58 protein-coding genes, 2 tRNA genes and 1 pseudogene (1 of these 61 only partly in view) are annotated in these 54825 nt (G+C 60.7%); 26 read left to right on the top strand and 35 right to left on the bottom strand.

Annotated elements, in window-relative coordinates:
* The 3 genes from MOV76_RS09460 to MOV76_RS09450 all read left to right on the top strand — a co-directional run.
* A protein-coding gene (locus MOV76_RS09460; RefSeq protein WP_247264398.1) for an SDR family oxidoreductase crosses the window boundary here: on the top strand, positions 1-748 show its 3' portion. 2 nt of this gene lie to the left of the window's left edge; 748 of the gene's 750 nt are visible here — the last part of the coding sequence; its start codon straddles the left edge of the window (only 1 of its three bases is visible, at position 1); the stop codon is at positions 746-748.
* A 67-nt stretch (positions 749-815) separates the two neighbouring features.
* On the top strand, positions 816-1364 hold the full coding sequence (locus MOV76_RS09455) for a flavin reductase family protein (RefSeq protein ID WP_183620288.1): 549 nt from the start codon (positions 816-818) through the stop codon (positions 1362-1364).
* Between the two features lie 57 nt (positions 1365-1421).
* Positions 1422-1706, top strand: a complete 285-nt coding sequence (locus MOV76_RS09450; protein WP_168299106.1) for a DUF1330 domain-containing protein — start codon at positions 1422-1424, stop codon at positions 1704-1706.
* A gap of 128 nt (positions 1707-1834) precedes the next feature.
* Here the strand turns inward: MOV76_RS09450 and MOV76_RS09445 are convergent, their stop codons facing one another.
* Positions 1835-2338: a DUF1203 domain-containing protein gene (locus tag MOV76_RS09445; RefSeq protein WP_115156898.1), complete on the bottom strand. Its 504-nt coding sequence runs from the start codon at positions 2336-2338 to the stop codon at positions 1835-1837.
* A 78-nt stretch (positions 2339-2416) separates the two neighbouring features.
* Between MOV76_RS09445 and MOV76_RS09440 the strand changes: the two genes are divergently transcribed.
* Entirely contained in the window at positions 2417-2653 is a 237-nt protein-coding gene (locus MOV76_RS09440; protein WP_050565063.1) for a hypothetical protein, read from the top strand.
* 30 nt (positions 2654-2683) lie between these two features.
* Here MOV76_RS09440 and MOV76_RS09435 read toward each other — a convergent pair whose 3' ends face one another.
* Genes MOV76_RS09435 through MOV76_RS09420 form a run of 4 tightly spaced genes read right to left on the bottom strand, consistent with a single transcriptional unit; the run spans position 2684 to position 5919 of the window.
* On the bottom strand, positions 2684-3244 hold the full coding sequence (locus MOV76_RS09435) for a GNAT family N-acetyltransferase (protein ID WP_017963991.1): 561 nt from the start codon (positions 3242-3244) through the stop codon (positions 2684-2686).
* 5 nt (positions 3245-3249) lie between these two features.
* Complete coding sequence (sseA, locus tag MOV76_RS09430) at positions 3250-4119, bottom strand: 3-mercaptopyruvate sulfurtransferase (protein WP_247264397.1); 870 nt, start codon at positions 4117-4119, stop codon at positions 3250-3252.
* Between the two features lie 18 nt (positions 4120-4137).
* Complete coding sequence (locus tag MOV76_RS09425) at positions 4138-4875, bottom strand: alanyl-tRNA editing protein (RefSeq protein ID WP_247264396.1); 738 nt, start codon at positions 4873-4875, stop codon at positions 4138-4140.
* A 6-nt stretch (positions 4876-4881) separates the two neighbouring features.
* Positions 4882-5919 carry a cysteine synthase A gene (locus MOV76_RS09420; RefSeq protein ID WP_018445696.1) on the bottom strand — a complete coding sequence of 346 codons (1038 nt, stop codon included), beginning with the start codon at positions 5917-5919 and terminating at the stop codon, positions 4882-4884.
* A gap of 225 nt (positions 5920-6144) precedes the next feature.
* Here MOV76_RS09420 and MOV76_RS09415 point away from each other — a divergent pair, with 225 nt between their 5' ends.
* Complete coding sequence (locus tag MOV76_RS09415) at positions 6145-6804, top strand: ChrR family anti-sigma-E factor (RefSeq protein ID WP_247264395.1); 660 nt, start codon at positions 6145-6147, stop codon at positions 6802-6804.
* A 99-nt stretch (positions 6805-6903) separates the two neighbouring features.
* Complete coding sequence (locus MOV76_RS09410) at positions 6904-7737, top strand: SDR family NAD(P)-dependent oxidoreductase (RefSeq protein ID WP_018241740.1); 834 nt, start codon at positions 6904-6906, stop codon at positions 7735-7737.
* Here MOV76_RS09410 and MOV76_RS09405 read toward each other — a convergent pair whose 3' ends face one another.
* The 5 genes from MOV76_RS09405 to MOV76_RS09385 all read right to left on the bottom strand — a co-directional run bounded on the left by MOV76_RS09405 (position 7738) and on the right by MOV76_RS09385 (position 13202).
* Complete coding sequence (locus MOV76_RS09405) at positions 7738-8997, bottom strand: cyclopropane-fatty-acyl-phospholipid synthase family protein (RefSeq protein WP_018241741.1); 1260 nt, start codon at positions 8995-8997, stop codon at positions 7738-7740.
* Between the two features lie 93 nt (positions 8998-9090).
* Positions 9091-9945: a DUF1365 domain-containing protein gene (locus MOV76_RS09400; protein ID WP_247264394.1), complete on the bottom strand. Its 855-nt coding sequence runs from the start codon at positions 9943-9945 to the stop codon at positions 9091-9093.
* Positions 9942-11273: an NAD(P)/FAD-dependent oxidoreductase gene (locus tag MOV76_RS09395; RefSeq protein WP_247264393.1), complete on the bottom strand. Its 1332-nt coding sequence runs from the start codon at positions 11271-11273 to the stop codon at positions 9942-9944. Before MOV76_RS09395 ends, MOV76_RS09400 begins: the two co-directional genes overlap by 4 nt.
* The gene (locus MOV76_RS09390) at positions 11270-12721 is read right to left on the bottom strand and encodes a deoxyribodipyrimidine photo-lyase (protein ID WP_247264392.1); all 1452 of its coding nucleotides are present in this window, start codon (positions 12719-12721) and stop codon (positions 11270-11272) included. The genes MOV76_RS09395 and MOV76_RS09390 overlap by 4 nt, the downstream gene beginning before the upstream one ends.
* Positions 12722-12875: 154 nt before the next feature.
* Positions 12876-13202 carry a hypothetical protein gene (locus MOV76_RS09385; protein ID WP_247264391.1) on the bottom strand — a complete coding sequence of 109 codons (327 nt, stop codon included), beginning with the start codon at positions 13200-13202 and terminating at the stop codon, positions 12876-12878.
* Between the two features lie 213 nt (positions 13203-13415).
* Here MOV76_RS09385 and MOV76_RS09380 point away from each other — a divergent pair, with 213 nt between their 5' ends.
* Both MOV76_RS09380 and MOV76_RS09375 read left to right on the top strand, forming a co-directional pair.
* A complete protein-coding gene (locus MOV76_RS09380; RefSeq protein ID WP_247264390.1) occupies positions 13416-13733 on the top strand; it encodes a hypothetical protein in 318 nt (105 codons plus the stop codon).
* 118 nt (positions 13734-13851) lie between these two features.
* Positions 13852-14529: an HAD family hydrolase gene (locus MOV76_RS09375; RefSeq protein WP_018241746.1), complete on the top strand. Its 678-nt coding sequence runs from the start codon at positions 13852-13854 to the stop codon at positions 14527-14529.
* Between the two features lie 37 nt (positions 14530-14566).
* Here MOV76_RS09375 and MOV76_RS09370 read toward each other — a convergent pair whose 3' ends face one another.
* From MOV76_RS09370 to MOV76_RS09335, 8 genes are all read right to left on the bottom strand, one after another.
* On the bottom strand, positions 14567-17224 hold the full coding sequence (locus MOV76_RS09370; RefSeq protein WP_247264389.1) for a nitrate reductase: 2658 nt from the start codon (positions 17222-17224) through the stop codon (positions 14567-14569).
* Positions 17225-17560: a nitrite reductase small subunit NirD gene (gene nirD, locus MOV76_RS09365; protein ID WP_018241748.1), complete on the bottom strand. Its 336-nt coding sequence runs from the start codon at positions 17558-17560 to the stop codon at positions 17225-17227.
* A gap of 4 nt (positions 17561-17564) precedes the next feature.
* Positions 17565-20015: a nitrite reductase large subunit NirB gene (nirB, locus tag MOV76_RS09360; RefSeq protein WP_028732147.1), complete on the bottom strand. Its 2451-nt coding sequence runs from the start codon at positions 20013-20015 to the stop codon at positions 17565-17567.
* Positions 20016-20031: 16 nt separating this feature from the next.
* Positions 20032-21300 (bottom strand): nitrate/nitrite transporter, encoded by a 1269-nt coding sequence (locus MOV76_RS09355; protein WP_018241749.1) that lies wholly within the window; start codon positions 21298-21300, stop codon positions 20032-20034.
* 480 nt (positions 21301-21780) lie between these two features.
* Positions 21781-23061, bottom strand: a complete 1281-nt coding sequence (locus MOV76_RS09350; protein ID WP_247264388.1) for a CmpA/NrtA family ABC transporter substrate-binding protein — start codon at positions 23059-23061, stop codon at positions 21781-21783.
* A 34-nt stretch (positions 23062-23095) separates the two neighbouring features.
* Entirely contained in the window at positions 23096-23683 is a 588-nt protein-coding gene (locus tag MOV76_RS09345) for an ANTAR domain-containing response regulator (RefSeq protein WP_018241751.1), read from the bottom strand.
* Between the two features lie 133 nt (positions 23684-23816).
* Positions 23817-24446 (bottom strand): glutathione S-transferase family protein, encoded by a 630-nt coding sequence (locus tag MOV76_RS09340; protein WP_247264387.1) that lies wholly within the window; start codon positions 24444-24446, stop codon positions 23817-23819.
* A gap of 7 nt (positions 24447-24453) precedes the next feature.
* Positions 24454-24819 carry a helix-turn-helix transcriptional regulator gene (locus MOV76_RS09335; protein WP_065276424.1) on the bottom strand — a complete coding sequence of 122 codons (366 nt, stop codon included), beginning with the start codon at positions 24817-24819 and terminating at the stop codon, positions 24454-24456.
* Between the two features lie 218 nt (positions 24820-25037).
* Between MOV76_RS09335 and MOV76_RS09330 the strand changes: the two genes are divergently transcribed.
* Genes MOV76_RS09330 through MOV76_RS09305 form a run of 6 tightly spaced genes read left to right on the top strand, consistent with a single transcriptional unit; the run spans position 25038 to position 30866 of the window.
* Positions 25038-25898 carry an ABC transporter substrate-binding protein gene (locus MOV76_RS09330; protein WP_182565846.1) on the top strand — a complete coding sequence of 287 codons (861 nt, stop codon included), beginning with the start codon at positions 25038-25040 and terminating at the stop codon, positions 25896-25898.
* A 15-nt stretch (positions 25899-25913) separates the two neighbouring features.
* Positions 25914-27044: an LLM class flavin-dependent oxidoreductase gene (locus MOV76_RS09325; RefSeq protein WP_182565845.1), complete on the top strand. Its 1131-nt coding sequence runs from the start codon at positions 25914-25916 to the stop codon at positions 27042-27044.
* A 24-nt stretch (positions 27045-27068) separates the two neighbouring features.
* Positions 27069-28901, top strand: coding sequence for a TRAP transporter large permease subunit (locus tag MOV76_RS09320; RefSeq protein ID WP_247264386.1), 1833 nt, complete (start codon positions 27069-27071; stop codon positions 28899-28901).
* Positions 28902-28914: 13 nt separating this feature from the next.
* Positions 28915-29913 carry a TRAP transporter substrate-binding protein gene (locus tag MOV76_RS09315; RefSeq protein WP_018445679.1) on the top strand — a complete coding sequence of 333 codons (999 nt, stop codon included), beginning with the start codon at positions 28915-28917 and terminating at the stop codon, positions 29911-29913.
* Positions 29914-29955: 42 nt separating this feature from the next.
* Complete coding sequence (locus MOV76_RS09310) at positions 29956-30210, top strand: hypothetical protein (protein WP_245278856.1); 255 nt, start codon at positions 29956-29958, stop codon at positions 30208-30210.
* Complete coding sequence (locus MOV76_RS09305) at positions 30207-30866, top strand: peroxiredoxin (RefSeq protein WP_065276428.1); 660 nt, start codon at positions 30207-30209, stop codon at positions 30864-30866. Before MOV76_RS09310 ends, MOV76_RS09305 begins: the two co-directional genes overlap by 4 nt.
* 103 nt (positions 30867-30969) lie before the next feature.
* Here the strand turns inward: MOV76_RS09305 and MOV76_RS09300 are convergent, their stop codons facing one another.
* The gene (locus tag MOV76_RS09300; RefSeq protein WP_018241758.1) at positions 30970-31740 is read right to left on the bottom strand and encodes a gamma-glutamyl-gamma-aminobutyrate hydrolase family protein; all 771 of its coding nucleotides are present in this window, start codon (positions 31738-31740) and stop codon (positions 30970-30972) included.
* A gap of 174 nt (positions 31741-31914) precedes the next feature.
* Positions 31915-32637, bottom strand: coding sequence for a glutathione binding-like protein (locus MOV76_RS09295; protein WP_018241759.1), 723 nt, complete (start codon positions 32635-32637; stop codon positions 31915-31917).
* A 171-nt stretch (positions 32638-32808) separates the two neighbouring features.
* On the opposite strand from MOV76_RS09295, the gene MOV76_RS09290 reads away from it, so the two are divergent.
* A complete protein-coding gene (locus tag MOV76_RS09290; protein WP_247264385.1) occupies positions 32809-33801 on the top strand; it encodes a lytic transglycosylase domain-containing protein in 993 nt (330 codons plus the stop codon).
* Positions 33802-33881: 80 nt separating this feature from the next.
* Complete coding sequence (locus MOV76_RS09285) at positions 33882-34838, top strand: NAD(P)-dependent oxidoreductase (protein WP_247264384.1); 957 nt, start codon at positions 33882-33884, stop codon at positions 34836-34838.
* A 20-nt stretch (positions 34839-34858) separates the two neighbouring features.
* On the opposite strand, the gene MOV76_RS09280 is transcribed toward MOV76_RS09285, so the two are convergent.
* The 6 genes from MOV76_RS09280 to MOV76_RS09255 all read right to left on the bottom strand — a co-directional run bounded on the left by MOV76_RS09280 (position 34859) and on the right by MOV76_RS09255 (position 41552).
* Positions 34859-36124: a glycerate kinase gene (locus MOV76_RS09280; RefSeq protein WP_247264383.1), complete on the bottom strand. Its 1266-nt coding sequence runs from the start codon at positions 36122-36124 to the stop codon at positions 34859-34861.
* Positions 36125-36284: 160 nt separating this feature from the next.
* Complete coding sequence (locus MOV76_RS09275; protein WP_247264382.1) at positions 36285-37682, bottom strand: dipeptidase; 1398 nt, start codon at positions 37680-37682, stop codon at positions 36285-36287.
* 17 nt (positions 37683-37699) lie between these two features.
* A complete protein-coding gene (locus tag MOV76_RS09270; RefSeq protein WP_247264381.1) occupies positions 37700-38758 on the bottom strand; it encodes an ABC transporter ATP-binding protein in 1059 nt (352 codons plus the stop codon).
* A 7-nt stretch (positions 38759-38765) separates the two neighbouring features.
* Positions 38766-39557 carry an ABC transporter permease gene (locus MOV76_RS09265; RefSeq protein WP_026230563.1) on the bottom strand — a complete coding sequence of 264 codons (792 nt, stop codon included), beginning with the start codon at positions 39555-39557 and terminating at the stop codon, positions 38766-38768.
* The gene (locus MOV76_RS09260; RefSeq protein WP_047622305.1) at positions 39554-40378 is read right to left on the bottom strand and encodes an ABC transporter permease; all 825 of its coding nucleotides are present in this window, start codon (positions 40376-40378) and stop codon (positions 39554-39556) included. The genes MOV76_RS09265 and MOV76_RS09260 overlap by 4 nt, the downstream gene beginning before the upstream one ends.
* 133 nt (positions 40379-40511) lie before the next feature.
* Entirely contained in the window at positions 40512-41552 is a 1041-nt protein-coding gene (locus tag MOV76_RS09255; protein WP_247264380.1) for a PotD/PotF family extracellular solute-binding protein, read from the bottom strand.
* Between the two features lie 271 nt (positions 41553-41823).
* On the opposite strand from MOV76_RS09255, the gene MOV76_RS09250 reads away from it, so the two are divergent.
* Entirely contained in the window at positions 41824-43701 is a 1878-nt protein-coding gene (locus MOV76_RS09250) for an adenine deaminase (protein WP_246717174.1), read from the top strand.
* Between the two features lie 109 nt (positions 43702-43810).
* Positions 43811-44110, top strand: coding sequence for a DUF6074 family protein (locus MOV76_RS09245; RefSeq protein ID WP_018241769.1), 300 nt, complete (start codon positions 43811-43813; stop codon positions 44108-44110).
* A gap of 36 nt (positions 44111-44146) precedes the next feature.
* Here MOV76_RS09245 and MOV76_RS09240 read toward each other — a convergent pair whose 3' ends face one another.
* Entirely contained in the window at positions 44147-45238 is a 1092-nt protein-coding gene (locus MOV76_RS09240) for a PHB depolymerase family esterase (RefSeq protein WP_247264379.1), read from the bottom strand.
* A 288-nt stretch (positions 45239-45526) separates the two neighbouring features.
* On the opposite strand from MOV76_RS09240, the gene MOV76_RS09235 reads away from it, so the two are divergent.
* Entirely contained in the window at positions 45527-45934 is a 408-nt protein-coding gene (locus MOV76_RS09235; RefSeq protein WP_018241771.1) for a low affinity iron permease family protein, read from the top strand.
* Here the strand turns inward: MOV76_RS09235 and MOV76_RS09230 are convergent.
* From MOV76_RS09230 to MOV76_RS09220, 3 genes are all read right to left on the bottom strand, one after another.
* Positions 45931-46290: a low affinity iron permease family protein gene (locus MOV76_RS09230; protein WP_247264378.1), complete on the bottom strand. Its 360-nt coding sequence runs from the start codon at positions 46288-46290 to the stop codon at positions 45931-45933. The genes MOV76_RS09235 and MOV76_RS09230 overlap by 4 nt on opposite strands.
* A 149-nt stretch (positions 46291-46439) precedes the next feature.
* Positions 46440-48557, bottom strand: a complete 2118-nt coding sequence (locus MOV76_RS09225; protein ID WP_247264377.1) for a catalase — start codon at positions 48555-48557, stop codon at positions 46440-46442.
* 189 nt (positions 48558-48746) lie between these two features.
* Positions 48747-49643, bottom strand: coding sequence for a hypothetical protein (locus tag MOV76_RS09220; RefSeq protein WP_247264376.1), 897 nt, complete (start codon positions 49641-49643; stop codon positions 48747-48749).
* Here MOV76_RS09220 and MOV76_RS09215 point away from each other — a divergent pair.
* Both MOV76_RS09215 and MOV76_RS09210 read left to right on the top strand, forming a co-directional pair.
* Positions 49579-49905: a hypothetical protein gene (locus MOV76_RS09215; RefSeq protein WP_247264418.1), complete on the top strand. Its 327-nt coding sequence runs from the start codon at positions 49579-49581 to the stop codon at positions 49903-49905. The genes MOV76_RS09220 and MOV76_RS09215 overlap by 65 nt on opposite strands.
* A gap of 73 nt (positions 49906-49978) precedes the next feature.
* On the top strand, positions 49979-50158 hold the full coding sequence (locus MOV76_RS09210; RefSeq protein ID WP_018241777.1) for a hypothetical protein: 180 nt from the start codon (positions 49979-49981) through the stop codon (positions 50156-50158).
* Positions 50159-50229: 71 nt separating this feature from the next.
* On the opposite strand, the gene MOV76_RS09205 is transcribed toward MOV76_RS09210, so the two are convergent.
* From MOV76_RS09205 to MOV76_RS09195, 3 genes are all read right to left on the bottom strand, one after another.
* Positions 50230-50553 carry a hypothetical protein gene (locus MOV76_RS09205; RefSeq protein WP_247264375.1) on the bottom strand — a complete coding sequence of 108 codons (324 nt, stop codon included), beginning with the start codon at positions 50551-50553 and terminating at the stop codon, positions 50230-50232.
* Positions 50554-50562: 9 nt separating this feature from the next.
* On the bottom strand, positions 50563-50817 hold the full coding sequence (locus tag MOV76_RS09200; RefSeq protein ID WP_018241779.1) for a hypothetical protein: 255 nt from the start codon (positions 50815-50817) through the stop codon (positions 50563-50565).
* Positions 50818-50997: 180 nt separating this feature from the next.
* A tRNA-Asn gene (locus MOV76_RS09195) sits at positions 50998-51072 on the bottom strand.
* Between the two features lie 117 nt (positions 51073-51189).
* Here MOV76_RS09195 and MOV76_RS09190 point away from each other — a divergent pair.
* Both MOV76_RS09190 and MOV76_RS09185 read left to right on the top strand, forming a co-directional pair.
* Positions 51190-51507, top strand: coding sequence for a hypothetical protein (locus tag MOV76_RS09190; RefSeq protein ID WP_018241780.1), 318 nt, complete (start codon positions 51190-51192; stop codon positions 51505-51507).
* A 94-nt stretch (positions 51508-51601) separates the two neighbouring features.
* Positions 51602-51937, top strand: coding sequence for a hypothetical protein (locus MOV76_RS09185; protein ID WP_247264374.1), 336 nt, complete (start codon positions 51602-51604; stop codon positions 51935-51937).
* Here MOV76_RS09185 and MOV76_RS09180 read toward each other — a convergent pair.
* The gene (locus MOV76_RS09180; protein WP_018241782.1) at positions 51934-52272 is read right to left on the bottom strand and encodes a KTSC domain-containing protein; all 339 of its coding nucleotides are present in this window, start codon (positions 52270-52272) and stop codon (positions 51934-51936) included. The two genes, MOV76_RS09185 and MOV76_RS09180, sit on opposite strands and share 4 nt — an antisense overlap.
* A 262-nt stretch (positions 52273-52534) precedes the next feature.
* Between MOV76_RS09180 and MOV76_RS09175 the strand changes: the two genes are divergently transcribed.
* A tRNA-Cys gene (locus MOV76_RS09175) sits at positions 52535-52608 on the top strand.
* A gap of 70 nt (positions 52609-52678) precedes the next feature.
* Here MOV76_RS09175 and MOV76_RS09170 read toward each other — a convergent pair.
* Positions 52679-52981, bottom strand: coding sequence for a hypothetical protein (locus MOV76_RS09170; RefSeq protein WP_247264373.1), 303 nt, complete (start codon positions 52979-52981; stop codon positions 52679-52681).
* A gap of 486 nt (positions 52982-53467) precedes the next feature.
* Between MOV76_RS09170 and MOV76_RS09165 the strand changes: the two genes are divergently transcribed.
* Positions 53468-54133 carry a protein-L-isoaspartate O-methyltransferase gene (locus tag MOV76_RS09165; protein ID WP_018241784.1) on the top strand — a complete coding sequence of 222 codons (666 nt, stop codon included), beginning with the start codon at positions 53468-53470 and terminating at the stop codon, positions 54131-54133.
* Positions 54134-54466: 333 nt separating this feature from the next.
* Positions 54467-54825 (top strand): annotated as a pseudogene (locus MOV76_RS09160) (DUF2497 domain-containing protein); the annotation flags it as partial.

Below are 54825 nucleotides of genomic sequence, written 5' to 3'. Positions count from 1 at the left end.
GACGAATATCAATGGAAAAATCGCGCTGGTCACCGGCGCCTCGAGCGGCATCGGCGCCGCTACCGCGTTGAAGCTCGCCGAGGCCGGTGCAAAGGTCGGTATTGCCGCCCGTCGCACCGACAAACTTGAAGGCCTCCAAAAGGAGATCGTCTCTAGGGGCGGTGAAGCCCTCGTGATCGAAATGGACGTGGTCGAGCCAGCCTCCGTCGAAGCCGGCGTCAAAAAGCTGGTGGGTGCCTATGGTTCGATCGACATTCTCGTCAACAATGCTGGCCTGATGCCGCTATCGGATGTCGATCAGTTTAAAGTCGACGAATGGCACCGGATGGTCGACGTCAATGTGAAAGGCCTGCTGAACACCACTGCTGCCGTTCTGCCGCAGATGATCAATCAACATTCGGGCCACATCTTCAACATGTCGTCGATTGCTGGCCGCAAGGTCTTCAAAGGCCTGTCGGTCTATTGCGCCACCAAACATGCGGTGGCCGCGTTCTCCGACGGCCTGCGCATGGAAGTGGGCCAGAAGCACAACATTCGGGTGACCTGCATCCAGCCAGGCGCCGTGGCGACCGAGCTGTACGATCACATCACGGAGCCCGGTTATATCAAGCAGATGGACGACCTTGCCAAGCAGATGACGTTCCTGCAGGGCGCAGACATCGGCGACACCATCGTCTTCGCGGCGCAGGCGCCTGCCCATGTGAATGTCGCGGAACTCTTCGTTCTGCCGGTCGAACAGGGCTGGTAAGCACGCCAGAAGGTCTTTCAGCTTCCCCGCATACATGCGGGGAAGAGACTTGCGAAGGAGCCGAACGATGAATGAGATTTCCGCTTCCCAGGCCTATCGCCTGCTCGAACCCGGCCCGATCGTTCTTGTGACGACGAGCCTTGAGGGAACGCCCAATGTGATGACGATGGGTTTTCACATGATGATCCAGCATGCACCGCCGCTGATCGGTTGCGTCATCGGCCCTTGGGACTTCAGCCACCAGACCTTGAAAAAGACCGGCGAATGCGTGATCGCGATTCCAGCCGTCGATCTTGCCGAAACCGTGGTGGACATCGGTAATTGCTCCGGTGATACGGTGGACAAGTTCGAGCGGTTCAGCCTGAGGACTCGTCCAGCAAAGGATGTCGCGGCGCCGTTGCTGGTGGACTGCCTTGCCAATATCGAATGCCGTGTTGCCGATTCGAGCTTCGTCGATCGATACAATCTCTTCATCCTCGAAGCAAAGAGGATCTGGATCGACGAGCGCCGCAAGGAACGACGGACCATGCATCATCGCGGTGACGGCAGCTTCACCGTGGATGGCGGCACGCTCGATCTCCGGAAGCGCATGGTCAAGTGGCGGCATTTGCCATAAAGCGCGCCGCTGCAAAAAAACATCCCTAGACTTCACATTGATTGAAAGGATATGAACATGTCCGCCTATCTCGTTGTCGATCTCGATATCCACGACCCCGAAGCCATTGCCGATTACCGCTCCAAGGCCCTGCCTCTGGTGGCAAAGGCCGGCGGCCGCCTCATTGCTCTCGATGACGCGCCGCTCGAACTCGAAGGCTGGCAGGCGACGAATATGCTGATCATCGAGTTTCTCGATATGGATGCCATCCGTGGTCTCTTTGCATCGCCCGAATATGCGCCGCTCGCACACCAACGGCAGGCAGCCGCAGGTTCGCGGATCATTGCCTTGCGCGGCTTTTAATAAGATTCGAGGGCGCGCGCGATCCCGACAGCATTGGTCAGGGGGAAACCGAAACCGCCTCGCCGATCACTGCAGAAGGAGCGTGCGGGCGAGTTGACGACTTCCTGTTGCGCTTCGCCCTCCGCCTATCAGGCACCGGTCTCCGCCAGGGCCGGCGCCTTTACCTTATCGATCCGGCATTGGAAGCAGTTGTTGCGCGCGGAACGCACATGCACATAGGCGATATCAGATCGTCCCAGCAGCTCTTTGCCATAGGCCGGAATATCGCCGATCTCAGTCACCGCGCCGGTACCGTAGACGATGCGGTCGTTCTCGCTGTAGCCGCGCACGATGAAGTCACGGCTCGTCGTCAGCATCGGCGGCATGATCTCTTCGGCGGCATAGCGTGCGCAAGGCTGCTTGTGCAGGAAGACAGGGCCGGTTTCGGCATAGGGCTGCAGCTCGGGGAAGGGCCGGTAGGCAAAGACCAGCAACGCCTGGCCCGCATCGATATTCTGAAGGCAATGGCGGCAGGGATGGCCGGGACCATCGGAGACGATCGTCTCGGGCAGCCTGTCATAGGCGTCGCGGCCGCCGTTCCAGAGGCGTTCGGCGTCGGTCGTCGGCATGGCAACAAAACGAATGGCGGTCATGGCAGATCTCCTTTGTGATTGCCATGAAATGCACCTGGACGAGCGGGCAAGCCACCCGATTCTTGCCTGCGTCTGCATATGAGATCGCCGGAGAGTGAAAAGCGGAGTATCTTCTGGGCGTACGTTGTAAGGCGAAAGGAGAAGGCCTTGGCCGACATCGATCTGGCGCTGTTGGCGCAACAGAATGCAGAAATACTGGAAGAGCTCAGGGCTCTGCGCCGGGAAGTGGCGGAATTGAAGGAACAGTCGGGCCGCACGCTCGATTTCGAACGCCGAAACGACCCGCGCCGCCCGAACAGCCTGACGCAGCGTTAGCCACCTCCGCTGACGTCGGGAAAGAAGCCGTCAGCTTTTCCGCGCAATCTCCAGAAGCTCCTTGTCGCTGAGCGGCCGGACGATGCCGGTACCGGTCGAAACGGGGGAGAAGCCGTACATCTGGTAGAGCTGCAGCGCACGCGGATGGTCGAGATTGTTGGTGGTGGTGGTGACCCGCTTCGGATTGAGCGACCAGATGGCATAGAGCGCCTGCAGCAGGAACCATTTGCCGATGCCGAGACCGAGCGCATGTTCAATCAGGCCAAAATGGCTGAGCTCGATCATATCCTCGTCTTCGCAGAAATATTCGTAGAATCCGGCGGGCGCGCCGTTCACGTAGAGAACGCTGATATTGTTGCGCTTGTCGTTCAGCGTCTCGGCAAGCTGCTCGTCACTCATGCGCAACCGATCCACCCATTGCCAGCGCGCACCCACCTGCCGGTAGAGATAGCGGTAGAAGGGCAATGGGATCTCGGGAGCGCGCATGATCGCCGTCTGGATATTGACGGGCACCGGCATGCTTGCCTTCGGCGGCGCCGTCATTTCGAGCCGGGTGATGTGAGCTTTCAGCGAAGCGGGTGTCTTCCCCATGGCGATCAGGCTTTGACCGGCGTCGGCGGACCGGTGACGATGGGCGTATCGTCACGGCTGCCCCATTCGCTCCACGAGCCGTCATAAAGCTTGTTGTCGTGATGGCCGAGCGATTCCAGCGCCAGCGTGATGATGGCGGCGGTGATTCCCGAGCCGCAGGACGTGACGACAGGCTTTGAAAGATCGATGCCGGCGTCCTCGATCGTCTGCCTGAGTTCGGGCAGCGACTTGAACCGGCCCTGGTTGGCGAAGACGCCGGAGGGCAGGCTGCGGGCGCCGGGCATATGGCCGGAGCGCATGCCGGCACGCGGTTCGGGTTCGGCGGCTGCAAAGCGGCCGGCGCTGCGGGCATCGGCGATCTGCATCGCGGCGCTGGAGACGATGTCGCGCATCGTATCGAGCGTCACCACGCGGCTTTCATCGAAATTCGGCGTAAAGGTCACCGGCGCATGCTTGGGTGCTGCGGTTTCTAGCGGACGGCCCTCGGCCTTCCAGCCGTCGAGACCGCCGTCGAGAACGAAGACGTTTTTCGCGCCCATCACCCGGAACAGCCACCAGACGCGCGGCGAGGCGAACAGGCCGATGCCGTCATAAACGACGATCCGATCATTCTCGCTGATGCCGAGCCGGCCGACTTCGGCGGCAAAATAATCGGGCGAGGGGATCGTGTGCGGCAGCGACGTTGAATGATCGGCGATCTTGTCCTGATCGAAGCGGATGGCGCCGGGAATATGGCCGGCCGCATATTCGGCGTCGGCATCGCGCTTCTGCGCCGGTAGATAAAAGGAGGCGTCCAGCACGCGCAGGTCAGCTTTGCCGAGCTCGGACTGCAGCCAGTCGGCCGAAACGACGAAACGGCTCTTGGTCTCACTCATGATGGTCTCCCTTAATGGTCAGGCTTCGTCGCCGGGCGTGCCGAAGCGGATGCGGAAGCGCCGGTTCTCTTTGCCCTTCTTCTCGATTTTGGCGATATGGATCCGGCCGACTTCCTGAGTCTCGGAGACATGTGTGCCGCCGCAGGGTTGGCTGTCAATCGAGGAGTTCTCGCCGATGCAGACGAGGCTGACGCGCCCGAGCCCCATCGGCGGGCGCACGTTCTTCGATTTGACGATGTCGGGATTGGCCGTAAGCTCCTCGTCGGTGATCCATTGGAGATAGACCGGATGATTCTGCTCGACCAGTTCCATCAGTTTGGTCGTCACCTCGTCCTTGTCGATCGTTTCGGCCATGTCGAAGTCGACGCGGCTCTCCTCCTCGCCGACGGCAGCCCCGGTGATCGGATAGGAGCAGACGACGGAAAGCAGGTGGCAGGCGGTGTGCATGCGCATCAGCCTGTAGCGGCGCGGCCAGTCGACATGCAACACCAGCGTCTCGCCGACCGCAGGCCGCGGCTCGTTTTCGAGCGGCACATGGATGATGATATCTTTGCTTGGACCATGCTTCGTCTGACTGAGCGCGATCTTGCTGCCGTCGGCACGTTCGAGCTGGCCGGTGTCACCAGGCTGGCCACCTGATGTCGCATAGAAGCAGGTCTGGTCCAGTTCGATGCCCCCGTCTTCGTGAACGGCGGTGACGACCGCCTCGCACGTCGAGAGATAGAAGTCGTCACGATAGAGGGCATTGACCGGCATGGGTTTTCACACGGGTTCGTAGGGAACGTGGATTTCGGGCGACTTGGCCATCCAGCCCGGAACGGGCAGCCCCTTCGAGGTAAGGAAATCCGGGTTGAAGAGCTTAGACTGATAGCGGTTGCCGTAATCGCAGAGGATCGTCACCACCGTGTGACCAGGTCCAAGATCCCGGGCGAGATTGACCGCGCCGGCAATGTTGATCGCTGTCGAGCCGCCAAGGCAGAGGCCCTCGTTCTCGACGAGGTCGAAGAGATAGGGAAGCGCTTCGGCATCCGAGATCCGATAAGCATAGTCAGGCGTGAAACCCTCGAGATTGGCGGTGATGCGGCCCTGGCCAATGCCCTCGGTGATCGAGGATCCCTCGGATTTCAGCGCGCCGTTCTGGTAGAATTCATAGAGAGCGGCGCCATCGGGATCGGCGATGCCGATCTTGACGTCAGATTTGAAAGCCTTGAGGCCGGTAGCCACGCCTGCCAGCGTGCCGCCGGAGCCGACCGAGCAGATGAAGCCGTCGACCTTACCGTCGGTGTCTTTCCAGATTTCCTTGGCGGTCGTTTCGATATGCGCCTGACGGTTGGCGACGTTGTCGAACTGGTTTGCCCAGATCGCCCCGTTCGGCTCGGTCTTCGCCAGCTGCTCTGCGAGCCGCCCGGACACCTTCACGTAGTTGTTCGGGTTCTTGTAGGCAACGGCGGGCACTTCGACGAGTTCGGCGCCGAGCAGCTTCAGCGCGTCTTTCTTTTCCTGGCTCTGCGTTTCCGGGATGACGATGACGGTGCGATAACCGAGCGCCTTGGCGACCAGCGTCAGCCCGATGCCGGTATTGCCGGCTGTACCCTCGACGATGACGCCGCCTGGACGAAGCAATCCCTTCCGCTCTGCGTCGCGGATGATGTAGAGCGCGGCGCGATCCTTCACCGACTGGCCGGGGTTCAGGAACTCCGCCTTGCCGAGAATGGTGCAGCCGGTCACCTCTGAGGCGCCCTTGAGTTTGATCAGGGGCGTGTTGCCGATGGCTTCAAGGACGGAGGGGTGGAAGGTCATGGAATCTGCCTCTATTCGAACTCTTACTTTAAGAACGGTCTTTTCCCTTCACAAGGCTGAGTTGGCAAGAAAAGCTATTCCACACCTCTGTCGGACGCGATAAAATTTGGCTTTCCTCCCCAAAATGACTATGGCCCCGCAATCCCGCCGTGTGCGGGGTGATCCGAAGATTGACTTTCCCCGTACGGATGACGACAAAGCGAAAACGGAGCGCGGCAACAGGGCGTGACCGAAACCGAGATGGTTCACGAGCAGATCGACACGATCGATGCATTGATGGCGCATTATGTCGCCGGCTCCTTGCCTGAGCCGGCGCGTGTGCTGGTGCAGTCTCATCTCGAAATGAAACCGGACAATCGCAACCTGGTAAACAGCCTCGAGCTGCTGGCAGGCGAAGCTCTGGAAAACGCGCCTGAAGTCGCCATTGCCGATCGCGACGGGCGGCTTGCGGCGATCTTTTCCTCTGCATCTCCCGTCCCGGCGGCGCAGACGGCCACGCGACCGGAAAATGCGCTGTTTCCTCAAGCGTTGCGTGCTCTCTTGGGCTTCGAGGCCGAGGATGTGCCCTGGCGCCGGCGATTGCCCGGTTTCAGGGAATATTCGCTCGACATGGACGGCTGCGAGGTCAGCCTGATGTGGATCCGGCCGGGCCGCGCCTTGCCGGCGCACACCCATAAAGGCATGGAACTGATCCTCATCCTCGACGGCGCCTTCAACGATGAACGCGGCCGTTTCGGTCCCGGCGACATCTCCATTGCCGACGAGACGGTCGACCACCGGCCGGTCGCCGAAAAGGATAGGCCTTGCATCGCCTTTGCCGTTTCGGACGGGCCGGTCAAGCTCACCGGATCCTTTCGTCAGATGATCGGCGACCTGATCGGCTGAAAGCAGCCACAATGGTGTGATAGAGCCCTAAATCCGGGAGGAGCAGAGAAACTTCCGGACCTGTATTCGTGTTGATCAGGCGGCCCGGAGGAACATGTCATGCGTGATTTCATTGCCCATCCCGAACATGGAATCGTCTGGATTTCAGGCGCGAGTTCAGGCATTGGCCGGGCGCTTGCGTTAAAGCTCGCCGCCGAAGGATACAAGGTCGCCGTCACCGCCAGAAGTCACGAAAAGCTGGTGGAGCTGCAGACCGAAGCCCGCGGCCTTTCCGGCAGCATTGTCGTTCTCGACGGCGACGTCACCGATGCAGAGGACATGGAACATGTCATGGCCTCCATCGAATATGAGCACGGGACGCTCGCCATGGCGATCCTCAATGCCGGCGTCTATCTGCCGGTCCACGCCGAAGACCTGAACCGCAGCGATTTCGAAAAGAGCTTTGCCGTCAATCTTTCCGGCGTCGTCAACTGTCTGTTGCCCGCGATCCGCCATATGAAGGCGAAAGGGCAGGGACAGATCGCCATCGTTTCCTCCGTCACCGGCTATGGCGGTCTGCCGACAGGGGCTGCCTATGGCGCCACCAAGGCGGCGCTGATCAATATGGCCGAAAGCCTGAAATTCGATCTCGACAAGATGGGCATCCGCATCCAGCTCGTCAGCCCGGGCTTCGTCGATACGCCGGCGACGAGGAAAAATGCCTTTCCGATGCCGGCCCTGGTATCGGTCGAGGAAGCCGCCCGGGAGATTGCTGCCGGATTGAAATCGCAGGCCTTCGAGATCACTTTCCCGAAGCGCTTCACCACCATGCTGAAGCTCGCGCGCCTGCTCCCTTATGGCGCTTATTTCACGCTGGTGAACCGCGTGACCGGCTGGCGGGAGCGGCCGCCATTGCCTGGTCACCATCCGGTGACGCCGCATGCGGCGGAATGATCAACGACGCGAAAACACGACCTGGCGCACATCGATATTGCGAGCGCGGAAGCCGGCCTCGCAATAGAACAGATAGAATTCCCAGAGCCGTTTGAAGCGCTCGTCGAAGCCCATCGGGCGAATGCGCTCCCAGACCGACCAGAAACGCTCGCGCCATTCGGCAAGCGTGCGGGCGTAGTCGAGCCCGAAGCCGAAGTCCTTGACCAGCGACAGATCGACCTTGCCGGCGAGTTCGGCCAGATGGTTGCGCGTCGGCAGCATGCCGCCTGGAAAGACATATTTCTGGATGAAGTCAGGGTTGCTGCGATACTGGTCGAAGGATTCCGGCCGGATGGTGATGATCTGCAGGCCAGCCTTGCCGCCCGGCTTTAGACATTGCCTGAGCTTGGAGAAATAGGACGGCCAGTATTTTTCGCCGACCGCTTCGAACATCTCGATCGAAACGATCCGGTCGTAGAGCCCTGCTTCATCGCGGTAATCCTGGAAGCGGAATTCCACGCGGTCATCAAGGCCGGCCTTGTGGATGCGCTCCTCGGCAAAGGCAAGCTGCTCGCGGCTGATCGTCAGCCCTGTCACCTTGCACTTCAGCTCGCTTGCGGCAAATTCGGCAAAACCGCCCCAGCCGCAGCCGATCTCCAGCACATGGTCGCCGGGCCCGATGCCGGTCGCCTCGGCAAGCGCCCGGTATTTGGCGTTCTGGGCCGATTGCAGATCGTTGGCGCCGGTGGAATAGAGTGCTGAGGAATAGGTCATGCTCGGATCGAGCCATTCCCTGTAGAAATCGTTGCCGAGATCGTAGTGGGCGGAAATGTTGCGCTTCGAGCCCGTTTTGGTATTGGTGTTCATCCAATGGCGGACGCGCTCGAAGAGGCGGCCAAGACCGCCCTTGCCATGCGCATAGCTGAACGCGGCCTCGCCATTGACGAGGAAGAGTTCGAGGAAGGCGGCGATGTCCGGGCTGTCCCAATCGCCGTCCATATAGGTTTCGGCGACCCCGATCGTGCCGCTCGTCAGCGCCCGATAGGCAAGGTTCCAGTTGTGGAGGCTGAGCGCCGCCTTTGGCCCGGCCTTCTTGCCCTCGACCAGCAGCCTGCGGCCGTCGGGAAGGGTAACGGCAAGCGAACCGTGCTGCATGTGCAGAAGTCCGCGCAGCGCCAGCTTTGCTTTGAAGGGCAGACCCTTCACCATGCGGGACATGTTTTCGGCCGTCAGCGTCACTGCATCACGAGCCAGCAGATTCCAGTCCTGCGCCTTGCTCATTTCTCCTCCTCCAGCATTTTCCTGCCGGTTAGGGACGAAGCACCCTTGATGATACGCGCGGCCGCCCCCCGGCCATTGCATCGAACGCTAATGTCATTCCGCCGCTTCCGCAAGCGGGCGGGGCTGGCGGACGCTGACTTCAGGCGGGGGCGCAGGACGCCGGACGTAGCGCGCGCCCTTCAGCCACAACTTCAACGCTTCCCAATGGATGCCGGCGATGATCTTGAAGGTGAGGCAGGGGATGCGCGCCGTCAACCCCAGCAGCAAGGCGCTGGTCAACGGCACCTGTCGTCCGGAAAACGTCGCCGAGAGCAGCGGTCCTTCATTATCGGTTTCAAGGATGCGCCAGCGGATTTCGGCGCCGGGCGGCAGCATGCGGAAATGATAGCTCGCCGCCATGCCGATGAAGGGTGAGACGTGGAAGAGCTTGTCGCAGCTCTGGCGAAGCCCGCTTTCCGACATCTCGCCACGGCCGACGGGGCAGATATAGCTGTGCCGCTCCCCGAAAGTATTGCGCACCTCGTAGATCATCGCGACGACTGCGCCACCGGCATCATAGGCGTGATAGACTGAGAGCGGATTGAAGACATAGCCGAGAATTCGGGGATAACAGACGAGCAGGATCCTGTCCGCGCGGTCGAGCCCCGCCTTGGCGAGCAGCCGGTCGGCATAGGCACGAAGTGATGTGTCTCTGGTATCGGCATGGTCCCTCTCGTAAAACGAGATGAGATTGGGCCTATTGACGGAAAACAGCACCGATAACTCGCCGGCCTCGTCCAGTCTGTCGAGATCGACAAGCAGCGAGAAGACACGGTAACGGAAGCGATGGCCGAACGGTTTCATGCGTTGATGCATGATCTCGCCGACATAGAGTGCTGCGGCGGCATCCGGTGGAGCGCCGTTGGCCGCCGCATTCATGCCACGCCTTTTTTTGCCGCGTCCTGTCATGCCGCCACGTCCGGTTGAGGTTCCGAGGTTCGGGCAATCCGCCAGGGTATGATCCCGCCCAAGGCCTCTGCCGCAGCCAGACCGGAAACGAGGCCATCTTCATGGAAACCGTACCCCGTCCAGGCACCTGCGAAATGGCAATGGTTCTCTCCCTGAATGACGGCGAGCGCCTGTTGTGCGGCCATGGCGTCCGCCGAGAATTGCGGATGCTCGTAGGTGAATTCGGCAAACACTTTGCAACGTTCCGGCTCGCGGTCGGGATTGAGGGTCACGAATAGCGGGAATTTATCGTCGATGCCCTGCAGCCGGTTCATCCAGTAAGTCACGGCGACTTCGGCCTTTCCATCTTCACGGCTTGAACGGAGATAGTTCCACGAGGCCCAAACCCTGCGCCGCTGCGGCATCAGCGATTGGTCGCGGTGCAGGACGACGCGGTTCGGCTGATAGGGGATGGCGGCGAGCAGCCTGCTTTCCCGATCGGTGGCATCGGCGAGCAGGCGGGTTGTCTGATCGCTGTGGCAGGCGAAAATCACCTTATCGAACGGGTGTTCGATCCCCGTCTCGTCGATGATCGTGACGCCGCGCTCGGAGCGGATGACGCTGCGCACGCCGCACGAAAGTTTCACGCGTTCGCCGAGCGGCCGCAGCAGCCGGTCGAGATAGGTGCGGCTGCCGCCGGTCACTGTGCGCCACTGGTGCTGTCGGCGATAGATCAGCCGGTGATTGTCGAAGAAATTGACGAAATGCTCGGCGGGAAACTGCAGCATGCGGGTTGATGGTGTCGACCAGATCGCCGCCGCCATCGGCACGAGATAGTTGTTGGTGAATCCGGGCGAGAAGCCGCGCCAGTCGAGATAATCGCCGATCGAGCGCGAGGCGAGATGGCCGGCGGCGCGATCTTCGAGGCAGCTGCGATTGAAGCGCAGGATCTCGCGGATCATCCAGAGAAACGATGGCCGCAGCAGGTTGCGCTTTTGCGCAAAGATCGAGGATAGCCCGCCGCCGCTCCATTCCAGCCTGCCGCGATCGAGCGAGAGCGAAAAGCTCATATCGCTTGCGTGTGTCGCGATGCCGAGCTCGGCAAACAGCGCCGTCAGGTTGGGGTAATTCTGTTCGTTATAGACGATGAAGCCGGTATCGACCGCAATTTGAACCCCGTCGTAATCGACGTCGACCGTCGCTGTATGGCCTCCGGCCCGTGCTTGGCTCTCATAAAGCGTAACGTCGTGCACCTGACACAGCGCCCAGGCTGCGGAGGCGCCCGAGATGCCGGAGCCGATGACGGCGATCTTCAGCCGGCGGGGAGCTGGACGGAAGTGCGCGTTCATGCGGCATCCCTCGTGGCATTGTAGGCGGCGAGCGCCCGGTTGCGGGCGAGTGCGTGATCGACGATCGGTTTCGGATAGGTCTGGCCAAGCGCGATGCCGGCCTCGTCGAGCAGGCTCCTCGGCGCCTCGAACGGCCGGTGGATGTATTTTGCCCCGAGCTCTCGAAGCTCCGGCACATAGCTCCTGACATAGTTGCCGTCGGGATCGAATTTTTCACCCTGCAGCACCGGATTGAAGATGCGGAAAAACGGCGAGGCGTCAGCTCCCGAGCCCGCCACCCATTGCCAGCTTGCCGCATTGTTGGCGGGATCGGCATCGACAAGCGTATCCCGGAACCAGGCTTCGCCCCGGCGCCAGTCGATCATCAGATCCTTGATGAGGAAGGAGGCGACGATCATGCGCACGCGATTGTGCATCCAGCCATGGCGCCAGAGCTGGCGCATGCCGGCATCAATGATCGGATAGCCGGTCATGCCGCGGCGCCACGCCCTGAAATCGTCGTCGTCGTTGCGCCATTCGAAGCCGTCGAAACGCTCGTTCCAGTTGTTCGAGGCAAGACGCGGGAAGTGGAAAAGCAGGTGATAGGAGAATTCGCGCCAGGCGATCTCCTTGCGAAAATGCACGACATCGGCCGCTGCCACCCGTTTCGACAGGCCGCGTGTGGCAGCCCAGATGCGGGCAGGGGAGATCTCGCCGAACGCCAGGTGTGGCGACAGCATCGACGTCGCGGGTCTCGCAGGATAGTCTCGGTTTTCCTTGTAGCCGTCGAGCGCGTCTTCGATGAAGGCACGCAGCTTCTCATGCGCGCCCTCTTCGCCGGGTGTCCAGAGATCGGTAAAATCGCCCGCCCAGTCCGGTTTCGTCGGGAGCAGCTTCCAGCTCTCCAGCGCTTCTGATTTCGGAAGTTGCGACGCAAGCCGCAGTTTTGCCGGCGCCTCCAGCGGCGGCTCCGGTTCGCCGCCGCCCTCCAGCGCGCGCCAGAATGGCGTGTAGACGCGATAGGGCGTGCCGTTGCCGGTCATCAGCCGGGAAGGTTCGTGCAGCAACTGGCCCGCAAAGCTTCTTGCCTCGATCGCCTGCTTTTCCAATTCGTGCTTGATACGGACGTCGATGGAGATGCCGGCTGGATCGTAGCGCCGGTTCCAAAAGACGGCTTCGGCCCCGCTCTCCCTGCTGAAGGCGCGGAGCACTTCGAGCGCCTCGCCGCTTGCCAGCACCAGCCGACTTCTCCGCTTGCGCAGCGATCTGTCGAGCGCTTCCAGCGAATGATGCAGCCACCAGGCCTGCGCAGCGCCCAGCGGACCGGTGCCTGCTGCCTCCGGCTCGCTTATATGGAGGGGGATGATAGGACGCCCGGAGCGATAGGCGGCATCGAGAGCCCGGTTGTCGTCAAGGCGCAAGTCCTTGCGAAACCAGAGGATAACAGGTTTTGCGGTGTCCTTTGCCAATGAAGCCGTTCCGTTCGTGTTCTTTTCAATCTGCTACGGATGTACGGAGCGCGCGGATCAAAAGTTTCATCCGGCGGAAAAGCTTTTCATAGCCTTCGCGACATTAAAAAAGGCCGGCGTGAACCGGCCTTTTGTGAGAGCGGCAGTCTGTCGGTTAGTTGTCGTATTCGCGGCAGGCTTCGCTGATCGATGCGCCGCTCTGGCCACCGCGCGTGTCGACGCCGGACATCTGTTGCGGCATGCCGGGGCATTCCATCGTCCTCGGCTGGCTGATGCTCTGTGTCGTCGTCGGATCGACCGGCGAGACAGGTACCGGACGAATGCCGTTGTCATCGTTGGTGTAGTCGGATGAATAGGTACCCGAATTCGGATCAGTCGAGCCGCCATTCGTCGGCCCGATTGGATCGGGGTTCGACTGGGCAAAGGCTGACGATGCCATGCCGATCGCAAGCAGCGAAGCGGCGATAAGGGACTTAGACATGGGATATCCTCCCTGGATTTTCATCTTGGATGACCCAGGGGTAACTGGATGATGGAATCATTGTTCCGAAATTTGCCGAAAACATGCATTCAAGCCTCGCTGCGTACCCGGCATGGTTATGCGTAAACCTTAACGGGCGATGTCGCTGGATCGGCGCCGGCGCATGTCCTACTTGCATGCGGAGATACTAAAAAACCGTGGCATGAGGCCGCTATGTTCATCTCCTTTCGCGAAGCCGCAGATCTCGGTCTCCAGATCGCACTTGTGCTCACCCTAACGATGAGTGGCATGGCGGTCGCCTCCTACGCCGTCAGGAATGACAAGGCTAAAATTTCCGCAATCGACGTCAGCCGTCCCTCGCTCTGGACCGCCGCACCGATGCGCGTCGATCCGGCTACGCAAGCCTACCTGCGCGCCGATGCTTCGGCCGCACTGGAACTCGCCGATGGTGCCGATGACCTCTGCCACGACCCGATTGGCCTCCGGCTTTCCTGCGACTTGATCGTCACCTCGGGTACGGCGGCCTTCTAGGCGAAGGCGTTTGGAAGGCGTCACCGCCATCCTCCCGAAAGCTTGCAAAACGCCATGATTTGCCGTTTCATCGAGACAGCGACCACCGTTCGACTCTTTCCCTGAAGGATTCAGCCTTTTGTCTATGCCGATGCCCCGCGGCTTCGAGAAGCCCTATGCCGCCTTCCTGTTCGATATGGACGGCACCATCCTCAATTCGATCCATGCGGCCGAGCGTGCATGGAGTGACTGGGCAAGGCGCCATGGGCTCGATGTCGCCACGTTTTTGCCGAAGATGCATGGATCGCGCGGCATTGACACGATCACCCGGCTGAACTTGCCCGGCGTCGATCCCGAACATGAATCAAGACTTGTGACCGAGGCTGAAATCGCCGATGTCAGCGATGTCGTTGCCATTCCCGGCGCCGCGACCTTTCTGAGTTCATTGCCCCCGGATCGCTGGGCGATCGTCACCTCCTCGCCGTTGCGCCTTGCTCACCGGCGACTGGAGGCAGCAGGCTTGCCGGTGCCGAGATTTATGGTGACGGCTGAGGACGTCAAGGTCGGAAAACCCGACCCGCAATGTTATATTCTCGGAGCCGAGCGCCTCGGCGTCAGCACCCAGGATTGCCTGGTGTTCGAGGATGTCGCAGCCGGCATCACCGCCGGCGAGGCGGCGGGTGCCGATGTCATGGTCATCACGGCAACACATCACCACAAGATGGAGACGCCGCACCCGACTCTCTCATCCTATGACGAGGTCTCGGTCCGCATCGCCGCCGAACACAGGATGCTGATCGTCCCGAACAGGGCCTGACAATGCTCCGGCTGCGTCCTGCTTGCTTTTGTACGTCTCATTCCGCGGCTGCGGCAAGACAGCGATCGATGATCCTGCCGATTTCGCTGCGGCAGGAGCCGCAATTGGTTCCAGCGCTCGTTTCCTTGCCGACCGCCTCGACGCCGTGACATCCGCCGCGCACGGCAGCAGCGATCTGGTTGACCCCGACACTGAAGCAGGAGCAGACGGTTGCGCCCGGATCCGGCCTGCCGGCGCCGGGACGGCCTGCAACGAGCGCAAAGCGTTTCCTGAGGTCGCCATGCGAGGCTGAAAGCTGCGAGATCGCCCAGTTGCGTGCGACGGCGACGGGCTCGCGGGCGAGAAACAGCGCGGCAAGCAAGACCTCGCCATCGAAGAAGGCGAGCCTCAGGTCGCCGGATTGCCGGTCGGCATAACCAAGCGGTTCGATCTCTGCCGGAATGGCGAAAACCGCGCGGCACCAGGCCGTCCAGTCTTCGACGTTTTCGCCGAAAGCAAGCTCCAGCCGCCAGCCGCCGGCGGCTTTTGCCAGTGCCCAATAGGCGGCGTCAGGCGTGGCGGGCTTTGTGGCGGAGACGGCGAAACCGTAATGGGTGGCGCGAAACGGCCGGACGGCGACGGCAACGTTCTTCGATGCCGGCTGACCGGAAACAGGATCGGTGATCGGTGCGACCACGGCGTCGATCCGCGCTCTTGCGGCGAACTGGTCGTTCCAGTGCATCGGCGCAAAGATGCCGCCGCGTGCCTGGCGATCGGTGACCAGCGCCCTGACGATTGCCTTGCCGTGTGGGCTGTCGATTTCGACGAGGCCCGCGCTTGATATACCGGTCTCGATCGCGTCGCGCGGATGGATTTCCGCAAAAGGTTCGGCGATATGGGCAGAAAGCCGCGCGCTTTTTCCGGTTCGCGTCATCGTGTGCCACTGGTCGCGGATGCGCCCGGTATTCAGCGTGAAGGGGTACTCGGCATTGGTGCGATCGGTTGCGGGCGGTTTGACCGCGACGAAGCGCGCCTTGCCATCGGGATGGAAGAAACCGCCCTCGGCAAAGAAGCGGGTGACGCTGGGTGCGGTCCCTGCGGCGTGCGGCCACTGAAAGGGCGACAGCTCCTCATAGGCGCCGCCGCTCATGCCGGCGCGCGCGCCGATGTCGAAATCGCGGCTGCCGTTATTTTCGAAGGCCGAAAGCGCCGCATGCTCCGCAAAGATTGCGTCCGGCGCATCAAAATCGAAGGCGCCAGCAAATCCCATGCGGCGTCCGACCTCTGCAAGCTGCCACCAGTCCGCCCTCGCATCGCCGGGAATGTCGAGAAACGGCCGTTGCCTTGAAATGCGCCGTTCGGAATTGGTGACGGTGCCATCCTTCTCGCCCCAGCCGAGCGAGGGCAGAAGCACATCTGCGTGCCGGGTCGTGTCCGTCTCTTTGAGGATGTCCGACACGACGACGAAGGGACAGGCGGCGATCGCGCTTTCGACGCTGTCGGCATCCGGCATCGAGACGACGGGATTGGTCGCCATGATCCAGAGCGCCTTGATGCGCCCGTCGGCCACGGCGTGGAACATGTCGACTGCCTTCAGGCCGGGCTTTGCGGCGATGACGGGCGAGTTCCAGAAGCGCTGCACGCGATCCCGATCGTCGGCATTCTCGATCGCCATATGGGCGGCAAGCATATTGGCGAGACCGCCGACCTCGCGCCCGCCCATGGCGTTCGGCTGGCCGGTCAGCGAGAACGGTCCCATGCCGGGACGGCCAATGCGACCGGTCGCCAGGTGGCAGTTGAGGATTGCATTCACCTTGTCGGAGCCGGAGGAGGATTGGTTGACGCCCTGGCTGTAGCAGGTCACGACCTTCGGCGTCGTCTCGAACAGGCGGAAGAACTCCCTGATCTGCATGGCCGGCAGGCCAGTCCGCTCCAGGAGATCGTTGATATCAAGCGCGGCGGCAGCCGCAAAAGCTTCGGCGAAACCTTCGGTATGGGCGCCGATGTAATTCTGGTCGATTGCCGGACTTGTCGCGAGATGCGCAAGCAGTCCCATGAACAGCGCGACGTCGCCGTCCGGACGGATGGCGAGGTGCAGGTCGGCGATGTCGCAGGTCATCGTCCGGCGCGGATCGATGACGACGATCCGCATGTTTGGCCGCGCCGTCTTTGCGGCGGCAAGCCGCTGGTAGATGACGGGATGACACCAGGCAAGATTGGAGCCGGTCAGGATCACCAGATCCGCAAGCTCGATATCCTCATAGGTCCCAGGCACCGTATCGGCGCCGAAGGCGCGGCGATGCCCCGCCACGGAGGAGGACATGCAGAGCCTTGAATTGGTGTCGATATTGCCGGAACCGATGAAGCCCTTCATCAGCTTGTTGGCAACGTAGTAATCCTCGGTCAGCAACTGGCCCGAGACGTAGAAGGCAACCGAATCCGGCCCGTGTTCGGCGATCGTTTCAGAAAAACGCCGGGCGACCAGATCAAGCGCCTCGTCCCAGTCGCTCCGTTCGCCTGCGATCTCGGGGTGGAGAAGCCGGCCATCGAGGTCGATGGTTTCGGCAAGGGCAGAACCCTTCGAGCAGAGCCGCCCGAAATTCGCCGGATGCTCGGGATCTCCTTTGACGCTGACTGCGCCTGCCTCGTCGATCGTGGCCAGAACGCCGCAGCCGACGCCGCAATAGGGACAGGTGGTTTTGACCTCAGCCGCCATCTATTCCGCCGCCATCATCAGGCTTTCCAAGGCGATGAATAGCCGGCCGTCTTCGTTCAGCACCGGTATCGTCCGGACCTCGCCTTCGTCGGCGCCGAGCGCCCTGCCTGTTTCCAGCGAGATCACCCAGTTGTGCAGCGGGCAGGTGACTGACTTGGCGTGGACGATGCCCTGGGAGAGCGGGCCGCCCTTGTGCGGGCAGTGATCCTCGATGGCGAAGACCTCGTTTTCGGCCGTGCGGAAGACGGCAATCTTGCCCTGCGGCGTCTTCACGCAGCGCGCACCGCGTAGCGGGATATCGGAGATGTCACCGATTGCGATCCAGTTCATATCCATCTCCTTACTCTGCAGCCTGCGGATAGCCGATCGTCGCCATCGGCTTGAACTCGTGCTTGTCCTTGCCGGAGACACGCTCCGACCAGGGATCGACCTGGGCAAATTTTTGGCTGAAGACGAAGCGTTCGTAATAGGCTTCGCGCTTTTCGGCATCGCCCATGATCTGGCGGCGGATTTCCTCCAGGCCGACGCGCTTGGCCCACTTGTAGATCCGCTCGAGATAGCGGGCCTGCTCGCGGTACATCTGCGTCAGTGCCACGATATGCTCCAGCGCCTCGTCCTCGGTCCGGACAAGCCCAAGGACCTCCGTGCCCTTGATGTCGAGACCGGCTGCACCGGCGAAATGGATCTCGAAACCGGAATCCACGCAGATCACGCCGATGTCCTTGCAGGTTGCTTCCGCGCAGTTGCGCGGGCAGCCGGACACGGCCATCTTCAGTTTGGCCGGCGTCCAGGAGCCCCACATGAACCTCTCGATGCGGATGCCGAGACCGGTGGAATCCTGCGTGCCGAAGCGACACCAGTCAGAGCCGACGCAGGTCTTCACCGTGCGCAGACCCTTGGCATAGGCCTGGCCGGAGACGAAGCCGGCCTTGCCGAGATCGGCCCAGACGGCGGGCAGGTCTTCCTTCTCGATGCCGAGCAGATCGATGCGCTGGCCGCCGGTGACCTTTACCATCGGGATTTCGAACTTATCGACGACATCGGCGATGGCGCGCAGCTCGTTCGCATTGGTGACGCCACCCCACATCCGCGGAACGACGGAGTAGGTGCCGTCCTTCTGGATGTTGGCGTGCACGCGCTCATTGATGAAGCGCGACTGGTAGTCGTCGGCATATTCGTCGGGCCAATCGCAGACCAGGTAGTAGTTGAGCGCCGGCCGACATTTGGCGCAGCCGCAGGAAGTCTTCCATTCGAGCTCCTGCATGACGGCAGGGATGCTCTTCAACCCCTTCGCCTTGATCAAGCGGCGGACATCGTCATGGCCGAGTTCGGTGCAGGTGCACATCGGCTGGACCGCAGCCGGGTTGTAGCTGTCGCCGAGCGTCAGTGCCATGAGTTGTTCGACGAGGCCGGTGCAGGAGCCGCACGAGGCGGATGCCTTCGTATGGGCGCGCACGTCGTCGAGCGACGTCAGCCCTTTGCCCGAAATCGTCGAGGTGATTTTGCCCTTGCATACGCCGTTGCAGCCACAGATCTCCGCGTCATCCGGCAAGGCTGCAACGGCCGCCATAGGGTCCAGCGGCGACCCTCCCTGATAGGCCTGTCCGAAGATCAGCGTCTCGCGCATCTCCGAAATATCGGTTGCCTTCTTCTTCAGGTCATTGAACCAGGCACCATCGGCGGTCTCACCGTAAAGCACGGTGCCGATGATCTTGTTGTCCTTCAGCACCAGGCGCTTGTAGACGCCGGCGCTGGCATCGCGCAGCACGATCTCCTCGCGGTCGTCGCCGTCGGCGAAGTCGCCGAGTGAATAAAGCTCGATGCCGGTGACCTTGAGCTTGGTCGGCGTATCCGCGTGAACAAAGGCGGGCGAGCGATCGCCGGAGAGATGCGCGGCGGCGATGCGGGCCATTTCATAGAGTGGCGCAACAAGGCCATAGACCATGCCGCCGACCTCGGCACATTCGCCGAGCGCGAGAATGTCGCCATCCGAGGTCTGCATGCCGGCATCGACGACGATGCCGCGATTGACTGCAATGCCGGCGTCCTTCGCCAGGCCGACACTCGGGCGAATGCCGACGGCCATGACGACCAGCGTTGCCGGGATGATGCGGCCGTCGTCAAGCTCGATGCCCTCGACCTTGCCGTTGCCGACGATCGCCTTGGTATTGGCCTTGCAGATGACCTTGATGCCGCGTTCCTCGACCGCCTTCTGCAGCAGGTAGCCGGCGGCGGGGTCGAGCTGGCGTTCCATCAGCGTCGGCATGACGTGCAATACGGTGACGTCCATGCCGCGCTGGGCAAGGCCGGCTGCCGCTTCCAGGCCAAGCAGACCGCCGCCGATGACGACAGCCTTTTCGCGCGATTGAGCGGCAAGCAGCATCGCCTGCACGTCATCGAGATCGCGATAGGTGATGACGCCGGGCAGGTCCTTGCCGGGAACGGGAATGATGAAGGGCACGGAACCGGTTGCGATCACCAGCTTGTCGTAGCTTTCGGTGACGCCGTGGTCGGAGGTGACGGTCTTGGCGGCGCGATCGATGTTGACGATCTTGTGGCCCTTGTAGAGCATGATGCCATGCTTGATATACCAGCCGTCGCCGTGAATGATGATCTGTTCGTAGTCCTTTTCTCCTGAGAGAACCGGCGACAGCATGATGCGGTCGTAATTGACGCGCGGCTCGGCATTGAAGATCGTAACTTCATAGCGACCCGGCGCCTGCTCGAAGAGGTGCTCCAGCATGCGCCCGGGCGCCATGCCATTGCCGATGATGACAAGTTTTTCGGTCATATTTCCAGGTCCTTGATCAGGTTGCAGCCAGGGGCGCCGAGTGCCCTTGGCGCGACAGTTGCTTGACGGACAGGTGCATCCAGATGAGAGAGATCACGACGATCGCGAAGAGCAGCAGGAAACAGCTGGACCAGAGGCCGGTTATGTCCTTGAGGAGGCCAAAGGCGATCGGAAGGATGAAGCCGCCAAGGCCGCCCATCATCCCGACGATGCCGCCGACTGCGCCTACGTTTTCTGGGTAGTAGGCCGGAATGTGCTTGTAGACGGCAGCTTTGCCGAGGCTCATGAAGAACCCGAGCACGAAGATGACGACGATGAAGATGACGGGGGTGATACCGAAGGCCGGACCTGTCCCGGCCCCAGAAGCAGCCGGCAGCGAAAGGATGAGGGTGGCCACGGCCGATACGGCAAGCATCGTATACATCACGCTGCGCGCGCCCTTCTTGTCCGACAGCACGCCACCGAAGGCGCGGAAGATGCTGCCCGGGATGGAGTAGGCGGCCGCGATCATGCCGGCGGTTTCCAGGTGGAAGCCGTAGACGCCGACCAGATAGCGCGGCAGCCACAGCGACAGGGCGACGAAACCGCCGAAGGCGAAGAAATAGTAAAGCGAGAAGCGCCAGACCTGAACGTTCTGCAGCGGCGCGAATTCCTCGGCAAAACTCTTGGTGGCGACGCGGCGTTCGCGGCGGAGACGGTAGGCCGGATCATCGGTCGTGGTGAACCAGAAGACGATTGCCATCAGTGCCAGACAGACGGCCCAGATCTCGGCAACCGCCTGCCAGCCCCATGCGAGCAACACGAAAGGCGCCGCGAATTTGGTCACAGCCGCGCCGACATTGCCGGCACCGAAGATGCCGAGCGCGGTTCCCTGCTTCTCAGCCGGGAAGAAAGGCGAGACATAGGCGACACCGACCGCGAAGGAGCCGCCGGCGAGGCCGACGCCAAGGCCGGCGATCAACATCTGCGTATAAGTCTGGGCGTAGGAGAGCAGGAAGGTCGCCAATGCGGCGGCCAGCATGGTGAGCGTGTAAACGAGACGGCCACCGTAGCGCCCCGTCCAGATGCCAAGGACGATGCGCACGAGCGAGCCGGTCAGCACGGGGGTGCCGACCAGCAATCCGAACTCGGCCTCGTTCAGCCCGAGATCCTGCTTGATGCGAATGCCGATGATCGCGAAGATCGTCCACACGGCAAAACAGAGGGTGAAGGCTACAGTGGAGATCCACAATGCTTTGGCTGGTTCGCCGGCCGACATGGGATGTGCTTTCTCGATGACAGACATAACTTCTCCGGGGCCCGACAAGGTCGTGCCGATCCATCGCTGAGGGTTAAAACAAAAAGCCGCTGGTCAGGACGCGCATACACGAGGTGCGCGAAATATCCTGATCAGCGGCTTTGCTGGTGGCGCCCGCCGTTGGACGCCGAATTCTTGGGCCTTCTAGCCCTGTTGCCTAGAAGCAATCCGTATGCCGGCTTGCTCAAGCTTAGATTACATCTTCGATCTGAAGGGTAACCTCTGTGTCTCCTATGAGCGCCTATCGCGCGCTCATTCTGCGCTGATCGCCATTGACCGGTGCAATAATGACAATGCAAACCGCGTGCCAGTTTGTTGTCACTTGTACAAGCCCTTGAATATAAATCATATTATTCAAAAATCTGACGGATGCATGTTTTTCAGGCCGCCATCAGTCGTGCAAATCTTTTGTGCGCTTGTTGTGAGGCAGGCAGATCCTTGCTGGCGTTTTGTGCAGGCCGGCGTCAATCAGGCCTCGTCGTCGGACATGAAGGGCAGGGCGCTTTTAACGGCAAAGCCTGCGACATAATCAGGCAACCTAGCCGGGTCGAAGACGTGGCCGTCCATGAAGCGGTCGCCCTCGTCGCCGCCTTCGATGCGGATATCGGCATCGTCGGGTGCGTTGCCGTCGCCGAGAGCCGTCCGGTAGAGATCCGGGCGGTAGGCGGATGCGGCGGCCCTTGCCATGTTAAGGCTGACCTCGGCCTGTCCCCAGCGGATCATCTGGCTGTAAATCCAGAGCGCATGGCTTGGCCGGGGATAATTGGCGAAGCCGGAATGGAACATGAAATAATCGGTGATGATGCGGCGGTTACCTTTTGCGTCGAGGCTGAATTCGCCGGCGAGCACACGGCGAATAATCTCGACGGGGGCAGCGATATAGCGCGGGTCGGCTAGAGCTGCCGCCAGCGCGTCGTGATTTTCCGGCCGGTCGCACCAGCGGGCTGCCGCGTCGAGGGCCACGATCAGCCGGGAAACGGTTTCCGGATGGCTTTCCGCCCAGTCCGGCCGCATGCCGATTACCTTTTCCGGTGCCGACGGCCAGATATCCTGTTTGGCGGCGACGATGCGGCCGACGCCGCGCTCTGAAGCGACCATGTTCCACGGCGCGCCGACGCAGAAACCGTCAATCGCACCGGCTGCCAGCGCATCCGAAGTCATGGGCGGTGGCACCACGACAAGCCTGACGTCCTTGTCGGGGTCGATGCCGCCGGCCGCCAGCCAGTAGCGGAATTCGTAATTGTGCGAGGAGAAGGGATAGGTGACCCCGAAAGTCGGCAGCGGCTCGCCGCGGGCCTTCATTGCCGCCAATGTTTTTGCCAGGGCGCGGGCATTGTCGAGCGCGCTTGCCGTTTCCGGCAATCCCGCGTCATTCCGCATCCTGTCGAAGAACCGCGTCGACAGCGTGATCGCATTGCCGCCGCGCCCCAGCGAAAATGGCGTGATCGTCGGTGAGGGATTGGAGCCGAGGCCGAGCATGGAGGCGACGGGCATCGGCGACAGCATGTGGGCAATGTCGAACTGGCGGAATGCCAGGCGGTCACGCACATTCGCCCAGGAGACGTCCTTGACGAGATCGAGCGTCAGGCCTTCCTTCCGCGCGAAGCCGAATTCTGCGGCGGCAATCAGCACCGATGCATCGACGAGCGGAATGAAACCGGCCCGCAGCACTTTCGGTCCTTCGTTGTTCACCCGCACGGGCGAGGGCAGCTCGCCGCCGGAGTTGGAGGTCGTTGTCATCATATCCACTCCGGTTTCCTCCGGAAATTCATCAGGTCGGCCATTACATCAACAGCCCAGCGGCAGTGACGACGCTCTGGGCGATTTCCGACATCTTCTTCTTTTCGTTCATCGCTGTCTGGCGCAGCAGGGCGAAAGCCTCTTCCTCCGACAGGCCGCGCATCTTCATCAATATGCCCTTGGCGCGCTCGACCAGCTTGCGTTCCTCCAGCGCGGAGCGGGCATCGGCAAGCTCTCGCCGTAGCCGGTTGAAGGCATTGAAGCGGCTGACGGCCATGTCGAGGATCGGTTTGACGCGTTCCTTCTTCAATCCGTCGACGATATAGGCCGAGACGCCCGCATCGACGGCAGCCTCGATCGAGGCCGTGTCGGAGCGATCGACGAACATGGCGATCGGGCGGCTGACCGTGCGCGTCAGCTGGAACAGATGCTCCATCATGTCGCGGTTGGGATTCTCGATATCGATGATGATCACGTCGGGCATCAGCGTTTCGATGATTCGCGCGATGCCGTTGACCTCGTGGACCACGGTGACGCGCACATGCCCTGCCTCGCGCAGTCCTTCTTCGATGATGGAGGCGCGTATGGCATTTTCGTCGATCACCAGAATTGTCAGATCGAGATGCGTCATTGTCTATTCATGACGCACTGCAGCAATTTTGGCAAGGCGTTCGCCTGAAAAGTGTGCACAAATAGGTGTGCGCAAAAAATAATCAAATTGCCGCACTTTCGGGCTGGATCAATACGCCACGTCGGCAAGGTCTTCAGGGCTGCGGTATTTCGGATGTGAAATGCGGAACATCATAGCCGCGCTTGACCTGTGGCCGCGCCGCAAGCCTGAGATACCATCGTTTGACGTTCGGGAATGCATTCAGGTCGATCTCGTGGCGCTTAAAACGGGATACCCAAGGCCAGACCGCCATGTCGGCGATGGAATAATCGTCGACGAGATAGTCGCGGCCTTCGAGCCGCGCGTTCAGCGTCTCGTAGAGGCGGCGGGTGTCCCTGCGAAAGAGATCCTCCGCGAATGGCGCTTCGCCGCTGTTGTAGGTCAGGAAATAATGGGCGTTGCCGAGCGTCGGCCCGAAGCCGCCCATCTGCCACATCAGCCATTCGATCGTGTGATGCCGGGCGGCACCCTGCCGGGGCAGGAAGCGGCCGGTCTTTTCGCCGAGGTAGAGCAGGATGGCGCCGGATTCGGCAAGCGTAATGCCGGTCTCGTGATCGATGATAACAGGAATCTTGCCGCCCGGATTGATGACGAGATAGTCCTGCAGGAATTGATCTCCCTTGGTGATATCGATCGCATGGGAGCGATAGGGAAGGCCGAACTCCTCGAGCGCGATCGAAACCTTCAGGCCGTTCGGCGTAATCCAGGTATAGAGGTCGATCATCCCAGGTTCAATCGAACATCATTTCGTCGACCGGCAGCTTCGTCATTCCGAAGCGCCCGGTGACGTCGTCGAGGCCAGAGAACATGTCCCGCAGAGTTTGCACGATCGTCTCGACGCGCGGATCGAGGACGCGATAGACGATTGCCTTGCCGTCGCGGCGTCCTTCGATCACACCGGCCTCGCGAAGCTCGCTCAACTGCTGGGAAAGCGTCGGCTGGCGGATACCGAGTTCGTCCTCCATCGCCGAGACCGAGGCTTCCGTCTCCATGAGATAGCAGACGATCGCCAGGCGGTTGGCATTGGCGATCAGCTTCAGCAATTCGCTGGCTGCGCCGACATCGCGGCAGACTCTTGAGGAAACGGGCTTCGTCAACGGTGTCGTCCTTGAAGGTTCTATAAAAAAGTAAAGTGACGGCGCCGAATTTTCAACTCCTGCTCACTCACTTCGCTCGATCTGGTAAAAGATTTCATTGCCTATCGATTTTATGGGATTTGAAAGCCGATTTCCCCTTGCCGACGACAATCACTTCCTCGCAATCAATATATAAAAAAGTAAATTGAATGCCATCAGCCACGTAGCGGTCGGACAGAATGAAAATTGGCGTTCATCCCAACAATCTGCATCTTCGCCTCGCGCGGCTCTGGCCCGGCGCCTTCGTCGATCTGCAGCCAACATTCATCTCTTATGCCGAGGGCCGTGATACCGCGGCACTGCTGGAAAGTGGCGACATCGATCTCGGCGGCACTGGCTCGACACCGCCGATCGAGGCGGATATGCGCGGGCTCGGCGTCGAATATATTGCTGCCTCCGCGCCGCGCCCGGCCAACGGCGCTATCTTCGTCAGGAGCGACAGTCCGATCGGCTCCGTCGCTGAGTTGAAAGACCGCCGGATCTCGCTGATCGACGGTTCGTTTCACACTTATTTGCTGGCCCGTAGCCTCGAAGGTGAGGGGATGAGCCTGCCCGATGTCGAGCGGGTCGAAAGCGGCGCGCGCGACTCGCTCGCCGATCTGCTCGAAGGGCGTGTCGATGCCTGGGTCGCCATGTCGCCGCGTCTCGAAAAGGCGCTGGAGCGCGACGACGTCAGGTTGATCGCTCGCTGCGGCGCGGCCATTCCCAACCGTTCTTTGTTCTGGACATTGGAGCGGAACGGCCTTTCGGCGGCGGAAATTCGGGCGATCGTCTCCGAACTCAGCCGGATCGGCGTCGAGATCGCTGCCGATCCGCGTGCCGCCGCCCGGCTTCTTGCATCTGGCGACCGCGGCGGATCTGGCGACCGCGACGGAACGGATATCGATGCCTGGGAAAAGGTGGTGCACTCGCGCGACTTCACCGTCTTTCCGATCGACGACGAGATCATTGCCGAACAACAGGAAGAGGCCGATACGCTGCTGCGCCACGGCCATTTCGACAAGGCCATCGTGCTGAAACGCCCGGAAACGACGAGATAACGAAGGAATCAGGCGATGAACGTTTTCTGGTACATGTGCGCGCCCGACGGCGAGTATCCCTGGCAGCCGGAAGGCTCACGTCAAGTCGACTACGGCTATTACAAGCAGCTTGCCCAGGCCTATGACCATCTGGGTTACACCGGCGCGCTGTTTGCGACCGGCGCCCATGATGTCTGGGTGCTGGCGAGTGCGCTGCTTGCCCACACCGAGCGGCTGCGTTTTCTGGTTGCCATCCATCCCGGCCTCGTCGCACCGACATTGCTTGCCAAGATGGCGGCGACCTTTCAGGAATTCGCCCGCGGCCGGCTGCTGATCAATGTCGTTTCCGGCGACGCCAAGATGCTCGGCGCCTATGGCATGACGCTGCCGCATGACGAGCGCTATGACATGGCGGACGAATATCTGCAGCTCTGGCACCGGCTCTTTGCCGGCGAGAGCGTCACCCATCAGGGCAAGTATTTCTCGACCGACGGCGCCAAGCTCGCCTTGCCGGTCGGCGAGAGCATCGCACCGCCGCCGCTCTGGTTCGGCGGCTCCTCGGATAAGGCGCTTGAAGTCGCGGCAAGACATGTGGACACCTATCTCTCCTGGGGCGAGACGCCCGCCCAGATCGGCGAGAAGGTCGAGGCGGTGAAGGCGCGTGCCACCCAATACGGGCGTGAACTGGAATATGGCATCCGCCTCTATGTCATCGTTCGCGACACCGACGAAAAGGCCTGGGAAGCGGCGGCCGATCTCTATGGCCGCATGGACGATGCGGCGATCACTGCCAACCAGCGCTTTGTCGCAAGAAGCGATTCCGTCGGCCAGCAGCGCATGACAGCCTTGCACGGCGGCCTCAAGCCGGAAAATCTGCGCGATCTCGAAGTTGCACCGAACCTCTGGGCCGGCATCGGCCTGGTGAGGCCCGGCCCCGGCACGGCGATCGTCGGTTCGCCGGATACGGTTCTGCGCACGCTCGAAGCCTATCAAAAGGCTGGTGTCGATACTTTCATTCTTTCTGGCATGCCGCTGCTTGAGGAAGCCTATCGTTTCGGCGAAAAGGTGCTGCCGCGGCTCGATGTCAGCAGGGAGGTCTCGAAGGCGCGGAACTACACCTGGTCGACGCTCTTCGATCGCGATCTTTCGACCGTCAAGAATGCCTGATCCTCTCGCCAGAAGGTAAGTGTTGTGGCCACGAGTGAATTTCATCCGATCGAACAGGCTGCTCCGGACAGCGGGGTGGCAGCGCGCCTGCTGCGGGTGATCGAAGCGGTTCTCGGCATTGCGGCGGCACTCGTTCTCGCCGTGCTGCTCTTGATGGTGCTCGTCACAGTCTGCCTGCGCTATTTCTTCAGCGCCGGCTTCATCGGTGCCGAGGATCTCGGCATCTGGCTGCATGTGGGCCTGATCGCGCTCGGCGCGCCGCTCAGCCTCAACAGCGCGCTTGCCATGCGCCTCGACGTCTTCGTCAAGATCCTGCCGGAAAACCTGCAGAAGGTGACGCGGATCGGCGCCGATGTTTTCACCGTGCTTTCTGCGCTGATCCTGAGTTTTGGCGGCAGCGAGATCATGACGATGCTCGGCGGCGTCTCGCCGACGCTCGGCGTGCCGGAATGGATCCGCTTCGGTTTCCTCGGCGCCGGCGGCGCGCTGATCCTCGTCGTGCTGCTTCTGCAGCGCATTGCCGAAGGCAAGCTCCTGCCGGTTGCTCTCTCGCTTGCCGTGGGGGTCGCGCTCTATGCCGGTATCCCGCATGTCGCGCTCGATCTCGACTGGCCGCCGAGCATCTTCCTCGGACTTATTGCGGCAATCGGTCTCCTGCTTGCTGCGCCGCTGCCGCACGCCTTTCTTGCCGCAGCCTATGTCGTCATCGCCTTCGGCAGCAGCCTGCCGGAGCCGGCGATCGTTTCCGCGACCGTCACCGGCATCTCGAAATTCCTGCTGCTCGCCATTCCCTTCTTCCTGCTTGCCGGCGGCCTGCTGACGGCCTCCGGCGTCGCCAACCAGCTCGTGCGCTTCGCCGCCGCCATGGTCGGCCATCGCCGGGCAGGGCTGGCGCAGACGACGCTCTTGACCAGCGTCCTTTTTTCAGGCGCCTCCGGCTCGTCGGTCGCAAATGCCGCTTTCGGCGCGTCGACCTTCCAGCCCGAACTGGTCAAACACGGCTATCGGCCGGCGCAGGCGGCGGCGATCATCGCCTCGACATCGGTTCTCGACAACGTCATCCCGCCGTCGATCGCATTTCTCATCCTTGCGACGGCGACCAATCTTTCCGTCGGCTCGCTGCTCGTCGGCGGTTTCTTTGCCGGCGGGCTGATGGCCATATGCCTGGCAATCGCCATCCATCTGACGGTCAGCGAACAGGTGCCTTTGCCGCGCGCAAACGCGAGACAGCGCTGGCAGTCAGCGGTTCAGGCTATCCCAGCCTTCGGGCTCGGCATCATCGTCGTCGTCGGCATCCGCATTGGCATCGTCACGACCACGGAAGCGGCAGCGCTTGCTGCTTTCTACACGCTGCTGCTCGGCATCGGCGCGCGGCTCGGCATTCTCTCGCTCTATGCCGCCTTTCGCCAGGCAGCAGTTGAAGCGGCGGCAATCGGTCTCCTCATCGGCACGGCCGGCCCCTTTGCCTTCCTGCTGGCTGTCGACGACGTGTCCGGGCTGATCTCGCATCTGACGACGGCACTCGGCGGCAGCGCGCTTGCGGTCATCCTGCTGTCGAACGTCATCCTGCTGGTTGTCGGCCTTGTTCTCGATATCGGCGCTGCGATCCTGCTGTTCGGCCCGATCCTGCTGCCGGCAGCGGTTGCCGCCGGCATCGATCCCATTCAGTTCGGGGTGATCATCGTCGTCAACCTGATGATCCACGGACTGACGCCGCCGCTCGGCATGCTGATCTTCGTCGTCAGCGGCGTCACGCGCATTCCCGCCTCGGAGCTCTTTCGGGCGGTGGTTCCCTATCTGCTCGCTCTCCTGGTCTCGCTCGCAATCCTTTGCGCCTGGGCCATCATCTTCTCGTAAACAGGACAACCCCATGGATAATCTCAATCGACGCCATTTCCTGAAGACCGCTGCTCTCACCGGAACGGTGCTTGCAGCGCCCGCTTTCGTCCGCACCGCCGCTGCCCGCACGACGACGATCACGATCGCTTCGCTGCTCGGCGACGACAAGCCGGAAACGAAGATCTGGGTGAAGATCGGCGAACTGGTCGAAGCGAAGCTGCCCGGCCAGTTCAAGTTCAATATCGTCAGGAACGGTGCGCTCGGCGGCGAGAAGGAGGTGGCCGAGGGCGTGCGCCTCGGCTCCATCCAGGCCAGTCTCTCGACGGTCTCGTCGCTCTCCGGTTGGGCACCGGAACTGCAGATCCTCGATCTGCCCTTCCTCTTCCGCGATGCTGACCACGTGCGCCGGACCGTTGGTGGTGATGTCGGCGCCGATCTCAAGCAGAAACTGCAGGCGCAGAATTTCGTCGTCGGCGATTTCATCAATTACGGCGCCCGCCATCTCCTGACCAAGGAACCGGTGACGCGGCCGGAGCAGCTCAAGGGTAAGCGCATCCGTGTCATCCAGAGCCCACTGCACACCAAGCTCTGGAGTGCATTCGGCACGACGCCGATCGGCATTCCGATCACCGAGACCTATAATGCGCTCGCAACCGGTGTCGCCGACGCGATGGATCTGACCAAATCGGCCTATGCCGGCTTCAAGCTCTATGAGGTCGTGCCCGATATGACCGAGACCGGCCACATTTGGGCATCCGGCGTCATCTATTATGCCTCGACCTTCTGGGCCGGCCTCAACGACGAGCAGAAGGCGGTGTTCCAGCAGGCTTCCAGCGAAGGGGCCACCTATTTCAACCAGCTGATCGTCGACGACGAGTCCAAATCCGTCGAGACGGCGCTTGCCAACGGCGGAAAGCTCTTGAAGCCGGAAGCCTTCGAGGAATGGCAGAAGGGCGCCCAGGGTGTGTGGGACGATTTCGCACCTGTTGTCGGTGGCATCGACAGGATCAAATCCGTCCAGGCGGCCTGAGCAAGAGGCAGGGCGGTTCGCCTGCAGCTTTTGACGGGACCGATGGAAAAACCATCGGTCTCTTCATCGCGCGCACTTGCCGGAAAAATAATGCCGGAGCAGGCCGGAAATCGAAAGAGCATGCCTTCGGTGATCGTGATATATAACTTACTTAAAATCCAGGAATGGGAAGTCTTTACCTTCGGCCGGTGCGATCCTGTTGACCGCAATCTCTCGACCGCTTCCGGCGGACGGATCCCATGGCCTCGATTTGAGACGAAAAACATTGAACACAAGGCTTTGGAGGGCCGACCATGAGCTTACGCATCAACGATATTGCCCCCGATTTTACCGCCGACACCACGCAGGGACCGATCAGCTTCCATGAGTGGATCGGCAGCGGCTGGGCCGTCCTGTTCTCGCATCCGAAGAATTTCACGCCTGTTTGCACGACCGAGCTCGGCGCCATGGCCGGCCTTGCGGGAGAGTTTTCCAAGCGTGGCGCCAAGATCATCGGCATCTCCGTCGATCCTGTGGAAAGCCATGCCAAGTGGAAGAACGACATCAAGACCGCCACTGGCTTCGACGTTGAATATCCCCTGATCGGTGACAAGGACCTTAAGGTCGCCAAGCTCTACGACATGCTGCCGGCCGGCGCCGGCGAGAGCTCGGAAGGCCGCACGCCTGCCGACAACGCGACGGTGCGTTCGGTCTTCATCATCGGTCCCGATAAGAAGATCAAGCTGATCCTGACCTATCCGATGACGACGGGCCGCAATTTCAATGAGATCCTGCGCGCCATCGATTCCATCCAGCTGACGGCCAAGCACCAGGTGGCCACACCGGCGAACTGGAACCAGGGTGATGACGTCATCATCACTGCCGCGGTGTCCAACGAAGACGCGATCACGCGTTTCGGCGCCTTCGATACGGTTCTGCCCTATCTCAGGAAGACCAAGCAGCCGACGGCCTGATCCCGGCTCTCGAACCTCTACAAGCCGTCGCGAAAACATCTTCGCGGCGGCTTTTCTTTGTGGTGCTGATAGCGGTGAAGTGTCGGCCGTAACCGACCGAACCTTAGGTGATGGCTTTGCGGGCTCTCACCGCGTCGCCGAATGCCTGAAACAGCGCACGATTCACAGGGTTGGTTTGGGGATCGTATTCGGCGTGCCATTGCACGCCGAGCGCAAATCCCGGCGCGTCTTTGAACCGTATCGCCTCGATCGTCCCGTCCTCGGCAATTCCTTCGGCAACGACCCTCTCGCCAAGTTCGAGGATGCCCTGTCCATGTAGCGAGTTCACCCGGATCGTCTCCCGGCCGAGAATGCGCGCAAACATCCCGTCCTGGATAAGTCGAACATCGTGACGATCGCCGAAAACGATGGCGGGGTCGGGATGGATTTCGCCGGTCTCCAGGCGCGGCATTCGGTGGTTCATGCGTCCTGGCAATTCCCGGATTTCAGGATGCAACGAGCCGCCGGCGGCGACGTTCATTTCCTGAAAACCGCGGCATATACCGAAAACAGGAACGCCTTGCGCAACACAGGCTTCAATCAATGGCAGCGCCAGCCCGTCACGATCTTCATCGTAAGGTTCGTGCTTGGGATCAGGCACCATGTTGAAGCGGCTGGGATGGACATTAGCTCTGGCGCCCGTCAGCAGAATGCCGTCGACGACAGCCAGCAGATCCGCGATATCGGCTAGTTTAGGATTGCCGGCAAACATCAGCGGCAAGGCTTCGGCAACATCGGCCACTGCTCGCAGATTATTTTCTCCGACAAGCTGGGCCGCAAAGCGGCTTTCGACGATGCGGGCGTTCCCGATGATGCCGATTACAGGTCTCGTCATTGCTGGCCACACCCCAAGTCGCAACGCCAGCTGCTGCCCAAACCGTCAAGATCCGCGGGCAGGTGATCTGCAACGACGCGAAGCGGGAACCGGCCTTTGGCTGGCTGCGGGCCCGGTTGTCACTATGGATATCCTTTGCCGCAATGACGGTGCAAGAGCTATCGCAGCCGATGCTCAATCCGGAACGGGAAGGGCGCGCTGGTTGTAGAGGATCTTGCGGATGCGCGCCTGCTCCTCTTCGGAGAGCTTACTGTTGTCGGTGCCAAGATCGGCGCCGACCGCCAGGCCGCGTTGGACACCAGGCCGTGCGCCCACCTCCTCGAACCATCGCTTGAAATGCTTGAACTCGTCGATGTCCTGACCCTGTGCCTGCCAGTTGACGGTCCAGGGATAGCTGACGATATCGGCGATGGTGAATTCCTCACCGGCCAGATAGCGCCGGTCGCGAAGCCGCATGTTGAGAACGCCGTAGAGGCGGTTGGCTTCGTCCGTGAAGCGCCGCACCGCATAGGACTGGTCGCCTTCGCGATCGCCAAGGCGACGGAAATGACCGGCTTCGCCGAGTTTCGGTCCCTGGTTCGCCATCTGCCAGATCACCCATTGCGTGACCTCGTATTTGCCGCGCAGATCCTGCGGCCAGAATTTACCGGTCTTCTCGGCGAGATAGAAGAGGATCGCGCCGGATTCGAACACGCTCAACGGACCGTCGCCATCGGCAGGCTCGTGATCGACGATGGCCGGCATGCGGTGATTGGGGTTGAGTTTGAGATAATCAGGTTTGAATTGGTCGCCCCGGCCGATATTGACCGGCACCAGCCGGTAGGGCGTGCCGGTTTCCTCCAGGAAGATCGAAACCTTCTTGCCGTTCGGCGTCGGCCAGTAGTGGAGATCAATCATCTGCTTATCCTCGTTCGCTTAGATAGTCCTGGTGAAGAGGATGACGCTGCGACCGTGGCAGGTCGAATATATCTGTTCCAAAATTGCTGGCGAAATTAGAAACCTGGTGCAGAGAGGGAAATGGGGGAAGCTTCCTACCCGTATCGATGGTATTGAGAATTCAGCGTCGCGATGGAAGTTCGAACCCGCCGAGATCCGATGATAGGCCGGAAACGTCAGTCCGACATGGGGAGGGGATCGGCGAAAGCCATGCTTTCGCTCTGCCTTGTGTTTTCCCAACTGGACACGGTAAAGGCCCAGCCGGAAGGAAGCGCTGGGGCGCCGGCCTGTCTCTATTCGGGGCCTTCGGCGTCGGAATCGGGTGAGACGCTTTGCATCCGTAAGGACAGTTTCAATCGAGACCTTTGCGTCGCGATCGAGCATTTCGCCAGCGCCAATCAATTGCCGCCGGATTATTTCGCCCGTCTCATCTGGCGGGAAAGCACCTTTCGCCCCGATGCAGTCAGCTACAAAGGAGCGCAGGGCATTGCGCAGTTCATGCCCGGAACGGCGAAACTGCGCGGTCTTGAAGACAGCTACCAGGTGTTGGAAGCCCTGCGGAAATCGGCGCAATATCTCGACGAATTGCGCAATCGTTTCGGCAATCTCGGCCTTGCCGCCGCCGCCTATAATGCCGGCGAAAACGGACTTTCCTCTTACCTAACGTCAGGAAGATTACCTTACGAGACACGCGGTTACGTCCTGGCAATCACCGCGCATACGATCGAGGAATGGAAGGATAATCCTCCGGAAGATGCGGCTGCCCCGCTCGACAAGGACAAGTCCTTCCTCGATGCTTGTGTGGCGCTTGCGGAGAGACGGACGTTGAAGGACACGCCCTGGCGTCAGGAGGGTGAATGGGCGCCCTGGGGCGTCCAGCTTGCGGCGAATGCGAATGTCGCGGTAGTCAGGCGCATGTTTCTCGATGCCGTGCAGGATCTGCCCGCGCCCCTGAATGCGGAGCAGCCGCTGATCCTGCGCCAGCGCGATCGCAGCTTTGGTTTTCGCCCGCGTTATGCTGCCCGCATCGGCCGGCAGACACGCTTGGAAGCCAACGACCTCTGCAACCAGATCCGCAAACAGGGCGGCACCTGCCTTGTTTTCAGGAATAGCGGGCCTGGTTGAGCCGACTTGATCACGAAAAGTCTGCTTGCGGGATCACCCAAGCGCAGCATATTCGACACGGAAATGCAAAGGGAGGAACGATGATGCGGGTTTTGGTAATCGGGGCAACGGGCCATGTCGGAACCTATCTCGTTCCCCGTCTGGTGGAAGCCGGCCACGACGTCGTTACGATCAGCCGCGGCACAGCAAAGCCTTATACGGCAAACCACGCCTGGGCTGGCGTCGATCAGCGTCAGATGGATCGGACAGCCATGGAGCGGACGGGTGATTTCGGCCCGGCCGTGCGTGGTGTGAAAGCCGATATCGTCATCGACATGATCTGCTTCTCGCTGGAAAGTGCCGAGCACCTGGTGACGGCGCTATCGGGGCATGTCGGTCATTTCCTGCATACCGGCACGATCTGGACGCACGGCCACCCGACAGCCGTGCCGACACTGGAAGAGGCGCCGAAATTTCCCTTCGGCGAGTACGGCACGCAGAAGGCGGCGATCGAAACCTATCTGCTGCAGCAGGCAAGGCTGCGCGGATTTCCGGCAACCATCATCCATCCCGGCCATATTGTTGGTCCCGGCTGGGCGCCGCTCAATCCGGCAGGCAATTTCAACCTGCAGGTCTTTTCGACCCTTGCCCGCGGAGAGGTTCTGCCGCTGCCCAATTTCGGCCTGGAGACCGTTCATCACGTCCATGCCGATGACGTGGCGGCGATGTTCATGGATGCGATCGCCAACTGGAACACGTCGACCGGCGAAAGTTTTCACGCGGTTTCGGAGCAGGCATTGACCCTTCGCGGCTATGCCGAATCAATGTCTCGCTGGTTCGGGCACGAGCCGAAGCTCAGCTTCGCGCCATTCGACGCCTGGGCCGAAGGTCAGACGGCTGAGGATGCGAAGGCGACATGGGAACATATCGCCCGCAGCCCGAATTGCTCGATCGCCAAAGCGAGGCGCCTGCTGGGTTACACCCCAAGATACACATCCCCGCAGGCAGTGCAGGAATCGGTCAGCTGGCTGGTCGGGCAGGGGCGGATCAAGACCTGATCCGCCATCGCCGCCGAATCCTAACAGATCAGAATAGCCCTGAAATCATTGACGTTGGTTCCGGTCGGGCCGGTTTCAAAGAGATCACCGGTGGTCGCAAAGCCAGAATAGCTGTCATTGCCGTCGAGCTGTCGGCGCGGATCGAGCCCGGCGGCGCGAAGGCGCCTTGCCGTGCCGCCATCGGCAAAAGCGCCGGCATTATCCTCCGAGCCGTCGATCCCGTCCGTGTCGGCGGCGAGGATATGAATGCCCTCCTGCCCGTCGATCGCAAGCGCCATGGCGAGCGCGAATTCGCCATTACGTCCGCCCTTGCCGCCCTTGGCTCTCAGCGTCACCGTCGTCTCGCCGCCGGAAAGGATGACGACCGGCTTGGAAAACGGCCTGTTGCGGCCCGATACCTCGCGGGCAATCGCCGCATGCACCAGCGCCACGTCGCGCGATTCCCCTTCGATCGCATCCGAAAGGATCGCCGGCTCGATCCCCTGCGACTTCGCCAGTGCGGCGGCCGCCTCCAGCGAAACGCCGGCGGAGGCGATGATGTGATGCGCGTGCCGTAGGAAGACCGGATCGTCCGGTCGCGGTGCATCGGCCTTCGGCGAGTTCAAATGGTCGAATGCGGCCTGCGGCAGCTGCAATCCGTATTGCCTGATGATCTCGAGCGCATCGTGCCGTGTCGAACCATCAGGGACCGTTGGCCCGGAGGCGACATGGGCCGGGTTGTCGCCGGGAATGTCGGAGACGATCAGACTGACGACCCTCGCTTTGGTCGCTGCTGCAAGTCTTCCGCCCTTGATGGTGGAGAGATGCTTGCGCACGACATTCATTGCCGAAATCGGTGCGCCCGAGGCAAGCAGCTTTTCGTTGAGCGCAATCTCATCTTCAAGGGTCAGCCCGTCCGGCGGGGCGGGCAGCAGCGCCGAGCCACCGCCGCAGATCAGCGCGATCACCAGATCGTCTTCCGTCAGCCCGTTCACCGTCTCCATCAGCCGCTTTGCGGCGGTAAGGCCAGCCGCATCCGGCACCGGATGGGCGGCCTCGAAGATCTCGATGCCGCGTGTCTCGCAGCCATAGCCGTAGCGGGTGACCACCAGACCCTCGAGCGCTCCGTCCCAGACGCTTTCGAGCGCCCGCGCCATCTGCGCCGCGCCCTTGCCGGCGCCGATCACCACGGTCCTTCCCTTGGGCCTATCCGGAAGGTTCGCCTTGATGCCAGTCAGCGGATCGGCGGCGCGAACCGCCGCGTCGAACAGGCTTTTCAGAAAATCGCGGGGAGCTGATATCGTCATCGGTGGTCTCTGCTGCCTCGGTGTCGATGTGGGATTGTCCGTTATTCTCGGCCTGCAGGATCAGCAGGGTGCGTTGGCCGCACCATAGCCTACGGCATAATTCCTCAAATCGGAATCGATCGAAGGATAAAATTATGCAGCAATTCAAAGTGCTACAGCATCAGTCGGCGAGGGCCGCCAGGATCCGAGCCCAGGATCGTATGCCCTTATGGAAGCTGGAGAGATCGTATTTTTCGTTCGGGCTATGGACGCGGTTGTCGAAGCGGGCGAAGCCGACGAGGAGGGCATCGCATCCGAGCCGGCGATTGAATTCGCCGATGATGGGGATCGAACCTCCCGTGCCGGCAAGGGCAGCTTCGCATTGCCATTCCGTCGAAAGCGCCTGAAGCGTCCTGGTGAGAAACGGACTGTCGATCGGCATGACGGTTGCCGGCGAAAGCCCGTAATCCCTGAAGCTGACCGAACAATCCCTAGGGATACGTGCGCGCACGTGCCGCTGGAAGGCATCACGGATCGCCTGAGGATCTTGCCCTTCAACCAGGCGAAACGAAATCTTGGCGCTTGCCTTCGCCGGAATGACGGTCTTGAAGCCTTCTCCTGTATAGCCGCCACTCATGCCGTTGATTTCGCAACTCGGCCGCGCCCAGATCTGTTCGAGGACGGAACGGCCTGCCTCGCCGGCCGGATCTCTCAGGCCGATATCGCCGAGAAAGGCCTCCTCGTCGAAAGGCAGTCTTTTCCACAGCGCCTTGATAGCGTCGGAGAGCTCTTTCACGCCATCATAAAAACCCTCGACCGCGACGCCGCCATCGGCACGCCGCAGGCTCGAAACCACGTCTGACAGCACCTGCAGCGGATTGCGCGCGGCATTGCCGAACATGCCGGAATGCAGGTCTTGATCGGCGCAGGTGACCTCGATTTCCGTACTAAAGATACCGCGCAGCATCGTCGTGACGGCAGGCGTTTCGCGATCCCACATATCCGTGTCGCAGACGAAAACCGCATCGGCCTTCAACTCGTCCGCCGTAGCATCCAGAAAGGGTGCGAGGCTCGGGCTGCCGGCCTCTTCCTCGCCTTCGAACAGCATGCTCACCTGCACCGGCAGTTTACCCGTGACGCTCTTCCAAGCGCGGCAGGCTTCGACGAAGGTCATCAACTGTCCCTTGTCGTCGGACGCGCCGCGCGCGACGATCGCGGTATCGCCGTTCGGCAAGGCTTCCATGCGCGGCTCGAACGGATCGCTCGTCCACAGCGCCAGCGGATCGACCGGCTGGACATCGTAATGGCCGTAAAACAGCAGATGCGGTCCGGACGCCGTCTTTTCATGGGCGACGACCATCGGATGCCCGGTCGTTTTACGCACCGATGCTTCGAAGCCGATCGCAGCCAGATCCCGGCTCAGCCATTCGGCAGCAGTGCGGCAGTGATCGCGATAGGCCGGGTCGGTCGAGACGCTCGGAATGCGGATCAGCTCGAAAAGCCGCGCCAGGCTACCATCGAGGCTTTGGTCCACATGGGCAAGAACGGCATCGATATCTTGATCCATGGCACTAGTCATCGTCTCTCCTCAGCGTTTCACTCTTCCGGATCGAGAATGCAGCATTGCTCGGCGAGCGGTATCAGCACGGCGGACGACCCCGTTTCCAGCGGGTCGGACAAAGCCCCATTGGCGGTGATCTCTCCCGCTGATGTCGTGCATTTGTACTGGTAGGCCCGGCCAAGATAGGTGCGCGTGCCGAGCACGGCCGCGATGCCATCACCGTCACGGCTGACGGCAAGACCGTCTGCGCGGCAGGCCAGCACGAAGTCGTCCTTGATCGGTCCGAACGTTTCCTGTGACAGCTGCAGCCGCGCTCCGCCGGTCGTCTCGGCCATCACAAGCGCGCCGTTGCGCGCGGTCACCTTCATGCGGATCAGGTTCTCGAATCCGACGAAGCGCGCGACGAAAGCGTTGGCCGGCTGGCGATACAGCACCTCCGGCGCGTCGAGCTGCATGATGCGCCCGGCATTCATGATCGCCACCCTGTCGGAGATCGAGAATGCTTCCTCCTGGTCGTGGGTGACGTAAAGTGACGTGGTGCCGTTGGCGCGCTGGAGCTGCCTGATCTCGACGCGCATGTCGATCCTGAGCTTTGCATCCAGATTGGAAAGCGGCTCGTCGAACATCAGAAGCGGCGGCTCGATGACCAGTGCCCGGGCGAGAGCCACGCGCTGTTTCTGGCCGCCTGACAGGGCCGACGGCAGCCGGTCGGCGAAGGCCGAAAGGCCGACGCGGTCCAGCATGGCCATCGTTCTTTTCGCCCGTTCCGGCTGGGGAATACGACGCTGCCTCAGGCCGAAGGCAACATTGTCCTGGACGCTCAGATGAGGAAAAAGCGCGTAGTTCTGAAAGACCAGGCCGATGTCGCGCGCATGCGCGGGAAGGCCGGTGAGGTCGCGCTCGCCGAGCTTGATGCTGCCGCTGCTCGGCTGCAGAAAACCGGCGACGAGGCGCAATGTCGTCGTCTTTCCGCAGCCGCTGGAGCCGAGCAGGGAGACCAGCTCCCCGGCCATGACTGAGATCGACAGGTCCTTAAGCACCTGGGTGCTGCCGTAATGGGCGGAGATGGAATCGATGGTGAGGGATACGGTCAAGAGCGTTCTACTTTGTCAGGAAGGTGAGACCGAGCGTAGCCTCGACGACGGCCATGACGCCGACTGTTAGGAACATCAGCAGCACCGATACCGATGCGATCGTCGGATCGAAGAACTGTTCCATATGCGCAAGGATCTGGATCGGCAGCGTCGAGATGCCCGGCCCGGTCAGGAAGACCGAAACCGACACGTCGTTGATCGAGGTGATGAAGGCGAGGATGAAGGCGGCAATGACCCCGGCCCGGATATTCGGCAGGACCACGGTCAGGAAGGTTTTCAGCGGCGGGCAACCCAGGCTGATCGCCGCCTCCTCGACGGAAAAATCGAAGGCCGCCAGGCTGGCGCCGACGACGCGCACCGAATAGGGCAGGATCAGCAGCGCATGGCCGACCAGCAGGCTGATGAAGATCGGAAGCCCGAGGCCAATTGTGACCGATTTCATCAGCGAAAATCCGAAGACGATCTCCGGCACCAGGATCGGCAGGACGAAAATGGTGGAAAGCCAGCGCGGCAATTCCACCCGGTAGCGGTTGATCGCATAGGCCGCCGGGACACCGATCAGCAGGGACAGCGCCGTACCGAAAAAGGCGACCTGCAGGCTGGTCAGCGCGGTCGTGCGGAAGGCCTCGATCTCGAAGATATTGACGAACCAGCGCAATGTCAGGCCCTGCGGAGGGAAGGTCAGATAGGTCGTGTCGCTGAAGGCCGCACCGACGATGATGACCAGCGGTGCGAGCAGGAAGAAGAAAACGCAGGCCGCAAAGGCGGCGAGGATCGGGTGAACGCGCCTGTCCATCATACAGCCATCGGATTGAGCCGGCGTGCGATGCGGCTCATGATGAGGACGACGCCGAGCGTGAGCACCACCATGATGGCGGCGATCGTCGATGCGCCCACCCAATCGAAGGTCACCATGGCGCGCTGGTAGAGGAAGGTCCCCATCATCATCTGCTTTTCTCCGCCGAGCAGTTGCGGTGTCGCATAGGAGGTGAAGCTGCCGGTGAAGACCAGGACCGCGCCGACGATGAGGCCGGGTGTCGCGAGCGGCAGGATCACCTGAAAGAATGTCATCAGTGGTCTCGCGCCGAGCGAGGCGGAGGCGTCGATCAGATCGCGCGGGATGCCTTCAAGCACCCCGACCAGCGTCAGGATCATCAGGGGAACGAAGAGATAGACCATGGCGACGATGACCGAGCCTTCGGTATAGAGCATCGAAAGCGGCTCCCCGATAATGCCGGTCGAGATCAGCATGGCATTCAGGATGCCATTCTTCCCGAGAATGATCAGCCATGCGAAGGATCGGACGACGACACCCGTCAGCAGCGGAAAGACCGCTGCGATGATCATGATGCTCTTTGCGCGACCGGGCATCTGCGCGATCACATAGGCGGTGATGAAGCCTACTGTGAGGGAGATCGCGGTCGTGACCAGGGCGACCTCCAGCGTCCGATAAAGAACCGCCCGGCGAAAACCGCTGCTGAAGAATGTCACATAGGGCGCAAACATGCCCTTCGGTTCCGCAAACGTTGCCGCGATGGTGATGGCGACGGGAACGATGAGAAGCACAACGACGGCAATCGTCGCCGGCATCGTCAATCCCCACCTTGCAAAATGCTTCATCTTAAAACTCGTGGCATGTCCTGATATCACGAGCGCCGCATTTCGGATTCGGACGTGCGGCGCTTCCATGTCTGGCCTAGGTCTGGCCCAGGTCCGGCGATAAACCGGCCTCAGGCCGAGAATATCGCGCAGCTTACTGACCGAAGACTTCGTTCCACCGGTCGATCCAGTCGGCCTTGGCAGCATTCATCTTGGCATAGTCGATGCGGGTAAGGCCTGCCACCATATCCGGGCCATAGGTCCAGATCTTCGCCTGGTCCGGCGTCAGGCTGACCTTTGTCGAGATCGGCGCGTCGACGCCTTGTTCGGCTTCAGCCTGCTGGACTTCTTTGGACAGGATGAAGTTGATGAACTGATGGGCGAGTTCGACATTTTCGGAACCCTTCGGGATGTTCACGGTGTTCAGCGTCGCGATGTCGCCGTCCTTGAGCTTGGCCCATGTCATCGTCGGAACGGCCGCCTGCATCGATGCCAGGGTAAAGTCCTGGGCCAGCGCAACGCGAACTTCGCCTGTTGATATCAGGTTCACCAGCTCCGAGCCGGTGTTGTAGTTCTTGACGACATTGGGCTTGAGTGCCTCGATTTCCACAAAGGCCTTGTCGGCGTCTTCATAGGCATCCGCACCGCCATGCTTGCCGGCTTCCAGCACGACCAGCGGGCCGGCCGTAGTGGTGATTCCGGGCAAGGAGACGGAGCTTTTCAGATCTTCGCGCCACAGGTCGCCCCAGGCGGTGATCGGTGGGTTGACCTTGGCGGAGTCATAGACAATGCCGACGCGTCCGATCGTGTAGGCAGGCCCGTATTTGCCCTGAGGCGCCTTGCCCAGCTCGTAGATATCAGCGAGGTTGGGGATCTTCGACGCATCGATTTCCTGGAACAATCCCTGTTCGATGCCGAGCTGCGAGAAGCTGTCTGTGAGATAGATGACATCGACGCCCTTGCCGTCGCGCAGTTTCAGCTTGTTGAGCCGGTCGGCATTGTTACCTGTCTCGAACACGATCTCGCAGCCGCAGATCTTCTTGAAGGGCGTGATGATGTTCGCATTCATCTTCTCGCCATTATAGCCCCACCAGGAGATGGTCAGAGTCTTCGATTGCGCATGTGCCGCAACGGTGCTGCCGACGGCGGCAAGCAGCGCTAGAGACAGGATTCGGGCAAAACGTCTGGCCTTCATGAGCAATGTCCTTCTGTGAAAAACGGATTTGATAATCGGGATCAACCCCCTGGATTTGAGGGATACTATTTTTTGATCGGTCAGGTCGCAAGCTCAATAATTGAGCAAATACGCTCTTATGCGGGGAATTTTCCCAGACCGATCCCGTCAGTAACTCCCGGTTGCCGACGCCTTGTCGCCGCTCACAAAACGTGTGGTTCGTCAGCGCTTTACACATCCGGGTGTGGTCTTTACGGTCCGGCGGTTCCAGCTTCTCACGGGCATTTCATTCATGGCCACTTCGCGCACTGCTCTTCCAGATGATCTGCTGATCAACGCGTCCGACGAGGTGCTGACGCGCCAGGATCTGGTGCTGACGGCGCTCGGACGCCGGCCCGCCGACAGGCTGTTGCGCGTGGGCAGGTTGCTCGATGTCCACACCAGGACATGGCTCGACGATCAGGAGATCGTCATCAAGGGCCGCCGCATCGCCTATGTCGGCCCCGCCGGCAGTTACGCAGGCGAAGTGAGCGAGCGCTTATCCGAGCCGGATCTTGCGGCCGTGCCGGGCTTCGGCGAGGCGCATAAACATATCGAAAGCTCCCACCTGACGCCCGAATGGGAGGCGGCTCTGGTGATGCCGCATGGCGTGACCTGGACATGCGAGGCGAGCCACGAGTTTTCCAACGTCAACGGCGCCCGCAATCTGGAATTCTGGCTGGAAGCGCGCCGGCGCGGATCGCCGATGAAGATCTTTCCCCTGCCTGGCTCCGCCGTGCCACCGACCGCCTATGAATGGGGTGGCGGCTGGTTCGGTTACGATGAGCAGAAGGCCTTCCTTTCCGAAAGCCTGATGGTCGCCGGGCTCGACGAGGTCATGGACTGGCCGTCCATATCCGATCCCGGCAATCCTTCCTACGATCGGCTATGGGGCATGATCGGCGCGACCTTCGAGCAGCGCGGCGTGGTCGAAGGCCACGGCGCCGGGCTGCGCGACATGGCCTCGATCAATGCCTTCGCCGCAGCGGGTCTCGCCTCCGATCACGAAGGCTGGTTTCTCGATGAGATCTGGCAGAAGCTCCTCCACGGTCTTTTCATCGAGCTGAGGCCGCATTCCCTGCCGGAGGTGATCCGCGGGCTGATCGACAAGGGGCTGACGGACTGGTCGCAGATCGCTCTGGTGACCGACGACCGCAGCGCCTCGGACACACTGAAAATCGGCGCAACCGATCACAATGTCCGGCTCGCCATTGAAAACGGCCTTGCGCCGGAGATCGCCATCCAGTGCGTGACCCTTAATCCAGCACGCCACATGCGGCTGACGCCGTGGGTCGGATCGATCGCGCCGGGCCGTTTCGCCGATTTCGTTCTTCTCAGCGACGTCGCCAGCCTGTCGATCGAAAAAGTATGGGCGGACGGGCGTCCTGTGTCCGAGGGTGCGACATTCATTGGCGTGCGTCCCGAAATCGATTGGCCGCAATGGGCGACGCGCACCGTGAAAATAGACAGGACGGTCACGGCTGACGATTTCCGCATCGAGGCGCCGACGAACCGGACCACGGTCAACGCAGCACTTTTGCGGCCGTTTCACTGGCACGACGATTTCATCACCATGGAATTGCCGGTGGAGGATGGCGCCGTACAGCGGGATCCCGCGCGCAATGTCACCAAATTCTCGATTGTCGACCGGTTTTCCGGGGAGGCCAAGGTCTCCAGGATGTTCTGGCTGGGCACCGGACCGCGCACGCCGGAGACGGCGCTCGCCTCCACACTCGGGCACGACAAGCATAATATCTGGACGGTCGGCTCATCGGACGAGGCGATGGCGATGGCCGTGAATGCCCTGAACGAGCAGCAGGGCGGCTGGGCGCTGGTCTCCGGCGGCAAGATTCTTGCTCGTGTCCGCTATGAGGTCGGCGGCCTGATGACGGCGCGTTCGGCAGAAGCGCTGGATGCGGAGATGCAGGCCCTGTATGCGGCCGGCGCCGGGATCGACTGGATGTACGAGCCGACCTTCTCACCTCGATGGTGGCCAGGCTTTCCCGAACGCCTGTCATTTGCGACGCTGACCTGCTCGCCCTGGCGCTGGGTCCTGGTCGCGCCGTCGGAGCTGGCGCCGGAGGGGTTCGTCAACGTGCTCACCGGCAAAACCCATCCGATCGTCTGGTGACGTTGCGGCCCGCCAAAATTCCACCTGATTGATCTTCTTACTGCAGCAAATAGAAAGCGTTAACCATAGTCTCGTAGACAACGAACAGGATCAAAGGAACCTGTGTTCGATGGCTACTGAAATGACCCGCCGGCCTGCCGGCGCCAATGAAGGCAGAATTATTGCCTTTCCTGCTGGAACCGGAACTGCGAATATTGAGCGTTGCGCTCGCGAACTCGGCCGCCGGCATGGCGCAGATGCGATAGAATTCTGGAAGGCCGAATGCCGCAGGCTTGCCGATCAGCTTCTGGCGGCCGGGATACCGGAGAGCGATGTCGGTCAGCGGGTGCTGCAGTTTCAGCAAGATGTCCAGAGCGAACTGGTCTTCAGCCATCAAAACGGACCACTGCCCAAGTCTCAAAACCGATAGCGGCAATCTCGCCGATAGCCGTCGTGTGCCTTGCGACTACCGCATCAGCCCGGCGGACCGGAGGGCGTCTTCAATGATTTTTTGAATGCCACCACGATCGCTGCCCGTGCCGAATGGATCTGCAGCGTTTTCCGGTTGCGCAGCAGGGGCTTTCGTGTTGCGCCGTTTTTCAAATGAGGGCACCAGACCCCAGGACCTGGCAATTTCGACGGTCGAGGAAATTCCGACGTCAAGCATGAAGGGGCCGCTTGCCCCGTAGCCGGTGCCGACATCGAGAGGCGTGCCGTGACCCATACCGGCAATCGTATAGAGCTCGATCACTTCGACACCATGAGCATCAGTCCAGACCTTTCGCTGATGTCGTCCGAAATCTTCGACGCGCCTTGGCGATGCGTCGACGCCGTGGATATTTTTCCATTGCTCCACGATGGCATTCGCATTGGATGGCACGACGGTGCTGTCTGCGGTTCCCTGCCATATTGCTAATGTCGGCCATCGGCCCTTGTGTCCTGAAGCGTTTCTCAACCGCCGTTCCAGCTCTTTGGCAGTCGGGCCGCCATGGCCGCGCATTCGGTCGAACGCCTCGGGAATGGTTGCAGCACTTGCATATGGCAGGCCGGCAATGATCGCGCCACCCGCAAAAACCTCGGGATAGGTGGCAAGCATGGCGGCGGTCATGGCGCCGCCGGCCGAAAGCCCGGTCACGAACACGCGCCTGCTGTCGATACCGTGTTCCGTAACGACCTTTGCGATCATCTGGCGAATGGAAAAGACCTCGCCGTGATCCCGGCGAATGTCCTCCGGGTTGAACCAATTGAAGCAGAGATTTGCATTGTTTGCCCTTCGCTGCTCGGGAAACAGCAGCGCGAAGCCATAGTCCTCGGCCAATCCAGACCAGCCGGATCCGATATCATACCCGGCGGCAGTCTGGGTACAGCCGTGCAGGACAACGACCAGAGCCATATCTTTCTCGCGCTTCGACGGCAAATAGGTGTAGCCCCCCAAGGCGCCTAGGTTTGAGCCAAATGCGTCCAAGGCGACGAGATCGGGGCTGCCCTGCGTGGGTTGGGCGCGAAGGGTTCCTCGCAGCGCAGCAAGGCGTGCGAGGGTGTCTGACATAGATCTCATGAAAGTCTCCGCCAATCAGCAGCCGGGATGGCGGTGATGCTGAACTAAACGCGTCAGTCTACGAAATGGTTGCTGCGGTGCACAATATTTTTCAAGCCACTGGGCTTCTCAATGCATGGACACTTTTCTCATCAGACATCCAGCTTAGCGGCAGTCTTCTCCATGGTGCAAGCAGATGGGCGTCCGACCTCTGGATTGACATCGGCGGCGCCAGGAACTTCGGCCCGGATGTGGAGTTGATGTTGTCGATTGACAGCATTGACGCTGCGACCCAACGAGGCTTTTCAGATGTCGAACAAATCCAACTTCTTCTCTTCCTTTGCTACCGCCGTCGCCGATCTCTCGGGAAAGCCGTTCACCTTCGTAGCGGCTTTGGCGCTCGTGCTTGTCTGGGCGGTTTCCGGCCCTTTTTTCGGCTATTCCGAAACCTGGCAACTTGTGATCAACACCACCACCACGATCATTACCTTCTTGATGGTGTTCGTGTTGCAGAACAGCCAGAACCGTGACGGCAAGGCTCTGCAGGCCAAACTTGACGAACTCATCCTGACGAGTCAGGCGGCCAACAAGTTTGTCGGCATCGAAAAGCTGGAGGAGGGCGAACTCAGGGAAATGAGCAAGACCCTTGCCGAGAAAGCCGAATGCGTCGAGGAAAAGGCGGATGAGAAATCTGCCGCAGAGGCAGCGTCTGCCTAATTCGCCGTCTTTGAGATTTGGTCGTGGTGTTGCCGGCGCATTCCCTCGATTGCCTCGGCGTTTTTCTTCTCGACCGCAATCCAGTGGTTTCCTGCCTTGCTTGATCGGATCAGTTCGTCGAGCTTGGCATGAAGCGCCATCATGTCCCGATTTTGGGAGTTCTGCACCAGCAGCAAAATGAAAAATATAATGAGGGTATCGATCATGTTGGTCAGCAGAAACCACCCGCGTGGAAAGGAGAAGCTGAGACCGACTGCCGTCCATATGACTGCGAATGCGACCAGCGTGACAGGGACCACAGGATGCCCTGCCCATGAGACGGCCCAGTCAGAGATCTGTCGAAAGCGCCAGCGCATACGGCTCTCCACAGCGTAAAACGGAAGACGGAGAGGCTTCCATCACCTCGGCAGAATAGATAGGGCGCCGCAAACGACATAAAACCCGCGTTTCCGCGGGTTTTATTCTGACGACTAGCCATTCTCTCGCGGACATGACGACGAGACGGTCAATTCAATTTGACCGACGGCTCTCGGCCCCAGACCCGCAGTTTGCCAAGCGCCTTGATAAAAGCCGTGACATCTTTTGCTGCTCCGAGCGCAATCACGCCCTCATCCAGTGCATCGGCAATTCCGGCCTTCTGCATCAGCGGCAGCGCTGTTTCCACATAACCTATGAACTTGCAGTGCACGAAGGCATCCGCCACGAAATCGCGGGCCGTGGCCTCCTTCAGCAGGTCGCCGGTTCCCTCTGCCGAGGGGAGGAGGGCGACGGCGTCGTAAAGCACCGAAGGTCCGCCGTCGATCATCTGATGTGCTTCGATCCAATTGCCGTCCGAGAGCGTCACACCGCCAATCTTTGGTGCGATCACTTCGAATGTTGCCTTCTGCTCGGTGATCTCGGCAAGCAGCGCCTTGAAGATAGCGGCATCGGTGCCATCGCTGACAAGAATGCCGAGCTTGCGTCCTTCGAACCGCTTCGGACCGCGCTCGATGATGCTGAGCGCCGGCGACGGCTCGAGATCCTGCCGGGTCGGCATGGCGGCATCGGCAGGCTTCGGCATCGATTTGAAGCCGAGTGCGTGGCCGACCTTGCTGGCCAGCGTCTCATCGATGTTCATCAGATGGGAGACCATACGTTCACGAATGACCGGCGTTTCGACCTTGCTCAGTTCGAAGATCAGCGCTGCGGCGATATGGCGTTGCTCCGGCGGAGTCTGGCTGATGTAGAACTGCCGGGCCTGGCTGTAATGATCGGCAAAGCTTTCCGGCCGCAGCCGCACCTTGGGACCCTGCTCCTCGGCCGGGAAGTGGCGATAGCCCTGGACCGGCGATTCCCGCGGCCCCTGATTCCAGGAATTCGGCTGGTAATTGACGCGTCCGACAGGATTGCGCATCGCCATATGGCCGTCCTGCTGGAAATTGTGGAAGGGACACTTCGGCGCGTTGATCGGCAGATGCGTGAAATTCGGACCGCCCAGACGTTTCAGCTGCGTGTCGAGATAGGAGAAATTTCGTCCCTGCAGCAGCGGATCGTTGCTGAAGTCGATACCGGGGGGAACGTTCTGCGTCATGAAGGCGACCTGCTCGGTCTCTGCAAAAAAGTTCTCGGGCATGCGGTCGAGCACGAGACGGCCGATCGGTTTGACCGGAAGGATCTCCTCGGGAATGATCTTCGTCGGATCGAGGATGTCGAAGTCGAACGTGTCGGCGAAGTCCTGATCGAAAAGCTGCACGCAGAGCTCCCATTCCGGGAAGGCTCCTGACTGGATCGACTGCCAGAGGTCGCGGCGATGGAAATCCGGATCCGCACCATTGATTTTGACTGCCTCGTTCCAGGCGACGGACTGCAGGCCGAGTTTGGGTTTCCAGTGGAATTTGACGAAGGTCGATTCATCCGCTGCGTTGACGAAGCGGAAGGTATGAACGCCGAAACCCTCCATGAACCGGAATGACCGCGGAATGGCGCGGTCCGACATCACCCACATGATCATGTGCATGCTTTCGGGCGTGAGGGTGATGAAGTCCCAGAAATTGTCATGCGCCGACTGCGCCTGCGGAAATTGCCTGTCGGGCTCCGGCTTTACGGAATGGATGACGTCTGGAAACTTGATCGCGTCCTGAATGAAGAAGACCGGGATGTTGTTGCCGACCAGGTCCCAGTTTCCCTGCTGGGTGTAGATCTTCACTGCGAAACCACGCACGTCGCGCGCCAGATCGAAGGAACCCTTGCTGCCGGCAACGGTCGAGAACCGGACGAAGGCCGGCGTCTTTTCGCCGGGCCGCTGGAAAAGATCGGCCCGGGTATAGGCCGCCAGGGATTCGTATGTTTCGAAGTAGCCATGGGCGCCGTAACCGCGCGCATGCACGACCCGCTCGGGAATGCGCTCGTGGTCGAAATGAAAGATCTTCTCACGGAAGTGGAAGTCGTCGATTAGGGCAGGGCCACGGGCGCCAACGCGAAGCGTATTCTGATCGTCGGAAACGGGGCCACCTTGCGCTGTGGTCAGCACCGGCATGCCGTCTTCGGCAAACTGATGAAGCTCGCCGCCTGCACCCCGGTGCACTTTCTGATCATGGATCGTTGCGTTGTCCGAGGGCGAGGTTTGAGAGGTCTTCTTGGCCATCTATATTCTCCGGAAAGGGTTTTACCTAACCGAAGCTCCCCAACGGCCACATGTTCCGCTCGATGCGAAATAAACCGCAACTGGGCAAGAGGCCACCTGGGGGCGGCCGATAGTCGAGCACGGGAGACCCGAGGCCCAACATAAAGGGGCGCGTGGCCTTTCGACCCTGCGCCCCGATTTCCGTCGATCTTAGATCCGGGAGGTAACGATGAGATCTTCCTCATCGTCGCGTTGCGAACCGCCAAACGCTGCGGCGGCAGCAGCGATGAATGCCCCGATCAGAAGTGACAGTGCGCCGAGCAATGCTGTGGTGGAGGCAGCCTTGCGTGCCTCATCGGCGGCTTTCTGGGCGGCGACCTTGGCGTCGTCGATGCGTTTCAGCACAGTGTCGACGCGGGTGCGTGCATCGGCCTCGGAAAGACCGGTACGAGCAGAGACGATGGTGGCGAGATAAGCCTTGTCATCATCCGGGATCTGGCCGGCAGCCGCACCGTTGAGGAGGATGCGGGAGACCTCCGCCGTTGCGGCAGCATCATCGGTTGTTGCTCCTGCACGGGCCTGTTCAGGACGCAGCAAAGCGTCGGTAAAATAGGCGGTGGGCAGATCCGCGGCCGATGCCGTCGACGCCGCCGCCGTACCTGCGGCGGTGGCCGCCGAGCCGACGGCTTGTGCGCCCGCACCGGCAAGAGAGGTCAGCGACGAGGCTAAAAATCCGGCGAGGAAAATCGTCGCCAGCGCCCAGCTGATGAAGCCATGCGCCGTGTCGCGGAAGAATACCTCGTCGGTGTGGACAGCCGCCCACTTCGTGCGCAGCCGGCCGGTGATATAGCCGCCAAGCCCGGAGGAGAGCCATTGCACGACAACGAGCCAGATCGCCGCCGTCACCCCGACCGTGCCGAGCGAGCTGCTTTGCCCCGACCAGGGCGACACCATCGTCAACCCAACCCCGGATCCAAGCAGCAAAAGAATGAGGGTCACGCCGATGGCAGCAGCGGCGCCTCCGAAGATGGGCCCCCATGTCATGGCGGATTTGGAGGATTCGACCGGAGTAGCAATCTCTCCGGAACCTGTCATTGAAACCGACATGATCCGTCCCTATCGCATAAACAGAGCAAGAAGGATGATGATCGGCAGTGGAACACCAAGCAGCCAAAGCAGAATACCGCGACCCATGAAAGACCTCCTGTCAGAAACTGACGATACGTGGTTGATGCCACTCAACTTTGAACCACGGTCTTTGTTCCCGGCCGGCTTGGTCATCGACAATCTTCATACGGAGCTAATCGAGATCGATAAGAATCTTGCGCGTTCGGAGCTGACGTCCGGCGAAGACAGCGCCATATCTTGAGGGGCAAGGTGATCTTGGCAGGAGAGAGCAGAAGCTCCCGTCACTCGATCACAGCCAAACTGGAGAGGCATCGATGAAGAAATTTCGGGCATTTGTAGCAGCCGGGGCAATCAGTCTTGCCGCCATCATCTCGGCCTGCTCGACGCCACCGAATTCCTATGGCACGGCATCAGGATATCAGCCGGGAGATTCAATGAACCCGGCCTGCGCCGATGGGTTCCGACCCGGCGACGGCCGTTCGTGCAGCTACTAGAGGCGGTCGTCTCTTTGCCCGTACAAGCAAACCGGATCTGGCGGAGCGTCAGGCAGGCGTTCAGTAAGCCGTCATTTCTGTTTGATGGCAGCCCCGACGGCAGCGCCGATCGCGACACGGAATGTGATGCCGATCGCGGCATCATCAAACAGTATCGGGCCGACTGCCGCGCCGATACCTATCGCCATACTGAGAGCCATGACCGTGATCTTATCCAGGTGCTGTGGCGAGAGTATGTGTTTCGCTGCATGACCGCGAGCTGCGGGCGTGGTCCGAGCGAGGCAAGCTGATGCTTTGAGCTGAACAGAAAAAGCGTCTATTGAAAGTTCAAGATACTTTTCGAAAATTGGCCAAGACGGCCCGGCAGCGCGCCAGCCGGTTCTATTGACGGCCAATCCACCTCATTACCGTTTTTTCCGGAGATCACCTGGCAAAGCGTCAATGAGCTGATGCACTTTACCGGTGGCGAATACGATGTCCTCGCGCGGCAGATGCACTGTTATCTCAATCTCTTCCCACCTGCCGCCATGGTCTTTTGCGAATCTGACGGCGGCTTCCAAAGAGGTGAATTGCACGGCCGGTGCGTTGGCGGTCCAGAACTGCACGCTGCAGTCCGCCGCACTGTAATCTAAAAATGCTTTTTCAGGATCTAGCGCCATGACGTTTGCTTTACACCGCCGCCGGTTGGTTGGCCAGCGAATGCCTATCCGTCGTAAAAAGCGCGTTGTCCGCGATGCCCAACGCGAAAAGCCCTTGGGAGCATTCAAAAGCGGGAGGGAAAGTGGGGAAGAAAACGCCTGCTTTCGGATTTATCAACGAAACAGGCGATTACTTGAAAATGGCTCCCCGGGCCGGATTCGAACCGGCGACCTGTCGATTAACAGTCGAATGCTCTACCGCTGAGCTACCAGGGATCACTGCTTGGCGCGGTGTGAGTGGGCTAATACAAACGCTTTCCCGATTTGCCAAGCGGTTTTTTCAAAAAAATGAAATGAACTTGTATTTGGGGTGCCTGCGCCCATCTCTTGGGAATGACAAATGTGAATGATCGCAGTGAGACAAGTGGTGGCGAAAAGCGCAAGACGCGGGCACGGCGCTTCGGCATCGATCATGCAAGCGGCAGGCTTGTGCTCGGCTCCTTCAGCATCGGCATGCCACGCTCGCGCATCGCGCGGATGGCACTCGGCGTGGCCCTCATTTTCTGCGGCTTGCTGGGTTTCTTGCCCATTCTCGGCTTCTGGATGCTGCCGCTCGGCTTCCTGGTGCTCTCGCATGATCTGCCGTTCGCGCGCCGGCTTCGGCGGCGGCTGGCTGTCTGGTGGCACAGGCGGCGAAACCCGGCTGGCTGATGGGCAAGGGGTGTGGAACTGTGGATCGCTTTTCGCTTTCGTGGTTTATCGAATGTAAAACGCAAAATTGCGTCACGATGGTCCGGGTGAGGAAATGAAGGCATTTTTTGTTGTCGCCCTGTCGGCAGCGGCTGTTCTCTCAGCCATTTCCGCCGAGGCCCAAGTAGACAGCGGCGGTTTTGACGCTCGCGGCATCTGTCGCCGTCCTGAAGGCTGCGTGGTCGATCACGGCCAAGGCGGCAATAGCGGACCTCGAAACTATCGCAATTTCAACGGCCGGAATGAGCGCGACGGGGGGAACGACCGCGAGCGGGACAATCGGCGCTACCGTTCTCAGAACAGGAGCGACAATTTCGACGCCGGAACCAGCCGCCTTGTCGCAGGCCCGGAGATTGGGCTGGGGGCGCAGCTCATCCAGATTCGCGTCTAGTTGGATCTGAGTTCGCTTTCCTCGAAAACCCCGCCATGGTCCGGATCGAGGCTGGTCGCCAGCAACAAGCTGCAAGCGGCAAGGAGAAGGACGAGCTTTACTGCGTAGGATGCCACGGAGACCGGTTGTCGGCGGCCCGGTGATACGCGAGACGGCGCTATATAGTATTTGTAATAGAAGTGCGGATCATCCGTTTCCAGCAGGTTCTGGTAGACGTGCAGCGGAATATTTGCATGTTTCACCGGCGGAGAACCTGGGAATTTTACATGCAGATCCCGGGTTTCGGCATCGAATGCCGCATGCACGTGCTTCGATTTGAGGGCAGCCCAATCCATCGCAAGCTCCTATACCCTCCCGAGGATAATTGAGGCCCGGACGATGATCGAAGTCAAGTCAAGAATTTGCTTCAAATGCAATCATTGGCAGGAAATGGGGCATCGTCACGGCCGTGAAAATTCCAGCCTGCGCCCACTCCGTTTGGGGATGGAAAAATGCTCGTTTCAGCAGCTGCGGAATGGCGTTTTTCCGAAATGCCCTCTTGCGATTTCCTTACGATCATTCTAAACGCTCGCCACGGCTCAGATAACGAGCGCGTGAGGCCTCGTGGCGGAGTGGTGACGCAGAGGACTGCAAATCCTTGTACCCCGGTTCAATTCCGGGCGAGGCCTCCAACATTCTTCCACATGATAGAATCAATGTGAAACGCCGCTGGCGCAGCGGTCGGCATCGGCCTTTGCGATGCTACCAGATCCGCTGGCCGGGCGAAAAATCCAACTGTGACGGATTGATTCCCGTGAGTCGGTAGAGCGCCCTCAGGCCGCCCTTGCGGATTTCCGCCTGATATTCCAGATCGCTCAGTTCAGGCCCGTCATCGATTTCGGGGCCGGCGCCGAGCAGCCGTCGCATGCCCTGCGGCGAAATGCGGGTGAAGCTGCGAATGTCGCCGCTGCTGTATTTGATCAGCAGCAGGCGGGCATCGGCGTTGTAGTGAAGCGCTTCTACGCCGCGCGATTGGATCAGAAAGGTTTGCATGCGCACACCCATAGCGGAAGGCGAGGGCGCAGCAATAAAATGGTTGATGTAACGTTAATGCGCATGCGGCTGTCGAAGGCTGGATTTCAAAGGGAAAGAACGCATGTCAGACCTGCGCCCGCCGACATGAATTGCCGCAGCCGCGATGCGGGGGATATCTCCGAATGCGCTTCGGCGCCCTATCGCCTCCAGGTCGTTTCGCCGTCCAGCAGCCCGCAGCAGAATATGCCAATCAGCGCTGCGACGATGAAAAAATCGAACAGCGTGAAATATTCGAAAATCGCAGACATGGCCTGCTCCTCCTATTTCCTCCGTTGCAAATCATAACATGAAGGGGCGGAAGGTTCCACGCTGGAGTTGCAGCGTCCATCCTGTCTCCTGTGGCACGGAAGAGGCGCCGGCCGGATTCTTTCCGCCTGCGGCTGCCAAGCCTTGAAAGCATCCGTGGTGGAGATTAAGAGACGAGGGACAGGAACCGCTTTTTAAGAGCGAGAGGACATGATGGATTTCGAAGCAGCGCGCGCAAAGATGGTCGATACCCAGGTTCGCACGACGGACGTTACCTCGCATTCCGTGCTGACGGCGTTTCTCACGGTGCCGCGTGAGACTTTCGTGCCGGAGAAGGCGAAGCTGCTGGCTTATATCGACAACGATGTCGAGATCTCAGCCGCCGCACCGGGAAAGCCGGCACGCTTCCTGATGGAGGCGTCGCCACTCGCCAAGCTGCTGCAGCTGGCCGCGATCACCAAGGATGATTTCGTACTCGAAGTCGGTTGCGGCACGGGTTACACATCGGCGCTGCTGTCGATCATTGCAGGCTCCGTCATCGCGCTCGAATGCGACGAGGCGCTCGCCGCCGAGGCGAAGACGCAGCTTGCCGGATACGCCAAGGTCGAAGTTGTGACCGGCCCGCTCGAAAATGGCTACGCTGCCGGCGCTCCCTATGACCTGATCTTCGTCAACGGCGCCGTCGAAGAGGTTCCGGCAACTCTTCTCGGTCAATTGCGCGATGGTGGCCGTCTGATCACGGTCGAAGGTTACGGCAATGCTGCCCGCGCCAAGGTCTTCGTCGCCGAGCGCGGCGCTGTTTCGGAAAATGTCTTCTTCAATGCCTCGGTCAAGCCGCTGCCGGGTTTCGCCAAGGCGCGTGAATTCGTTTTCTGACATCGTTCTTATCGACGAAATTCAGCGACGGGCGCCATCGGCGCCCGTTTTTTATCAATGCCGCTGGAAAGCCTTCACAAACATCATTTACGCTGACGCGACCACGGCGGACTGGATAGAGGCCGTGCGCTTCAAGTTCTGTTTCATGGATGTCGCCGCAGCAAAATCGCGACAGGCTTTGCGGGTGGCAAACATTGGGTAACAAAACTGTGCATGGCGGCATTCATTTGATTCGCGATGATTTTTTTCACGCCTGGGGTATTCTAAGGTCGTGGTGATTCGGATGAATGCTCCACACCATCCGGTCGTTGTTTTGGGATAACGGGGATAGAAATGGCTCAGCCAAGTGTAGCGCGTGAACCGTCCATGGAAGAAATTCTGGCCTCCATCCGCCAGATCATCGAAAGCAATGAGCCCGGCGCCGGCAAGGCGATTTCCGCATCCCTGCCGCCGGTCTACGGCGCCGATGAGGATGAGAACGGCTCCGAAATTCATCTGACGGTCGACGACACCTATGCCGGCGTGGAATTCCCCGAACCGGTCATGCGCTCCTCCGATCCGCGTTTCGTCGCCGCCAATTCGGCCGGCACGTCATCACCTATTTCCTTTCCGGCAGCATGGTGGCCGCCGCCCTCGGTTGCGCCCCCACCGCCACCCGCGCCGAATTCCTCGCCTTCGCCAAATCCAAGGGC

Origin of the sequence: Rhizobium sp. PRIMUS64, from assembly GCF_023006465.1 — a bacterium.
Classification (GTDB): Bacteria; Pseudomonadota; Alphaproteobacteria; order Rhizobiales; family Rhizobiaceae; genus Rhizobium; species Rhizobium leguminosarum.
Note: the sequence above shows the minus strand (reverse complement) of the source record. Positions and strands in the feature narration are given on the sequence as shown.

Excerpts from the sequence above, each read along its gene's own strand:
- MOV76_RS09165 (WP_018241784.1), top strand. The coding sequence starts at position 53,468 with ATGATGGATTTCGAAGCAGCGCGCGCAAAGATGGTCGATACCCAGGTT.
- MOV76_RS09435 (WP_017963991.1), bottom strand. The coding sequence starts at position 3,244 with ATGGGGAAGACACCCGCTTCGCTGAAAGCTCACATCACCCGGCTCGAA.
- MOV76_RS09400 (WP_247264394.1), bottom strand. The coding sequence starts at position 9,945 with ATGACAGGACGCGGCAAAAAAAGGCGTGGCATGAATGCGGCGGCCAAC.
- MOV76_RS09170 (WP_247264373.1), bottom strand. The coding sequence starts at position 52,981 with ATGGGTGTGCGCATGCAAACCTTTCTGATCCAATCGCGCGGCGTAGAA.
- MOV76_RS09355 (WP_018241749.1), bottom strand. The coding sequence starts at position 21,300 with ATGTCTGTCATCGAGAAAGCACATCCCATGTCGGCCGGCGAACCAGCC.
- MOV76_RS09385 (WP_247264391.1), bottom strand. The coding sequence starts at position 13,202 with ATGTCTAAGTCCCTTATCGCCGCTTCGCTGCTTGCGATCGGCATGGCA.
- MOV76_RS09230 (WP_247264378.1), bottom strand. The coding sequence starts at position 46,290 with ATGCGCTGGCGCTTTCGACAGATCTCTGACTGGGCCGTCTCATGGGCA.
- MOV76_RS09240 (WP_247264379.1), bottom strand. The coding sequence starts at position 45,238 with ATGAGATCTATGTCAGACACCCTCGCACGCCTTGCTGCGCTGCGAGGA.
- MOV76_RS09295 (WP_018241759.1), bottom strand. The coding sequence starts at position 32,637 with ATGATTGATCTCCACTACTGGCCGACGCCGAACGGCAAGAAGGTTTCG.
- MOV76_RS09220 (WP_247264376.1), bottom strand. The coding sequence starts at position 49,643 with ATGTCGGTTTCAATGACAGGTTCCGGAGAGATTGCTACTCCGGTCGAA.
- MOV76_RS09330 (WP_182565846.1), top strand. The coding sequence starts at position 25,038 with ATGAAAATTGGCGTTCATCCCAACAATCTGCATCTTCGCCTCGCGCGG.
- MOV76_RS09380 (WP_247264390.1), top strand. The coding sequence starts at position 13,416 with ATGTTCATCTCCTTTCGCGAAGCCGCAGATCTCGGTCTCCAGATCGCA.
- MOV76_RS09275 (WP_247264382.1), bottom strand. The coding sequence starts at position 37,682 with ATGACTAGTGCCATGGATCAAGATATCGATGCCGTTCTTGCCCATGTG.
- MOV76_RS09405 (WP_018241741.1), bottom strand. The coding sequence starts at position 8,997 with ATGAGCAAGGCGCAGGACTGGAATCTGCTGGCTCGTGATGCAGTGACG.
- MOV76_RS09265 (WP_026230563.1), bottom strand. The coding sequence starts at position 39,557 with ATGATGGACAGGCGCGTTCACCCGATCCTCGCCGCCTTTGCGGCCTGC.
- MOV76_RS09340 (WP_247264387.1), bottom strand. The coding sequence starts at position 24,446 with ATGATCGACCTCTATACCTGGATTACGCCGAACGGCCTGAAGGTTTCG.
- MOV76_RS09370 (WP_247264389.1), bottom strand. The coding sequence starts at position 17,224 with ATGGCGGCTGAGGTCAAAACCACCTGTCCCTATTGCGGCGTCGGCTGC.
- MOV76_RS09315 (WP_018445679.1), top strand. The coding sequence starts at position 28,915 with ATGGATAATCTCAATCGACGCCATTTCCTGAAGACCGCTGCTCTCACC.
- MOV76_RS09280 (WP_247264383.1), bottom strand. The coding sequence starts at position 36,124 with ATGACGATATCAGCTCCCCGCGATTTTCTGAAAAGCCTGTTCGACGCG.
- MOV76_RS09180 (WP_018241782.1), bottom strand. The coding sequence starts at position 52,272 with ATGGATTGGGCTGCCCTCAAATCGAAGCACGTGCATGCGGCATTCGAT.
- MOV76_RS09235 (WP_018241771.1), top strand. The coding sequence starts at position 45,527 with ATGTCGAACAAATCCAACTTCTTCTCTTCCTTTGCTACCGCCGTCGCC.
- MOV76_RS09290 (WP_247264385.1), top strand. The coding sequence starts at position 32,809 with ATGGAAGTTCGAACCCGCCGAGATCCGATGATAGGCCGGAAACGTCAG.
- MOV76_RS09200 (WP_018241779.1), bottom strand. The coding sequence starts at position 50,817 with ATGGCGCTAGATCCTGAAAAAGCATTTTTAGATTACAGTGCGGCGGAC.
- MOV76_RS09215 (WP_247264418.1), top strand. The coding sequence starts at position 49,579 with ATGGCGGATTTGGAGGATTCGACCGGAGTAGCAATCTCTCCGGAACCT.
- MOV76_RS09395 (WP_247264393.1), bottom strand. The coding sequence starts at position 11,273 with ATGAACGCGCACTTCCGTCCAGCTCCCCGCCGGCTGAAGATCGCCGTC.
- MOV76_RS09255 (WP_247264380.1), bottom strand. The coding sequence starts at position 41,552 with ATGAAGGCCAGACGTTTTGCCCGAATCCTGTCTCTAGCGCTGCTTGCC.
- sseA (WP_247264397.1), bottom strand. The coding sequence starts at position 4,119 with ATGAGTGAGACCAAGAGCCGTTTCGTCGTTTCGGCCGACTGGCTGCAG.
- MOV76_RS09260 (WP_047622305.1), bottom strand. The coding sequence starts at position 40,378 with ATGAAGCATTTTGCAAGGTGGGGATTGACGATGCCGGCGACGATTGCC.
- MOV76_RS09440 (WP_050565063.1), top strand. The coding sequence starts at position 2,417 with ATGAGATCGCCGGAGAGTGAAAAGCGGAGTATCTTCTGGGCGTACGTT.
- MOV76_RS09190 (WP_018241780.1), top strand. The coding sequence starts at position 51,190 with ATGACAAATGTGAATGATCGCAGTGAGACAAGTGGTGGCGAAAAGCGC.
- MOV76_RS09210 (WP_018241777.1), top strand. The coding sequence starts at position 49,979 with ATGAAGAAATTTCGGGCATTTGTAGCAGCCGGGGCAATCAGTCTTGCC.
- MOV76_RS09245 (WP_018241769.1), top strand. The coding sequence starts at position 43,811 with ATGGCTACTGAAATGACCCGCCGGCCTGCCGGCGCCAATGAAGGCAGA.
- nirB (WP_028732147.1), bottom strand. The coding sequence starts at position 20,015 with ATGACCGAAAAACTTGTCATCATCGGCAATGGCATGGCGCCCGGGCGC.
- MOV76_RS09250 (WP_246717174.1), top strand. The coding sequence starts at position 41,824 with ATGGCCACTTCGCGCACTGCTCTTCCAGATGATCTGCTGATCAACGCG.
- MOV76_RS09345 (WP_018241751.1), bottom strand. The coding sequence starts at position 23,683 with ATGACGCATCTCGATCTGACAATTCTGGTGATCGACGAAAATGCCATA.
- MOV76_RS09285 (WP_247264384.1), top strand. The coding sequence starts at position 33,882 with ATGATGCGGGTTTTGGTAATCGGGGCAACGGGCCATGTCGGAACCTAT.
- MOV76_RS09185 (WP_247264374.1), top strand. The coding sequence starts at position 51,602 with ATGAAGGCATTTTTTGTTGTCGCCCTGTCGGCAGCGGCTGTTCTCTCA.
- MOV76_RS09420 (WP_018445696.1), bottom strand. The coding sequence starts at position 5,919 with ATGACCTTCCACCCCTCCGTCCTTGAAGCCATCGGCAACACGCCCCTG.
- MOV76_RS09410 (WP_018241740.1), top strand. The coding sequence starts at position 6,904 with ATGCGTGATTTCATTGCCCATCCCGAACATGGAATCGTCTGGATTTCA.
- MOV76_RS09445 (WP_115156898.1), bottom strand. The coding sequence starts at position 2,338 with ATGACCGCCATTCGTTTTGTTGCCATGCCGACGACCGACGCCGAACGC.
- MOV76_RS09450 (WP_168299106.1), top strand. The coding sequence starts at position 1,422 with ATGTCCGCCTATCTCGTTGTCGATCTCGATATCCACGACCCCGAAGCC.
- MOV76_RS09425 (WP_247264396.1), bottom strand. The coding sequence starts at position 4,875 with ATGCCGGTCAATGCCCTCTATCGTGACGACTTCTATCTCTCGACGTGC.
- MOV76_RS09325 (WP_182565845.1), top strand. The coding sequence starts at position 25,914 with ATGAACGTTTTCTGGTACATGTGCGCGCCCGACGGCGAGTATCCCTGG.
- MOV76_RS09305 (WP_065276428.1), top strand. The coding sequence starts at position 30,207 with ATGAGCTTACGCATCAACGATATTGCCCCCGATTTTACCGCCGACACC.
- MOV76_RS09310 (WP_245278856.1), top strand. The coding sequence starts at position 29,956 with ATGGAAAAACCATCGGTCTCTTCATCGCGCGCACTTGCCGGAAAAATA.
- MOV76_RS09300 (WP_018241758.1), bottom strand. The coding sequence starts at position 31,740 with ATGACGAGACCTGTAATCGGCATCATCGGGAACGCCCGCATCGTCGAA.
- MOV76_RS09455 (WP_183620288.1), top strand. The coding sequence starts at position 816 with ATGAATGAGATTTCCGCTTCCCAGGCCTATCGCCTGCTCGAACCCGGC.
- MOV76_RS09225 (WP_247264377.1), bottom strand. The coding sequence starts at position 48,557 with ATGGCCAAGAAGACCTCTCAAACCTCGCCCTCGGACAACGCAACGATC.
- nirD (WP_018241748.1), bottom strand. The coding sequence starts at position 17,560 with ATGGATATGAACTGGATCGCAATCGGTGACATCTCCGATATCCCGCTA.